This window comes from Mycobacterium ulcerans subsp. shinshuense, assembly GCF_002355775.1.
Lineage (GTDB): Bacteria > Actinomycetota > Actinomycetes > Mycobacteriales > Mycobacteriaceae > Mycobacterium > Mycobacterium marinum.
Window position 1 is genome coordinate 518,338 of the sequence record NZ_AP017624.1, and the last position, 57,671, is coordinate 576,008.

Annotated in this window: 41 protein-coding genes, 1 tRNA gene and 10 pseudogenes (1 of these 52 running past the window's edge); 29 read left to right on the top strand and 23 right to left on the bottom strand. The window is 65.9% G+C overall.

The window, feature by feature from the left end:
• Positions 1 to 1,620, bottom strand: partial view of a DHA2 family efflux MFS transporter permease subunit gene (locus SHTP_RS02435; RefSeq protein ID WP_096372279.1) — the 5' portion only. It extends 18 nt beyond the left edge of the window; 1,620 of the gene's 1,638 nt are visible here — the first part of the coding sequence; it begins with the start codon at positions 1,618 to 1,620; the stop codon falls past the left edge of the window.
• Between the two features lie 210 nt (positions 1,621 to 1,830).
• Between SHTP_RS02435 and SHTP_RS02440 the strand changes: the two are divergent.
• Positions 1,831 to 3,320, top strand: a pseudogene (locus SHTP_RS02440) (WS/DGAT/MGAT family O-acyltransferase).
• A 20-nt stretch (positions 3,321 to 3,340) separates the two neighbouring features.
• Here the strand turns inward: SHTP_RS02440 and SHTP_RS02445 are convergent.
• Both SHTP_RS02445 and SHTP_RS29625 read right to left on the bottom strand, forming a co-directional pair.
• Positions 3,341 to 4,834 (bottom strand): amidase, encoded by a 1,494-nt coding sequence (locus tag SHTP_RS02445; RefSeq protein WP_096369668.1) that lies wholly within the window; start codon positions 4,832 to 4,834, stop codon positions 3,341 to 3,343.
• Positions 4,835 to 4,897: 63 nt separating this feature from the next.
• Complete coding sequence (locus SHTP_RS29625; protein WP_020726724.1) at positions 4,898 to 5,032, bottom strand: hypothetical protein; 135 nt, start codon at positions 5,030 to 5,032, stop codon at positions 4,898 to 4,900.
• Positions 5,033 to 5,066: 34 nt separating this feature from the next.
• Between SHTP_RS29625 and SHTP_RS02450 the strand changes: the two genes are divergently transcribed.
• Both SHTP_RS02450 and SHTP_RS02455 read left to right on the top strand, forming a co-directional pair.
• Positions 5,067 to 6,800, top strand: coding sequence for a PE domain-containing protein (locus SHTP_RS02450; RefSeq protein ID WP_096369669.1), 1,734 nt, complete (start codon positions 5,067 to 5,069; stop codon positions 6,798 to 6,800).
• Positions 6,801 to 6,825: 25 nt separating this feature from the next.
• Positions 6,826 to 7,632: an enoyl-CoA dehydratase gene (locus SHTP_RS02455; protein WP_015357327.1), complete on the top strand. Its 807-nt coding sequence runs from the start codon at positions 6,826 to 6,828 to the stop codon at positions 7,630 to 7,632.
• 10 nt (positions 7,633 to 7,642) lie between these two features.
• Here the strand turns inward: SHTP_RS02455 and SHTP_RS02460 are convergent, their stop codons facing one another.
• On the bottom strand, positions 7,643 to 8,857 hold the full coding sequence (locus SHTP_RS02460) for a PucR family transcriptional regulator (RefSeq protein WP_096372280.1): 1,215 nt from the start codon (positions 8,855 to 8,857) through the stop codon (positions 7,643 to 7,645).
• Between the two features lie 236 nt (positions 8,858 to 9,093).
• On the opposite strand from SHTP_RS02460, the gene SHTP_RS02465 reads away from it, so the two are divergent.
• From SHTP_RS02465 to SHTP_RS02500, 8 genes and pseudogenes are all read left to right on the top strand, one after another.
• The gene (locus SHTP_RS02465) at positions 9,094 to 11,508 is read left to right on the top strand and encodes an arylsulfatase (protein ID WP_096372281.1); all 2,415 of its coding nucleotides are present in this window, start codon (positions 9,094 to 9,096) and stop codon (positions 11,506 to 11,508) included.
• 133 nt (positions 11,509 to 11,641) lie between these two features.
• Positions 11,642 to 11,842, top strand: a pseudogene (locus SHTP_RS28340) (solute carrier family 23 protein); the annotation flags it as partial.
• A 144-nt stretch (positions 11,843 to 11,986) separates the two neighbouring features.
• On the top strand, positions 11,987 to 13,189 hold the full coding sequence (locus SHTP_RS02475) for an ISAs1-like element IS2404/ISMul1 family transposase (RefSeq protein ID WP_420811867.1): 1,203 nt from the start codon (positions 11,987 to 11,989) through the stop codon (positions 13,187 to 13,189).
• Between the two features lie 17 nt (positions 13,190 to 13,206).
• Positions 13,207 to 14,865 (top strand): annotated as a pseudogene (locus tag SHTP_RS02480) (solute carrier family 23 protein); the annotation flags it as partial.
• Positions 14,866 to 15,369, top strand: coding sequence for a 2-oxo-4-hydroxy-4-carboxy-5-ureidoimidazoline decarboxylase (uraD, locus tag SHTP_RS02485; protein ID WP_012396476.1), 504 nt, complete (start codon positions 14,866 to 14,868; stop codon positions 15,367 to 15,369). It abuts the pseudogene before it with no gap.
• Positions 15,370 to 15,406: 37 nt separating this feature from the next.
• Positions 15,407 to 15,727, top strand: coding sequence for a hydroxyisourate hydrolase (uraH, locus tag SHTP_RS02490; protein WP_096372283.1), 321 nt, complete (start codon positions 15,407 to 15,409; stop codon positions 15,725 to 15,727).
• Entirely contained in the window at positions 15,727 to 16,551 is an 825-nt protein-coding gene (locus tag SHTP_RS02495) for an FAD binding domain-containing protein (RefSeq protein ID WP_015357323.1), read from the top strand. The genes uraH and SHTP_RS02495 overlap by 1 nt, the downstream gene beginning before the upstream one ends.
• Positions 16,548 to 19,250: a molybdopterin-dependent oxidoreductase gene (locus tag SHTP_RS02500; RefSeq protein WP_096369670.1), complete on the top strand. Its 2,703-nt coding sequence runs from the start codon at positions 16,548 to 16,550 to the stop codon at positions 19,248 to 19,250. The genes SHTP_RS02495 and SHTP_RS02500 overlap by 4 nt, the downstream gene beginning before the upstream one ends.
• Here SHTP_RS02500 and hpxO read toward each other — a convergent pair.
• The 3 genes from hpxO to SHTP_RS02515 form a co-directional block, all read right to left on the bottom strand.
• Positions 19,234 to 20,400 carry an FAD-dependent urate hydroxylase HpxO gene (gene hpxO / locus SHTP_RS02505; protein ID WP_096369671.1) on the bottom strand — a complete coding sequence of 389 codons (1,167 nt, stop codon included), beginning with the start codon at positions 20,398 to 20,400 and terminating at the stop codon, positions 19,234 to 19,236. The two genes, SHTP_RS02500 and hpxO, sit on opposite strands and share 17 nt — an antisense overlap.
• Before the next feature lie 201 nt (positions 20,401 to 20,601).
• Positions 20,602 to 20,676 (bottom strand) — tRNA-Thr (locus SHTP_RS02510).
• 27 nt (positions 20,677 to 20,703) lie between these two features.
• Positions 20,704 to 21,432, bottom strand: a complete 729-nt coding sequence (locus SHTP_RS02515; protein WP_096369672.1) for a hypothetical protein — start codon at positions 21,430 to 21,432, stop codon at positions 20,704 to 20,706.
• A 161-nt stretch (positions 21,433 to 21,593) separates the two neighbouring features.
• Between SHTP_RS02515 and phoP the strand changes: the two genes are divergently transcribed.
• Both phoP and SHTP_RS02525 read left to right on the top strand, forming a co-directional pair.
• Entirely contained in the window at positions 21,594 to 22,316 is a 723-nt protein-coding gene (gene phoP, locus SHTP_RS02520; RefSeq protein WP_096369673.1) for a two-component system response regulator PhoP, read from the top strand.
• Between the two features lie 40 nt (positions 22,317 to 22,356).
• Complete coding sequence (locus SHTP_RS02525; RefSeq protein WP_096369674.1) at positions 22,357 to 23,802, top strand: sensor histidine kinase; 1,446 nt, start codon at positions 22,357 to 22,359, stop codon at positions 23,800 to 23,802.
• A gap of 6 nt (positions 23,803 to 23,808) precedes the next feature.
• Here the strand turns inward: SHTP_RS02525 and SHTP_RS02530 are convergent, their stop codons facing one another.
• Complete coding sequence (locus SHTP_RS02530; RefSeq protein ID WP_011738794.1) at positions 23,809 to 24,213, bottom strand: HIT family protein; 405 nt, start codon at positions 24,211 to 24,213, stop codon at positions 23,809 to 23,811.
• 4 nt (positions 24,214 to 24,217) lie between these two features.
• Positions 24,218 to 25,609: a PE-PPE domain-containing protein gene (locus SHTP_RS02535; RefSeq protein WP_096369675.1), complete on the bottom strand. Its 1,392-nt coding sequence runs from the start codon at positions 25,607 to 25,609 to the stop codon at positions 24,218 to 24,220.
• A gap of 427 nt (positions 25,610 to 26,036) precedes the next feature.
• On the opposite strand from SHTP_RS02535, the gene SHTP_RS02540 reads away from it, so the two are divergent.
• A complete protein-coding gene (locus tag SHTP_RS02540) occupies positions 26,037 to 27,482 on the top strand; it encodes a hypothetical protein (RefSeq protein ID WP_096369676.1) in 1,446 nt (481 codons plus the stop codon).
• Between the two features lies 1 nt (position 27,483).
• Here SHTP_RS02540 and SHTP_RS02545 read toward each other — a convergent pair whose 3' ends face one another.
• From SHTP_RS02545 to SHTP_RS02585, 8 genes and pseudogenes are all read right to left on the bottom strand, one after another.
• Positions 27,484 to 27,903: a ketosteroid isomerase family protein gene (locus SHTP_RS02545; protein WP_011738796.1), complete on the bottom strand. Its 420-nt coding sequence runs from the start codon at positions 27,901 to 27,903 to the stop codon at positions 27,484 to 27,486.
• Between the two features lie 316 nt (positions 27,904 to 28,219).
• Positions 28,220 to 29,347: an NDMA-dependent alcohol dehydrogenase gene (locus SHTP_RS02555; protein WP_096369678.1), complete on the bottom strand. Its 1,128-nt coding sequence runs from the start codon at positions 29,345 to 29,347 to the stop codon at positions 28,220 to 28,222.
• A 162-nt stretch (positions 29,348 to 29,509) separates the two neighbouring features.
• Entirely contained in the window at positions 29,510 to 30,055 is a 546-nt protein-coding gene (locus SHTP_RS02560; protein WP_096369679.1) for a nuclear transport factor 2-like protein, read from the bottom strand.
• Positions 30,056 to 30,060: 5 nt separating this feature from the next.
• Positions 30,061 to 30,269, bottom strand: a pseudogene (locus SHTP_RS02565) (ferredoxin).
• On the bottom strand, positions 30,269 to 31,639 hold the full coding sequence (locus SHTP_RS02570) for a cytochrome P450 (RefSeq protein ID WP_096369680.1): 1,371 nt from the start codon (positions 31,637 to 31,639) through the stop codon (positions 30,269 to 30,271). Before SHTP_RS02570 ends, SHTP_RS02565 begins: the two are co-directional and overlap by 1 nt.
• Positions 31,636 to 32,460 carry an SDR family oxidoreductase gene (locus SHTP_RS02575; protein ID WP_096369681.1) on the bottom strand — a complete coding sequence of 275 codons (825 nt, stop codon included), beginning with the start codon at positions 32,458 to 32,460 and terminating at the stop codon, positions 31,636 to 31,638. Before SHTP_RS02575 ends, SHTP_RS02570 begins: the two co-directional genes overlap by 4 nt.
• Positions 32,460 to 33,683, bottom strand: a pseudogene (locus tag SHTP_RS02580) (cytochrome P450). The gene SHTP_RS02575 and the pseudogene SHTP_RS02580 overlap by 1 nt, the downstream one beginning before the upstream one ends.
• A pseudogene (locus SHTP_RS02585) lies at positions 33,680 to 34,352 on the bottom strand (TetR/AcrR family transcriptional regulator). The pseudogenes SHTP_RS02580 and SHTP_RS02585 overlap by 4 nt, the downstream one beginning before the upstream one ends.
• A 205-nt stretch (positions 34,353 to 34,557) precedes the next feature.
• Here SHTP_RS02585 and SHTP_RS02590 point away from each other — a divergent pair.
• The 5 genes and pseudogenes from SHTP_RS02590 to purD all read left to right on the top strand — a co-directional run bounded on the left by SHTP_RS02590 (position 34,558) and on the right by purD (position 39,443).
• A pseudogene (locus SHTP_RS02590) lies at positions 34,558 to 36,023 on the top strand (aldehyde dehydrogenase).
• Between the two features lie 10 nt (positions 36,024 to 36,033).
• Positions 36,034 to 36,786: an SDR family oxidoreductase gene (locus SHTP_RS02595; RefSeq protein ID WP_012396457.1), complete on the top strand. Its 753-nt coding sequence runs from the start codon at positions 36,034 to 36,036 to the stop codon at positions 36,784 to 36,786.
• A gap of 46 nt (positions 36,787 to 36,832) precedes the next feature.
• Positions 36,833 to 37,699 carry an NAD(P)-dependent oxidoreductase gene (locus SHTP_RS02600; RefSeq protein ID WP_012396456.1) on the top strand — a complete coding sequence of 289 codons (867 nt, stop codon included), beginning with the start codon at positions 36,833 to 36,835 and terminating at the stop codon, positions 37,697 to 37,699.
• A complete protein-coding gene (locus SHTP_RS02605) occupies positions 37,699 to 38,136 on the top strand; it encodes a carboxymuconolactone decarboxylase family protein (protein ID WP_012396455.1) in 438 nt (145 codons plus the stop codon). The genes SHTP_RS02600 and SHTP_RS02605 overlap by 1 nt, the downstream gene beginning before the upstream one ends.
• Positions 38,137 to 38,174: 38 nt before the next feature.
• Positions 38,175 to 39,443, top strand: coding sequence for a phosphoribosylamine--glycine ligase (purD, locus tag SHTP_RS02610; protein ID WP_096369682.1), 1,269 nt, complete (start codon positions 38,175 to 38,177; stop codon positions 39,441 to 39,443).
• Between the two features lie 39 nt (positions 39,444 to 39,482).
• Here purD and SHTP_RS02615 read toward each other — a convergent pair whose 3' ends face one another.
• Positions 39,483 to 41,021 (bottom strand): serine/threonine-protein kinase, encoded by a 1,539-nt coding sequence (locus SHTP_RS02615; RefSeq protein ID WP_197706213.1) that lies wholly within the window; start codon positions 41,019 to 41,021, stop codon positions 39,483 to 39,485.
• 328 nt (positions 41,022 to 41,349) lie between these two features.
• On the opposite strand from SHTP_RS02615, the gene SHTP_RS02620 reads away from it, so the two are divergent.
• Entirely contained in the window at positions 41,350 to 42,264 is a 915-nt protein-coding gene (locus tag SHTP_RS02620) for a universal stress protein (RefSeq protein ID WP_096369684.1), read from the top strand.
• 28 nt (positions 42,265 to 42,292) lie between these two features.
• On the opposite strand, the pseudogene SHTP_RS02625 reads toward SHTP_RS02620, so the two are convergent.
• Positions 42,293 to 44,137: pseudogene (locus SHTP_RS02625) on the bottom strand (Rv1355c family protein); the annotation flags it as partial.
• A gap of 156 nt (positions 44,138 to 44,293) precedes the next feature.
• Here SHTP_RS02625 and SHTP_RS02630 point away from each other — a divergent pair.
• Entirely contained in the window at positions 44,294 to 45,496 is a 1,203-nt protein-coding gene (locus tag SHTP_RS02630; protein ID WP_420872930.1) for an ISAs1-like element IS2404/ISMul1 family transposase, read from the top strand.
• On the opposite strand, the gene SHTP_RS02635 is transcribed toward SHTP_RS02630, so the two are convergent.
• Positions 45,497 to 47,092, bottom strand: a complete 1,596-nt coding sequence (locus SHTP_RS02635) for a gamma-glutamyltransferase family protein (RefSeq protein WP_096369686.1) — start codon at positions 47,090 to 47,092, stop codon at positions 45,497 to 45,499.
• 67 nt (positions 47,093 to 47,159) lie between these two features.
• Positions 47,160 to 48,071 (bottom strand): alpha/beta hydrolase-fold protein, encoded by a 912-nt coding sequence (locus SHTP_RS02640; protein ID WP_096369687.1) that lies wholly within the window; start codon positions 48,069 to 48,071, stop codon positions 47,160 to 47,162.
• Between the two features lie 55 nt (positions 48,072 to 48,126).
• Here SHTP_RS02640 and SHTP_RS02645 point away from each other — a divergent pair, with 55 nt between their 5' ends.
• Positions 48,127 to 48,750 carry a TetR/AcrR family transcriptional regulator gene (locus SHTP_RS02645; RefSeq protein ID WP_096372285.1) on the top strand — a complete coding sequence of 208 codons (624 nt, stop codon included), beginning with the start codon at positions 48,127 to 48,129 and terminating at the stop codon, positions 48,748 to 48,750.
• Here SHTP_RS02645 and SHTP_RS02650 read toward each other — a convergent pair.
• Positions 48,747 to 49,508 carry a DUF429 domain-containing protein gene (locus SHTP_RS02650; RefSeq protein WP_096369688.1) on the bottom strand — a complete coding sequence of 254 codons (762 nt, stop codon included), beginning with the start codon at positions 49,506 to 49,508 and terminating at the stop codon, positions 48,747 to 48,749. The two genes, SHTP_RS02645 and SHTP_RS02650, sit on opposite strands and share 4 nt — an antisense overlap.
• Before the next feature lie 118 nt (positions 49,509 to 49,626).
• Between SHTP_RS02650 and purB the strand changes: the two genes are divergently transcribed.
• The 4 genes and pseudogenes from purB (at position 49,627) to SHTP_RS02670 (ending at position 53,874) form a co-directional block, all read left to right on the top strand.
• Positions 49,627 to 51,054: an adenylosuccinate lyase gene (gene purB, locus SHTP_RS02655; RefSeq protein WP_096369689.1), complete on the top strand. Its 1,428-nt coding sequence runs from the start codon at positions 49,627 to 49,629 to the stop codon at positions 51,052 to 51,054.
• Positions 51,051 to 52,307: a cytochrome P450 gene (locus SHTP_RS02660; protein WP_096369690.1), complete on the top strand. Its 1,257-nt coding sequence runs from the start codon at positions 51,051 to 51,053 to the stop codon at positions 52,305 to 52,307. The genes purB and SHTP_RS02660 overlap by 4 nt, the downstream gene beginning before the upstream one ends.
• A gap of 286 nt (positions 52,308 to 52,593) precedes the next feature.
• Positions 52,594 to 52,914 (top strand): PPE domain-containing protein, encoded by a 321-nt coding sequence (locus SHTP_RS02665; RefSeq protein ID WP_420866644.1) that lies wholly within the window; start codon positions 52,594 to 52,596, stop codon positions 52,912 to 52,914.
• Positions 52,915 to 53,033: 119 nt separating this feature from the next.
• Positions 53,034 to 53,874 (top strand): annotated as a pseudogene (locus tag SHTP_RS02670) (ISAs1 family transposase).
• A 12-nt stretch (positions 53,875 to 53,886) separates the two neighbouring features.
• Here SHTP_RS02670 and SHTP_RS30250 read toward each other — a convergent pair.
• A pseudogene (locus SHTP_RS30250) lies at positions 53,887 to 53,967 on the bottom strand (transposase); the annotation flags it as partial.
• Between the two features lie 151 nt (positions 53,968 to 54,118).
• Here SHTP_RS30250 and SHTP_RS02680 point away from each other — a divergent pair.
• The 3 genes from SHTP_RS02680 (at position 54,119) to adh (ending at position 57,626) form a co-directional block, all read left to right on the top strand.
• Entirely contained in the window at positions 54,119 to 54,478 is a 360-nt protein-coding gene (locus tag SHTP_RS02680; protein WP_231991262.1) for a PPW family C-terminal domain-containing PPE protein, read from the top strand.
• A gap of 257 nt (positions 54,479 to 54,735) precedes the next feature.
• A complete protein-coding gene (locus SHTP_RS02685; protein ID WP_096369692.1) occupies positions 54,736 to 55,971 on the top strand; it encodes a GAF domain-containing protein in 1,236 nt (411 codons plus the stop codon).
• 131 nt (positions 55,972 to 56,102) lie between these two features.
• Positions 56,103 to 57,626: an aldehyde dehydrogenase gene (gene adh / locus SHTP_RS02690; RefSeq protein ID WP_096372287.1), complete on the top strand. Its 1,524-nt coding sequence runs from the start codon at positions 56,103 to 56,105 to the stop codon at positions 57,624 to 57,626.
• Positions 57,627 to 57,671 lie beyond the last annotated feature (45 nt).

The following is a 57,671-nucleotide window of genomic DNA, read 5'->3' on the forward strand; positions in this document are numbered from 1 at the left end:
CAACTCGATCCGCGGGGCGGGGCGCTTGGGTAGGAACCACGCCGGAATGGCTGTTGTCGCGACCACGATCATTGCGAGCAAGAAGGGCCCGGCGTAGGCCAGCGACAAGTCTTTGGTGAGGTGCTCGGCAAACCCCGGGGTTCGAATCCGCGGCGGCAGGTTGGACACATCCAGTGGCAGATGCTGCCGGAGCGCCTGTTCGCGGATCTCATCCGCGCGGTTGGCCGCCGCGATGTCAGCGCTGCCGTTGAATCGGCTGGTGAGTACGACCGACATCAGCGCCGCGCCCACCGACGCCGCGATGTTGTGGTTGACGTTGAATAGCGTTGAGCCGTGCGCGACTTCGCTGGAATTCAGCATGTGCACCGCCGACCAGGACACCGGAACCATCATGGCGGCGGTACCCACCCCGAACGTGCCGAGCCCGATCAGCAGCGCCGGAAGATGCACGTGCTCACGGCTCATGCCATAGATAAAGATGCCCATGCCGACCACGGTCAACGCGGTCCCCATCAACACCACATCGCGCGGGCCCCGCTTCTCCATCAACCGCCCCACGATCGGCATCACCGCGGCAGCGGCCAGCGTCTGGGGGATGAGCAGCAGCCCGGACTGCAGCGGTGTTTTTCCGAGCACCTGCTGGAAGTACGCCGGAAACAACAGGCAGCTGCCGAAAAAGGTGACGGCGAACATGAATCGGGTGGCGTTGGCCGCCGCGACGGCCCGGTTCTTGAGCAGTCGCAGATCGATCAGCGCGTGGTCGCCACGGTGCAGGGCGTGCAGCGCGAAACCGCCGATCAGGATCAAGCCGACCGTTGTCGGCAGCCAGACTTGCGGGTCGCCGATGGTGCCGCGCGCCGGCAGCGCTGATAGCCCGTAGAGCAGCAGCACCAGCGCCGGGGACAGCAGCGCCATGCCCACCAGGTCCAGCGACTCCGCGGGCAGAGAATCGTCACCGGGCAGCACCAACCCGGCCAGTATCAAGGTCAGGGCTCCGATCGGCAGGTTGATCAAGAAGATCCACTGCCAGCCAAACGCGTCGATCAACCAGCCGCCCAGAATGGGCCCGGCGATCGGGGCCATCAACACCGAGATCATGGTGATCGTCAGTACCCGGCCCAAGCGGGCCGGACCCGCCGCGCGCGCCAGAATGATGAGCTGCAGCGGTATGAGTATTCCGCCGCCAAGGCCCTGCGCCGCGCGGAAGGCCACCAGCAGGGTAATGCTCGATGCCATCGCGCACAGCAACGATCCCAGCGTGAACAGCAGCACCGAACCCATGACCAGGCGTTTGGTGCCGAGCCGATTCGCCGCCCAGCCGGTCAGCGGGATCACCGAGGCCAGCGACAAGGTGTAGCCGGTCGATGTCCACGCGACCACCGCCTGGGTGGACGAGAACTCTTCGATGAACGTTCGCTGAGCCACGTTGACGACCGTGGTATCCAGGGTGACCATCACCGGGAGCATCAGGCACGTCGCCGTGGTCATCAGAAGTTCGGCGTCCAGCCTGACGGGATGGGCGTCGGGGCGACCGTCATCGCCCAGACGCGACTCGCCCGCGGCGTGCGTGCTGGCACCGATCTCTGGCTCGCGCGGCAACCGACCCACCCGGTGGCGCATCGGTTCACTGTATCCGCCGAACTGCCGACCCAACGTCGAAATTATCTGATCGCCAGTGCGCTGACACCGATGATTTGTGTCGCCCAGGTGGGCTACGGTCGAAATCTGGAAAGGCTGTGTGTCGCCGCCAGGCCATCCGACCGGCCCACACATCACGACGGCCCTCGGCAGCTCGCCTTGCCGGAGCGCCAACCAAGCGAGGAGTAATCGGTGAGCAAGACCGCCAAGCGGCTGGGCCCGCAAGACATGTTTTTCTCTACTCCGAGTCGCCGAGCACCATGATGCACGTCGGTGCCCTGATGCCCTTCACACCACCGGATGACGCGCCCGCGGATTTCTTGCGACAACTCGTCGATGAGAGCAAGGCCAACGAGGTTGTGGAACCGTGGAACCTGAAGCTGAGCCACCCGGACTTGCTCTACAGCCCCACCCAATCGTGGGTTTACGACGAAAACTTTGACCTGGACTACCACGTGCGGCGCTCCGCCCTGGCCAGCCCGGGCGACGAGCGTGAACTCGGAATCCTGGTGTCGCGGTTGCACAGTCACGCGCTGGACCTGAGGCGTCCACCGTGGGAGATGCACTTCATCGAAGGCCTCGAAGGCGGTCGGTTCGCGATCTACATCAAGATGCATCACTCGTTGATCGACGGCTACACCGGCCAGAAAATGCTGGCCCGCAGTTTGTCCGCCGACCCACACGACACCACGCACCCGTTGTTCTTCAACATCCCCACCCCCGGCCCGGCGCCCGCCGACACCGAAGAGTCCGCCGGCGGCGGCCTGATCGGTGGGGCGGGCAATGTGCTCAGCGGGTTGGGCGACGTGGTCAAGGGCCTGGGAGGCATGGTCAGCGGGGTGGGTAGCGTGCTCGGTTCGGTGGCCAGCGCGGGACGATCCTCGCTCGACCTCACCAGGGCGCTGGTCAACTCCCAGCTGCGCAGCGACAACGAGTACCGCGACCTGGTCAGCTCGGTGCAGGCTCCGCACTGCATTCTAAACACCCGGATCAGCCGCAACCGCCGGTTCGCCACCCAGCAATACCCGCTGGCGCGGATGAAAGCGATTGGGGCTCAATATGATGCGACGGTCAACGATGTCGCGATGACGATCATCGGGGGCGGCTTGCGGCGCTTCCTCGACGAACTTGGCGAGCTGCCCGACAAGTCGCTGATCGCCGTGTTACCGGTCAACGTGCGGCCCAAGGACGACGAGGGGGGCGGCAACGCTGTCGCGACCATCCTGGCCACGCTGGGCACCGACATCGCCGATCCCGTGGAGCGGCTGCGAGCGGTCACCGCGTCCACCCGGATGGCAAAGGCTCAGCTGAAGAACATGGACCGCGACGCGATCCTGGCCTACAGCGCGGCCCTGATGGTGCCCTATGGCATCCAGCTGGCCAGCACCCTCACCGGGGTGAAGCCGCCGTTGCCCTACACCTTCAACCTTTGTGTCAGCAACGTTCCCGGGCCGCAGGAAGTGCTCTACCTGCGGGGTAGCCGGATGGAGGCGTCCTATCCGGTCTCCCTGGTGGCACACAGCCAAGCGCTCAACGTCACCTTGCAGAGTTATGCCGGGACACTGAACTTCGGGTTCATCGGTTGCCGCGACACGTTGCCACATTTGCAGCGGCTTGCCGTCTATACCGGGGAAGCGCTCGACGAGCTGGATGAACCCGCGGCGTCGTCCGCGGTGAACTGACGCGCCCGGCGCGCCGACACCTAGCCGGCGGGCGGTGTCGCCGGATGCCGGTGCGCCCAGGGACGGGCCTCTTCGAGTTGGGCTGCCAGCGCCAAGAGGTCGCCATCGCTGCCCAGGCCTCCGACGAACTGCACACCCAACGGCAGGCCGGCCGGTGTCCAGTGCAGCGGCACGCTGATGGCGGGTCGTCCGGTCAGATTGGCCAGCTGGGTGTAGGGCACCCAGCCCAGGCTCTCTTGAATGAGATCGTCCATGATCCCGCTGAGCGAGAGCACCTTTCCGGCACGCAACTTGCTCAGCAGCCGCGCCGCCGTCTGCAGGCGTGGTGACGTCGTCGTGTCACCAACGGTCAGTGGCGGAGTCGGCAGGCTGGGAGTCAGGAAGTAGTCGTAACTCTCATGGAAACTCGCCAGGGACTGGATGTAGTTGTTGCGGTTGTCCAGCGCAAGCAGCGGAGCCAGCACACCGGTGGATCGGCCGAGTTCGGCCATGGCCAAGGTGTCGGCTTCAAAGTCGCTGTCGCGGGCGCCGATTCGCTTTCTGATCTCGGCGACTTGGCTGTGCAGCTGCGCGAACCAGATGGTCAGGAAATCGCGGGCCAGCGCGGCGTCATCGTAGGGAGGATCGACTTGCTCCACCCGGTGGCCCAGGTCCTCGAGCAGGCTCGCCGCGGCCTCGACTGCCGCGACGGCCTCGCGGTCAGGCGCGGCGTTGATCGCAGACGATGCCGAGTACCCGATCTTGAGCGCGCCCGGACGGTTCTTGATGTGTTCGACGAAGGTGGTGTCGGGAAGGGCGACCTGGTAGGCGGCGCGTGGGTTGGGCCCGACGATCGCATCGTAGATGGCGGCGCTGTCGCGAACGGTGCGCGAAACCACCCCCTGGGTTTCCATGCCGAACAGCGGCTCGCCGGTCTGCGGGCCATAGGGCGACAATCCCCGGCTGAGCTTGAGCCCGACCAGCCCGTTGCAGGCCGCGGGAATGCGGATGGATCCGCCGCCGTCGTTGGCGCCGGCCAGCGGAACGATCCCGGCGGCAACCGCGGCCCCCGATCCGCCTGAGGAGCCGCCCGGGGTGTGCTGCGGATTCCACGGGTTGCGGGCCGGCCCCCAGTAATCGGGTTCGGTGATGCCCTTGGCCCCGAACTCGGGTGTATTGGTCATGCCGAAGACGACCAGGCCCGCGTCCAGGAATCGTTGGGTGACCAGGGCGTGTTGTTTGGCGACGTCGTTGGCCAGCGACCGAGATCCACACGAGCTGGGAAAGCCGCGATATTCCTGATCGAGGTCCTTGATCAGGAAGGGGACGCCGGCAAGCGGTCCACGTAGCTCCGGATCCGCGCCCCGTCCCTCAGCCAGGGCATCGATACGACGGATGATCGCGTTCAACCTCGGGTTGACCGCGTCGGCGCGCTGACGCGCCAAAGCAAGTAGCTCGGTAGCGCGGACTTGCATGGTCGCCACCAGCTCGGCCAGGCCAGTCGCATCCAGCGACATGTACTCGTCAAGATGCATTGGCCGATCTTATGATTGCGGCGATTGGCCGGCGGGGAAAGGCAGTCAATTTCTTACCGGTTCTTACCGGTTCTTACCGGTCTTGCTCGCGTTGTTCGCCGGGGTTGCGCCGATCTCAGTGCGGGTGGACCGCAAACCCGGATCCGCACTCGCAATTTTTTCCTCGATGTGCGCATCTTTTTCGGCGTTGCCCACCATGATGTCTAGTACGCGACAACACGAGGGGTAGGCGATGTCTTTTGTGCTCGTGGCGCCAGACATGTTGGCGACGGCAGCGGCGGATGTGGTGCAAATCGGATCAGCCGTTAGTGCCGGCAATCTGGCGGCGGCGATTCCGACTACTGAGGTGATGGCGGCGGCCGCCGATGAAGTATCTGGGGCGATAGCGGCGCTGTTCGGCGCGAATGCCCAGGAGTATCAGGCGGCGGCGGCCCAGGCCGCGACGTTCCACGAGCAGTTTGTCCGTGCCCTGAGTGAGGCGGGGGCGTCGTATGCCAGCGCCGAGGCGACCATCGTCACCGGCTTGAGCTCGACGGTCGCGGACGGGTTTCAGACCGCGGTCTACGGTCCGATACGCGCGGCTGGGCAGGCGTGGATCAGCAGCCCGGCCGGCGAGGTTGTTGATCCGGTCATCAATGCGCCCACCGAAGCCCTGTTCGGGCGTGGCCTGATCAGCAATGGTGCCGCCGGAACGGCCGCACACCCCAATGGTGGCGCCGGCGGGATCCTGTTCGGCGACGGCGGCCCCGGCTACACCCCGACCGGCGGGATCGGCGCGGTCGCGGGCGGCATCGGCGGAGATGCCGGGCTGATCGGCAACGGTGGCCTCGGCGGTAACGGCTTCGGCGGCGGCACCGGCGGCATGGGCGGTACCGGCGGCTGGCTGATGGGCAACGGCGGCGGCGGCGGGGTCGGCGGGGTCGGCGGTGTTGGTGGCCAAGCCTTGTTCTTCGGCAACGGCGGCGCCGGTGGAGGCAGCGCGCTGGGTGGCCGTGCCGGGCTGTTCATCGGGGAGCCGGGCACCGGCTGGGTTGCTGACCCCGGCAACGGCCAGTCGATCGTGATCGACTTCGTCCGGCACGGGCAGGCGGCGAGCAACGTGGCGGAGCTGATCGACACCAACGTGCCCGGCCCACCACTGACAGCCGAGGGGCACCTGCAGGCGGACATCATTGCCGGCCAGCTTTTCGCGAAGGGCCCCTACGCGGGGATCTTCGACTCGGAATTGCTCCGTACACAGCAAACCGCCGCGCCGTTGGCTGCCCTGTATGGGATAACCGACGTTCCGGCGCTGTCCGGACTCAACGAGATCAGTGCCGGCATATTCGATGGCCTACAGCAGATCACGCCCGCGGGCCTGCTGTATCTGATCGGCCCGATGGCGTGGACGCTGGGATACCCGATCGTGCCGATGCTGACTCCGGGCTCGCTGGACTTCAACGGCGTGGTCTTCAACCAGGACTTCACCCACGCCATGGACACCATGTACAGCGCCGCCCTGGCGAACCCGGTCCTAGCCGCCAACGGCAAGATCACCGACGTCGCCTACTCCAGCGCATTCACCATCGGTGTCGGGACAATGATGAACGTCGACAACCCCGATCCACTGCTGCTGCTCACCCACCCGCTGCCCAACACCGGCGTGGTCGAGGTGCAGGGCAGTCCCGCCAACGGCTGGACGATGGTCAGTTGGGGCGGGATTCCTGTCGCACCAGCGACATTGCCGACCCAGCTATTCGTCGACGTGCGGAACCTGATCACCGCGCCGCAATACGCGGGCTGGGACATTTTCTATTCATTGTTCACCGGCAATCCGACGACCATCCTGACCGCGGTTCGCGACGGCATCGAGGAGGTCGGCGGCGCGGTGATCAACTTCCCGATCGAGGTGACCGAGGACGTCGTCAACGCCATTAGCGGTGCGACCGACGGCCTGACGGCCGGCGTGCCCAGCCTGGTCGGATGAGTGTGGGCCGCGACAACCACAGCGCATGGAAACGACGGAGAGCCGGTTCGTCAACCTCGGTCGTGACGGTGGCGTGGCCACCGTCGAGCTGATCGACTCGGGACCGCTGAACATTGTCGGCACCGCGGCTATCACGGCCCTTACCAACGCATTTCGCAGCATCAACCAAGACAGCGGCGTGCGGGTCGTCGTACTGCGCGCCGCGGGCGAGAAGGCGTTCATCGGTGGCGCCGACATCAAGGAAATGGTCACCCTGGACCGCATCAGCGCCCAGGCCTTCATCCGCCGACTCGCGGGCCTGTGCGAGTCGATTCGACAGTGCCCCGTCCCGGTCATCGCCCGAATCGCGGGTTGGTGTCTGGGCGGCGGCCTGGAAATCGCGGCGTGCTGCGATCTGCGGATCGCCGAATCCGGCGCCCGATTCGGGATGCCCGAAGTGGCGGTGGGAATCCCGTCGGTGATCCATTCGGCGTTGTTGCCGGCGCTGGTCGGGGCCTCGCGGACAACTTGGCTGCTGCTGACGGGCGAAACCATCGACGCCGACACGGCCGCAAGCTGGGCTCTGGTGCATGAGGTCGTCGCGCCCGCCGCGCTGGACCTGCGGATCGCCGCACTCGCAACAAAACTTGCCGGATTCGGCCCGCAGGCCCTCCGTCAGCAAAAACGCCTACTGGCCAAGTGGCCCGACATGACGGTGCCGGCGGCGATCGAGGACAGCATCGAGCAATTCGGCCTTGCGTTCCAGACCGGTGAGCCGCAACAGCACATGCAGGCGTTCCTCTCTCGCAAGGGCCGTAAAGCAGGAAGCGGCCCGCAAGCCCCGGAGGAGTAGCCGGCCAGGATCACAGTTCGCCACCGCTGCGCTGGGTCATGGCGCGCATTGCGGGCAATAGTGCGAGCGCGACCGACAGATCAAGGGCGCCGATGTCGATCGTGCGGCCAAGCAATTCCTCGGCCTGGTGGACTCGATAGCTGACCGTGTTGGGATGCACCCCAAGTCGTTGCGCGGCTTTGGCCGGGCTGCGGTTTTCCTCGAGATACACCGCAAGCGTGGCGGCAATCCGATACGTCCCCTCATCGTTGGCGGCCAAAGGGCCCAGGACGCGTCTGACGAATGCCACCGCGTGCCCGCGGTCCGTGCCGGCCAGGGCTGCTACCGCAACGTTGCGGTAGCAGGTCACCACCTCAGCGCGATCCCCGAGCAATGAGACGAACCGTTGCGCGTGCGACGCCTCGACATGGGTGCGACGGAAACCGCTTATCCCCCAACCCGGTTCACCGATGGCGACCCGGACGTCCTGCGGTAGGTGGATGTCGCTACAGATGTTGGCCACATCCAGCTCCGCAGCGGTGAATGCCTGCGGTCGGCTCAGCCAGCCGGCAATGGCCTTCGAACCGGCCGGATGGGCCAGGACGCTTTGGGCCGCGATGGCACGGGTCAGCTGCGTCAGTGCCTCGGTGAGCGTCACCGGGCCGGCGCAGGCGTCCTGGGTCACGTCGCGCCACACGCTGACGCCGACATGGTGACGGTTGACGTCGTAACGCAGCCGGGTGGAAGCCCGCTGCGCATCGTCTTCACGTTCGGTGAGGATGTCCTCGACCGCCGCCGCGCGTGCGGCGGCCGCACCGGTCAACCAGGCCTCGCGTTCAACTTCATAGAGCCGTTCGGCCCGAATCAGGACGACGTCGACATAACCGAACAGCCAGTTGGTGGCCAGGTCGAGCGCCCGGTCGTGATCGGTAGCCGCCGAACTCGCGGTGATCCGGTCGAACAGCCATTGCCACGTTCGCTCCTGGGCCATCCGTACCGAGCGGAAGAGGTCATTGAGCGCAATGTTTCGCTGCACTCCAGAGCGACCGATGGCGGCGGTGGCCGGCGTCAGATCGAGCAGCCGCGGCCCCTCCCCGGAGTCGATGCACTCGGCGATTTGGCGGACACTGGCTTCGACGCTGGCAAGTTGGTCGGCCACCGCGGGCGGATCAGGAACGATGCTCGGCAACTCGGACTGGTATCGGTCAACGATGTCACGCGCCAGCTGGGTTGCGCACGTTTGCATTTCGGCGGCTAGCGGCCTGAGCACCTGCTGCCATACCCGGCGAGCGCTCGGCTCTTGAAACGGTGGCCACCTGGGCTCCATGTCGACGAAATCTAATCTCGTCGTGCTCCCGGCACAACGGCCCAGCAAACCGAACTGGCGATAACAGTCCCCGCTCGATGGGGGCGTGGCAGGGTAGTGAGGCAGCGGCTGCGCGAGTTAGCAAGGCAGTAAAGCCAATTGACAAGGAGGTCATGATGGCCAAGGCGGCGAAGAAGACCCCAGCCAAGAAATCGTCGACCGGGGACGCCTCAGACGCGCACCGCGAGCCGCATCTGGCCCGTGAGCACCTGCCCATCCCCGACCCCAAGCACGTGGGATTGACCACCTACGACGCCAAGGACCCCAACACCAAATACCCACAGATCAAACAACTGCGCCCGCCACAGGGGGCGCCGAACGTGCTCATCGTCTTGATCGACGATGTCGGGTTCGGCGCGTCGTCGGCGTTCGGCGGACCGTGTCGCACCCCGGTGGCCGAGCGGCTGGCGGCCGGCGGGCTCAAACTCAACCGCTTCCACACCACCGCCTTGTGCTCACCAACCCGGCAAGCGCTGTTGACCGGGCGCAACCATCACTCGGTGGGCATGGGCGCGATCACCGAGATGGCCACCTCGGCGCCCGGCAACAACAGCATCAGGCCCAAGGAGAAGGCACCGCTGGCCGAGACCTTGAAGCTCAACGGCTACTCCACCGCACAGTTCGGTAAGTGTCACGAGGTGCCGGGGTGGGAGGCCACCCCGATGGGCCCGTTCCACCAGTGGCCGACGGGTTCGGGGTTCGAGTACTTCTACGGCTTCGTCGGCGGCGAGGCCAATCAGTACTACCCGGGTCTGTACGAGGGCACCACGGCGGTAGAACCGCCGAAGACCCCGGAGCAGGGCTACACGCTGACCGAGGATCTGGCGGATCGGGCGATCACCTGGGTAGGCCAGCAAAAGGCGCTGATGCCCGACAAGCCGTTCTTCATGTATTTCGCACCCGGTGCGACCCACGCCCCGCATCACGTGCCCAAAGTGTGGTCGGACAAGTACCGGGGCAAGTTCGACGACGGCTGGGACGCGCTGCGGGAGAAGACCCTCAACCGGCAGAAGGAACTCGGGGTGGTATCCGATGGCGCCGAGCTGACCAAGCGCCATGACGAGATCCCGGCCTGGGACGACATGCCCGACGAACTCAAGCCGGTGCTGGCCAGGCAGATGGAGATCTACGCCGGGTTCCTCGAGCAGACCGACCATGAGGTGGGGCGCCTCGTCGGTGCCATCGATGACGTCGGTGTCCTCGACGACACGCTGATCTACTACATCATCGGCGACAACGGAGCCTCGGCCGAGGGCACCATCAACGGCTGCTTCAACGAGATGACCACGCTCAACGGGTTGCCCGGGATCGAGACGACGGAGTTCCTGCTGTCCAAGACCGACGATTTCGGCACCCCGGACGCCTACAGCCACTACGCCGTCGGCTGGGCGCATGCCCTCTGTGCGCCCTACCAGTGGACCAAGCAGGTCGCCTCGCACTGGGGCGGCACCCGCAACGGCACCGTCGTGCACTGGCCCAACGGCCTCACCGAGCAAGGGGGAATGCGCAACCAGTTCCACCACGTGATCGACGTGGCGCCGACCATCCTGGAGGCGGCCGGTTTGCCGGCACCGCATTCGGTCAACGGAATAGCCCAGGCGCCCCTCGAAGGCGTCAGCATGATGTCGACGCTGCGCGATGCCGCGGCGCCCGAAACCCACGAGGTCCAATATTTCGAGATGACGGGCAACCGCGGCATCTACTTCCAGGGCTGGACCGCGGTGACCAAACACCGCACCCCGTGGAAAGCCGACGCCCCACCGCCGTTCGACGACGACGTATGGGAACTGTATGCCCCCGGTGACTGGACCCAGGCGCACAATCTGGCCACGCAGAACCCGGCCAAGCTCGCCGAGCTGCAGCGGCTTTGGCTCATCGAGGCCACCAAGTACAACGTTGTGCCGCTCGATGACCGCGGCTTCGAGCGGATCAACCCCGACATCGCCGGCCGTCCGCAATTGGTGCGGGGCAACAGCCAGCTGCTGTTCGACGGGATGCGCGTCAGCGAATGGTGCGTCTTGACGATCAAGAACAAATCGCACTCGGTGACCGCCGAAGTCGAGGTGCCAACGGGCGGGGCCAGCGGAGTGCTCATCACCCAGGGCGGCAGCGCCGGGGGCTGGACGCTGTACGCCCACGAGGGCAGGCTCAAGTACTGCTACAACTTCCTCGGCATCGACCACTACATGGTGGCCGCGACCAAGCCGATCCCCACCGGCAAGCACCAGGTCCGGATGGAATTCGGCTACGACGGCGGCGGGTTGGGCAGGGGCGGCGATGTCACGCTTTTCTACGACGGCAAAGCGGTGGGCCAGGGACGGGTCGAGCGCACCCAACCCATGGCGTTTTCCGCCGATGAGGCCTGTGACGTCGGGTGCGACACCGGATCGCCCGCCTCGCCCGACTACGGCCCTACCGGCAACGCCTTCAGCGGCACCATCGCCTGGGTGCAGATCGATCTCGGTGCAGGCAGCCATGACCATCTGATCACCGCCGAAGACCGGTTCAACATTGCCATGGCCAAGCAGTGACCTGCCGCAGACGCCCCAATTAGCACGGTTTCCGGCATTTCGACGTGCGCGAGCGACGGATCTCAAGGATTGTCTTAGGCATGTCGGCTCCCCCACAAGCCCGGTCAGACGTGTTCATCCGGTCGACGAGGTACTGCCGATCCCCAAATTGGCGACCTACGGCTTTCAGCACGTCGTCGCCTTCTACGCCGGGGCGGTCGTGGTGCCGATCATCATTGCCAACGCGATCGACCTGCCCCACCAGGACCTGGTCAAGCTGATCACCGCGGACCTGTTCACCTGTGGCGTCGCCTCGATCATCCAGTCCGTCGGCTTCTGGAAGATCGGGGTGCGGCCAGGGCTCCGGCGTTGTTGATTAGCAGGCTTGTGAGCTGGGTTGATGATCTTTGGTGCCGCGCTATTGGGGCCGGAGTGTAGGCACGGGCTATCTGGAGAACGATCGAGTTGGTTACTGTTCGTCGTTGGTCTGGAGTTGCCCGTGCCTACCGTTTCAGTATTGCCTGTGTCGTCGGTTCCAGAGGTGTTCGACCGCTGGAGTCCTGGTGAGCGCAGCGAGCTCATCGGATCGGAGTTTCTCGATGTGTTGGCCTCGGTGCCAGACCCGAGGGACCCACGCGGTCGGAGGTATTCGCTGATGGCTTTGTTGGCGATCGCGGTTCTGGCCACTGCCGCGGGGATGCGCGGCTATGCTGGTTTTGCCACATGGGCGGCCACCGCTCCCGATGATGTGTTGGCCCAATTAGGGGTCCGGTTCCGGCGGCCCAGTGAGAAGACCTTCCGCGCTGTTTTGTCTCGGCTAGACCCCGCCGACCTCAACGCCAGGATGGGCAGTTACTTCACTGCACACGTGGCCAGCAGCGACCCCAGTGGATTGGTGCCGATCGCGTTGGACGGCAAGATGCTGCGTGGTGCTTTACGCGCCAAAGCGACAGCCACGCATCTCGTGTCGGTGTTCGCCCACCGTGCCCGATTGGTGCTCGGTCAACTCGCTGTCGCCGAGAAAAGCAATGAAATTCCCTGCGTACGTGCCCTGCTCACGCTGCTGCCGGGTAGCTTGCGGTGGCTGGTCACCGTGGATGCGATGCATACCCAGGTCGTCACCGCGAAGTTGATCTGCGCCACCTTGAAGTCGCACTACCTGATGATCGTCAAGTCCAACCAAGCCAAAATACTTGCGCGTATCACCGCGCTGCCCTGGGCCGAGGTGCCCGCAGCCGCTACCGACGACTCCCGCGGCCACGGCCGTGTCGAGACCCGCACCCTGCAAATCATCACCGCTGCACGAGGAATCGGCTTCCCCTACGCAAAACAAATCATCCGGATCACTCGTGAACGCTTGATCACCGCCACCGACCAGCGCAGCGTGGAGGTGGTCTATGCCATCTGCAGCCTGCCGTTCGAGCACGCCCGCCCTACCGCGATCATGACCTGGATGCGTCAACACTGGGGAATCGAGAACAGCCTGCACTGGATACGCGACGTCACCTTCGACGAAGACCGTCAAAGGGCACATACCGGAAACGGCGCACAGGTCCTAGCAACGCTACGCAACACCGCGATCAATCTGCACCGCCTCAACGGCGCCGACAACATCGCCGAAGCCTGCCGGATCACCGCTTTGACCGCCAACCGCCGCCTAGACCTCCTCAATCCACAATTCCCCAGCTCACAAGCCTGCTAATCAACAACGCCGGAGCCCTGGGGGTGCGGCTGCCCCTGCTGCAGGGCGTGGCGTTCGCCGGGGTGTCGCCGGTTATCGCCATCGGACTTTCCCATGGCGGCGGAACGCCCAGCCTGCTCTACGTCTACGGCGCGGTGATCGTCGCCGGTTTGTTCACCATCCTGATCGCCCCGATCTTCACCAAGCTGCTGCGATTTTTTCCCCCGGTGGTCACCGGCACGCTGATCACCATCATCGGGCTGTGCCTGGTGCCGGTGGGCGCCGGCGACGCGGTGACCAATCCGCGCACCGGCGAGCACGACCCGACCAACATTCGCTGGCTGCTCTACGCGCTGGGAACGATCGCGATCATCGTGGCGATCCAGCGGGTGTTCAGTGGTTTCATGGCCACCATCGGGGTGTTGATCGGCTTGATCGTGGGCTGCGTGGTCGCCTACGGCCTGGGCGACATGAGCTTCGCCAAGGTGGACGAGGCGTCGGTTATCGGATTCACCGAGCCGTTCGTGTTCGGTATGCCGAAATTCGACTTCGTTGCATGCCTGACGATGATCATCGTGCTGATGATCACCTCGGTGGAGTCGACCGGCTCGACCCTGGCCACCGGCGAGATCGTCGGCAAGCGCATCAAGGCCGCCCAAATCGGCAACGTGCTGCGCGCCGACGGACTGGCCACCGTGATCGGCGGAATCTTCAACTCCTTTCCCTACACCGCGTTCTCCGAGAACGTCGGGCTGGTGCGGCTCACTCGGGTCAAGAGTCGCTGGGTGGTCGCCGCCGCCGGGGTGGTGATGATCGTGCTCGGGTTCCTGCCCAAGGTCGCCGCGGTCGTCTCGGCGGTCCCCAGCCCGGTCCTCGGCGGGGCGGCGTTGACGCTGTTTGCCACCGTCGCCGTGGTGGGCATCCAGACGCTGGGCAAGGTCGACTTCACCGACCACCGAAACCTCATCATCGTGACCACCAGCCTGGCGCTGGCGTTGTGGGTGACGTCCTATCCCGACATCGCCGAGTCGATGCCGTCGGGCGTGGACCTGATCTTCGGCAGCGGCATCAGCATCGGTGCCGTCGCCGCGATCGTGCTCAACATCGTGTTCTTTCACACCGGCTCGCATGGGCCACGGGTGGCCGGCGGCGGCTCGATTACCCTCCATGAGGTCAACGCGATGACCCGCGAGCGATTCACCGAAGTGTTCGGCCATGTCGTGCAGGACGTCCCCTGGGTGATCGACCGTGCCTACGAGCACCGGCCGTTCGCCGGCACCGCCGCGCTTCGCGAGGCGTTCCAGGACGCGGTGCTCACCGGGTCCTCCGAGCAGCAGATGGAGCTACTCAATGCGTTTCACGATCTGGGTGCCGAGGACGAGACCGGACGCGCCCTGGCCGTCGACCACGTGTCGCTATCCAATCTCGACGAGCGGGATCACAACGTAGTGGTGGAGCTTGCCAGCGCCTACCGCGAACACTTCGGCTTCCCGCTGATCATCTGCGCCCGCGAGACCGAGCGGTTCGACCGAGTGCTCAAGAACGGCTGGTCGCGGATGGACAATTCCCCCGCCACCGAGAGGGCGTACGCCCTCATCGAGGCGGCCAAGATCGCCAACTACCGGTTCAGCGATCTGGTCGCCGACGCGAACCCGATTGCGTCGGTCAGGCTCAGCCGACTCAACGAGCTGCACTAGATGACCAAGCCTGCCCTGGGCCTTGATGGCTTCAATCGCCTCACGGATCGCCAACGCATGCACCTGTTGTTCGGCGTGTGTTCGACGACGATCTGGGCGCGCCGGGTGCTGGCCGGCGCGCCGTTCGATGATGTCGATGCGCTGCTGGACCGCGCGGACCGGGTACTGGCCCAGCTGCCCGAGGCCGAGATCGACGCCGCGCTGGACGGCCACCCGCGCATCGGTGCCAGGGCGGACAACGCGTCCTCGGCGCGTGAGCAGGCCCTAGTCGCCGGAGCCGGCGAGGCCGTGCGCGCCGAACTCGCCGAAAAAAATCGCAAGTACGAGGACAAGTTCGGTTACGTCTACTTGGTGTGCGCCACCGGACGATCCGCCGAGGACTTGCTCGAGACGCTCACCGACCGGCTCGACAACGACCCGGAAACCGAACGCCGGGTGATGCGCAGCGAACTGGCCAAGATCAACCGGCTGCGGCTGCAGCGGCTCCTGCGTGAGCCCGCGTGAGCGCCGCGCGTGGCTACCGGCCTGGCATGGTGAACCCATGAGCCTTTCGACACATGTGCTGGACGCCGTGAGCGGTCGACCCGCGGCCGGAGTCGCCGTGGAACTCACCGACGCTGCCGGAACACCTCTTGCCAGCGGCCGCACCGACCATGACGGCCGGATCAAGTCGCTCGGTGCGACACTGGCCGCCGGGATCTACCGGCTGCGCTTCGATACCGGCGAATATTTCGCCGCGAGCGGCACCGCCGGGTTCTACCCCGAGGTCGTCATCGCCTTCGACCTCACTGACGTCGACGCCCAATACCACGTGCCGCTGTTGTTGTCGCCGTACGCGTATTCGACATACCGGGGGAGTTAATGGATCTCAACTCCGTAGAAATCGTCAATACCCCCAGCCGCCGCGACGAACTCTGGCCGCTGGAGCCCACCGACGCCATTCTCGCCGGCGGGACCTGGCTGTTCTCCGAACCGAACTCACACATCCGCCGCCTGGTCGACATCACCGGCCTGGGCTGGCAGCCGATAGCGTTCGGCGACAACGGTATTGACCTGGCCGCAACGTGCACACTTGCCGAGATCTCGACGCTGTCGGGGCGGCTGCCCGCCGACTGGACGGCCGGTGCGCTGCTGTATCAGTGCTGCACCGCAATGCTGGCGTCGGCCAAGATCTGGCGCACCGCCACCATCGGCGGCAATGTGTGCCTGTCCTTTCCGGCCGGCGCCATGATTTCGCTGCTGTCCGCGTTGGATGCGCGCGTGACGGTGTGGTGCGCCGATGGCAACGACTACACGCTGCCGGTCGCCGAGTTCGTCACCGGACAGGCCGCCAACGTGCTCGTGCCCGGCGACGTGCTGCGCTCCTTTCACCTGCCGGCCGCCGCGCTGCGGGCCCGGACCGCCTTCCGCAAGCTCGCCCCGTCCGCGCTGGGGCGCTCCGGCATCGTGGTGATCGGCCGCCGTGGCGCCGAGTCCGACGGCGGCGGCTTCGTGCTGTCGATCACGGCGGCCACCGTGCGCCCCTTCGTGTTCGAGTTCCCCACCTTGCCCGGCACCGACGAGCTGCGCGCCGCCCACGCCGGCATACCCGATGGCGCCTGGACCCGCGACGCACACGGCGATCCCGATTGGCGGGCAGCGGTGAGCCTGGTGCTGGCCGAGCAGATCCTGGCCGAGCTGGCATGAGGTTCACCGTCAACGGAGCCGACCTGGACGCCACCCTGGCGGCCGGGCAATGTCTGCGCACCTTCCTGCGCGAGCACGGCCACTTCGAAGTCAAGATGGGCTGCGATGCCGGTGACTGCGGCGCTTGCTCGGTCTTGGTCGACGGCGCCGCGGTGCACTCGTGCGTGTTCCCGGCATTTCGCGCGGCGGGCCGCACCGTCACGACGGTGGCCGGGCTGGGCAGCCCCGATGACCTGCACCCGATGCAGCGCCGTTTCGCCGAGGCGGCCGCCTTCCAGTGCGGGTTTTGCACGGCCGGTCTGGTGGTCACCGCGTCGACCTTCGGCGATGACGAATTGGCCAATCTGCCACAGCATCTCAAGGACAACCTGTGCCGGTGCACCGGCTACCGGGGGATCCTGGACGCGCTGGAGGGCAAGGTCAACGTCGAGAAGCCCAGCGGATCCGACGCCGGGCGCTCGATCGGCGCACCGGCGGCACTGCGGGTGGTGACCGGCACCGAGCCCTACACCACAGACCACGCGCCGGCCGGCCTGCTGCACCTGGCCGTGCTCGGCAGCCCGCTCGCGCACGCCCGTATCACCTCGATCGACACCACGGCGGCCGCGACGATACCCGGTGTCCACCTGATCCTCACCCACCACGACAGCTCAGCCGTTGCGTTCTCCACCGCGCGCCACGAGATGCGCACCGACGACCCCGACGACACCTATGTGTTGGACCGCACCGTGCGCTTCATCGGACAGCGGGTTGCGGCGGTGGTCGCCGACAGCGTGGCGGTCGCCGAAAAAGCTTGCCGGGCGATCCAGATCGAGTACGAGGAACTGCCGGCCGTGTTCGATCCGGAGCAGGCCCGGGCGCCCGGCGCGGTGCTCTTGCACGCCGACAAGGGCGGCCAGGCCCGCATCGCCGACCCGGCGCGCAACGTGGTCGCCGAATTACATGGCGGCACCGGCGATGTCGAAGCCGGCGTTGCCGCCGCGGAGGCCTCCGGCGGAGCGGTGGTGCGCGGACGGTGGCAGACCGCCCGAGTGCAGCCGGCCCACCTCGAAACCCATGGCTGCACCGGGTGGCGGGACAGCCGCGGGCGACTGGTGATCCGCACCAGCTCCCAGACACCGTTTCTGGTCCGCGACGAACTGTGCCACGTCTTCGGGCTGGACCGCGACCAGGTGCACGTTTTCACCAAGCGGGTCGGCGGCGGATTCGGCGGCAAACAGGAGATGCTCACCGAGGACCTGGTGACGTTGGCCGTGCTGAGACTGGGCCGGCCGGTGCGCTACGAGTTCACCCGTGTCGACGAGTTCGTCCGGGCGACGTGCCGCCACCCCTACCGCATCGACGTCACCGTGGCCGCCGACGGGGATGGGGTGCTGACCGCGCTGGCGGTCGATGCCCTGATGGATGCCGGGGCGTACGGAAACCACACTCGGGGTGTGCTGTTTCACGGTTGCGGCGAGTCGGTGTCGGTGTACCGCTGTGCGAACAAGCGCATCGACGCCGAGGCCGTGTACACCAATAACGTGCCGTCGGGGGCGTTCCGCGGCTACGGCGTGGGCCAGATGGTCTTCGCGGTGGAGTCGGCACTCGACGACCTGGCACAACGACTGGGCATCGACGCGTTCGAGTTCCGGCGCCGAAACGTGGTGGTGCCCGGCGACCCGTTCGTCGATGCCCATGCCGGCGAGAACGATCTGACGTTCGGCAGCTACGGGCTGGATCAATGCCTGGACCTGGCCCAGGACGCGTTGCGCCGCGGTGGGAGACCGGCTCCCGACGGCGCGGGCTGGCGAGTCGGAGAGGGCATGGCCCTGGCGATGATCGCGACGCTGCCCCCGGGCGGGCATTTCGCGTCCGCCGACATCTCGGTCGACGACGCCGGCGTCTACACGCTGTGCGTCGGCACTTCGGAGTTCGGCAACGGCACCACCACCGTGCACGCGCAGCTGACCGCCACGGCGTTGGGCACCACCAGCGATCGGATCGTGATCCGCCAGTCCGACACCGACGTGGTCGAGCACGACACCGGGGCGTTCGGCTCGGCCGGAACCGTGATCGCCGGACGTGCGGCGCTGGGCGCGGCCCAACAGTTGCGCAGCCGGATCATCGCCGCCGCGGCCGAGGTGGCCGGCGCGTCGCCAGCCGACTGCGTGCTGGGCCCGCACGGCGTGCGGTGCGGGCAGCAGCTGGTCGGATTCGGGCAATTGCCGACGCCGTTGACCGGGCAGGGAAGCCAGGACGGGACACCGCGGTCGGTGTCGTTCAACGTGCACGCCTTCCGGGTCGCGGTCAACACCGACACCGGCCAGGTGGAGATCTTGCAGTCGGTTCAGGCCGCCGACGCCGGGGTGGTGCTGAACCCGGAGCAGTGCCGCGGGCAGGTGGAGGGCAGCGTGGCGCAGGCGATCGGTTCCGCGCTGTATGAGGACCTGCAGATCGGCCCCGACGGCAGGGTGCTCACCCAGACGCTGCGCGACTATCACATTCCGCAGTTCGTCGACGTGCCCCTCACCGAGGTGTACTTCGCCGACACCTTCGACGAACTCGGTCCGCTGGGCGCGAAATCGATGGCCGAATCGCCCTACAACCCGGTGGCGCCGGCTCTGGCCAACGCGATCGCCCGGACCTGCGGTGCGCGGGTCACCCGGCTGCCGATGACCGCGGCCCGAGTGTGGCGGGCGATCAACTCAGCGGAGTGAGCGGCCCACCCATGATGTTGGCGACGAGCCCGCGAATGATGTTGGTGCCGTCTTCGTTTCGCAGCTCCTCATACCAGGCTGCGGTGGTATCGGGGTCCTTGGCGTGGATGACGTCGCAGCGCTTACGGGCCCGCAATACCAGATCGCCGGCCCGTTCGGTGCGGCTGGCCTGATAGGCGGCCAGCGCGGCCGCAACGTCGGTGGGGTTGTCCTTGAGTGCCCATTGCAGTGCCACCGCGTCTTCCATCGCCGAGCATCCGCCCTGCCCGATGTCGGGCGTGGTGTTGTGGGCGGCATCGCCAAGCACGGCGACGCGCCCCTTGACCCAGGTGTGGAACGGGTCCAGGTCGAGGATCTCGACGCGGTTGGTGGTCGTCGGGTCGAGCTTGTCGATCAAGGCCTGCACGCCCGGTGCCCAGCCGGCGAACTGCTCGCGCAGCACCTCTCGCGCGGTGCCTTTCTCGAAGGGCAGGCCCTCGGGCTCGACCACGTCGAAGAAGAAGTAGAACCTGTCATCGGCGACCGGCATCGCCGACACCCGCTTGCCGTCGCCGACATACATGGTCCACTCGTTGGCGGGGCTGATGGCTTCGTCGACCTCCACCAGCCCGTTGTAGTTGACGTAGCCGGCGTAGCGCCGGGTGACCGGCCCGCCCAGTACGTATTCCCGGGTGATCGAGTTTGCGCCGTCGGCGCCGATGAGGATGTCGGCACTCGCGATGGTGCCGTCGGCGAACGTCGCGGTGGCGGCGCCGTCCTGGTTGGCGACCTCGACCATCTTCATGCCGAAATGGATCTCGTCGATCCCGTAGGCCTCCATCAGCATTTGCTGCAGCTCGGCGCGGGCGATTGGGTACGGGCGCTGACCGACCTGCTCGATGAGCGGCTGCATCGAGATCCGGCACATGGTCTCGCCGGAGTGGGCCTCGGCGTAGCTCATCGTCTCGACGATCCCGCCCAGCCGTGCCGTCTGTTGGTCGAGTCCCAGGTAGTTGAGGCATTTCACCCCGTTGGACCACGCCGAGATGGCGGCGCCGACCGGCTTGTTCTCGGTGACACGCTCATAGACCTCGGTGTCAATGCCGATCTGGCGCAAGGCAATCGCGGCACTCATGCCGCCGATGCCCGCACCGATGATCACCGCTTTCACCGGTGTTACCTCCTTTGCTCTCCGGGTGCCGTGCGTCGACCGTATGACGGCTGGCCCCGTTTCGCGCGTCGAAGCGGTGCCGGGCGGCTGGGTGCCGACAACTGGGCAATGGGTTGGATCGCCATGGCGCGCTCGCCAATGGACCCTACCCGGCCATCGAGGCTGGTGCTGCCCCCAAGGCGGTTGCTGCCGGGCGCCAGGTGGAGCCCCCTGTCAGGATTGAACTGACGACCGCTCGCTTACAAGGCGAGTGCTCTACCACTGAGCTAAGGAGGCCGGTAAGACCGCTGCCAGCCTAACCCCTCACTCGTCGGCGTCGACCACTCGCTGGGAGCGCACCGGGCGTGAGGTCGAACGGCGCGCGGGACGCCGGCCCGGCAGCGGGATGCGCTCGGCGATGCCGCTCAGCGGGTTGACCACCATGGTGAGCGCGACGACGGCGTCTTGCAGGGTCTCGATCGCCGGCTCCAGCGCCTCCATGCTGGGGGCCAGCCGGGCCAGGGTGTCGGCCACATCGGCGAGCTGTTCGAGGGGCCCGTTCTTGGCGGTGAGCTTGTCGACCAGACCACCTTCGGACAGCAACCGCTCGGCTAGCCCGTCCTCGGAAAGGACCCGCTCGATCAAGCCGTCCTCGGCGACCAGTTGATCGGCCAGCCCGCCCGGCTGCAGCGCGCGATGCATCGCGCCGCCCTCGGCGGTCACGCGGTCGAGCAAACCACCGGGCGCGGTCAGCAGGTCGACCACCCCGCCCGGGCGCAGCATCCGGTCCATCGGGCCGTTGGGCGCGATCGCCCGCCCCAACGGCGCATCCTCGTCGAGCAGCTTGGCCAGCCGGTTGGCGCGCACGATCGCGTCCTCGATGCCGAGCACGCTGGCCATGGCGTTGTTGCCGGCATCGGTGCTGGTTTCGCCGAGCGCTTGCTTGGCCAGGCCGACGGCGGCTCCCGCGAGGTTGAGGCTGGCCTCAGCGGCGGCGAGACCGGCGCGGGCGGGGGCGGTGGCAAAGGCCACCAGGCTTTGGCCGACGTTCATTCTGTGAGTCTATTCACGACGCGCCGCAATAATTGCGTCCGGGTTCGGGCAGGCACGACTATTCCTGGCAGACTATTAGCAGTTGACTCTCAACGAGCTTTCAGGAAGTACACAATGAACGTTAAGCAAGCTTTCAGCTGCATGTTGCAGGAATTAATGTCATGACAGCCACAACCCCGGGCGAGGCCACCACACCAGAAGCGCGCATCCTCGTTGTCGACGACGAGGACAACATCGTCGAGCTGCTCTCGGTCAGTCTGAAGTTTCAGGGATTCGAGGTGCACACGGCGACCAACGGCGCGCAGGCGTTGGATCGGGCCAGGGAAACCCGCCCGGACGCGGTGATTCTCGATGTGATGATGCCCGGGATGGACGGCTTCGGTGTGCTGCGGCGGCTGCGGGCCGACGGCATCGATGCACCCGCACTGTTCTTGACCGCCCGGGACTCGGTGCAGGACAAGATCGCGGGGCTGACCCTGGGCGGCGATGACTACGTGACAAAGCCCTTCAGCCTGGAAGAGGTCGTTGCCCGGTTGCGGGTAATTCTGCGCCGCGCCGGCAAGGGCAGCGCAGAGCCGCGCAATTCCCGCCTTACGTTCGCCGATATCGAGCTCGATGAGGAAACCCGCGAAGTGTGGAAGGCCGGCCAGCCGGTGTCGCTATCGCCCACCGAGTTCACCTTGTTGCGCTATTTCGTGATCAATGCGGGCACGGTGCTGAGCAAGCCGAAAATTCTCGACCATGTGTGGCGCTACGACTTCGGTGGCGACGTCAACGTCGTCGAGTCCTACGTGTCGTATCTGCGGCGCAAGATCGATACCGGCGACAAGCGGCTGCTGCACACCTTGCGTGGGGTCGGCTATGTGCTGCGGGAGCCGCGATGAGCGTGCTCCCTAGCCCGGCAGGTTAGGGAGGAGCGCCGCGATGGCCGAACGTCTTCCGCGCGCAGTGCCGCTCCGGGTGGGTCTGGTCGCGGCCACCCTCGCCCTGGTGTTGTGTGGCCTGCTGGCCTCGGGCGTGGCGGTCACCTCGATCCTGCGACACAGCCTGGTCAGCAGGATCGACTCGACGCTGCTGGAAGCCTCGCGCACCTGGGCGCAAGCCTCCTGGCGGCATTCGATGCCCAGCGTTGAAGGCCCCGACCCGGCTCGGCCTCCGTCGAAGTTCTACGTGCGCAGCATCAGTCCCGACGGTCGGGCCATGACGGCCATCAACGACCGCAACGCCGAGCCGGCGCTGCCCGCCGACAACGACGTGGGTTCGGATCCGACGACGCTGCCCTCGGTGAACGGCTCGAACATCGAGTGGCGGGCGGTCTCGGTGCACGGGCCGCAGGGCGGCCTGACGACGGTGGCCATCGATCTGTCCGACGTTCAGCACACGGTGCGGTCGCTGGTCTGGCTGCAGATCGGCATTGGGGCCGGGGTACTTGTGGTGGTCGGCCTGGCCGGCTTCGCGGTGGTGCAACGCAGCCTGCGGCCGCTGTCCGAAGTCGAGCAGACCGCCGCGGCCATCGCTTCGGGTCAGCTGGATCGCCGTGTGCCAGAACGTGATCCCCGAACCGAGGTGGGCCAGCTTTCGCTCGCCATGAATGGAATGCTGTCCCAGATCCAAGTAGCGCTGGCGGCGTCGGAGGATTCGGCGGAAAAGGCACGCAGTTCCGAAGAACGGATGCGGCGTTTCATCACCGATGCCAGCCACGAACTACGTACCCCGCTGACCACGATCCGCGGCTTCGCCGAGCTGTATCGCCAGGGCGCGGCGCGCGATGTGGCCATGTTGCTGTCGCGGATCGAGAGCGAAGCCAGCCGGATGGGCCTGCTGGTGGACGATTTACTGACGCTGGCCCGCCTGGACGTGCAACGGCCGCTGGAGCGCAACCGGGTGGACCTGCTGGTTCTTGCCGCCGATGCGGTGCACGATGCGCGGGCGATCGACCGGAAGCGCGCCATCACCGTCGAAGTCCTGGAGGGCCCGGGCACACCGGAGGTGCTCGGCGACGAGCCCCGGTTGCGCCAGGTGCTCAGCAACCTCGTCGGCAACGCGCTGCAGCACACGCCCGACAGCGCCGACGTCACCGTGCGGGTCGGCACGGCTGGCGAGAACGCGGTCCTGGAAGTGGCCGACAAAGGTCCCGGGATGCCCGCGGAGGACGCGGCCAGGGTATTCGAGCGGTTCTACCGGACCGACTCTTCGCGCGCCCGCGCCAGTGGTGGGACCGGGCTTGGTCTGTCGATCGTCCACTCCCTGGTGAAGGCGCACGGCGGCGATGTCACGCTGACGACCGCGCCGGGGGAGGGTTGTTGCTTTCGCGTCACGCTGCCGCGCGTCAGCGGGGCGGCGGTGGAACTCACCGAGCCGGTCAGTTAGACCGATTCAGGTCAGCTCCGATAGCGCCTTTTTGATTTTGGCTTGCGCTTCGTCCAGTGATTCCGGTGACGGATTGCGGTCGACGGTGGCGAAACCGAAGTCGCTCAAGTGGCGGGTGGGGAACACGTGGATGTGCAGGTGTGGGACCTCTAACCCGGCGATGATGACGCCGGCGCGTTCGGTGCCAAACGCCTTGCACACCGCCTTGCCGATCAGCTGACTGACTTCCATCACCCGGCCGAATACCGCGCCGTCCACGGTCTGCCACTGATCGATTTCGGCGCGCGGGACCACCAACGTGTGGCCCTGGGTCATCGGCTCAATCGTCAAGAACGCGACGACGTCGTCGTCCTCGTAGACAAAGCGGCCGGGCAGTTCACGGTTGATGATCTTGGTGAAGATCGACGCCATTGGTTCAGCATATGTGTGCCGTCACTGACCCCAGCGCTGGCCATGGCCAGGACCCCAGCACATCGGCCGCGCTGGGCAGACCGACCAGCGCTCCTTGCGAGAAGTAGGGGCCGGCGTTGGGAGTCAGCGAGGAGTATTCGTCGTTGACGATCGGTGCCAGCACCGAGTTGAGGCCCGCGACGATCGGCGCCGGGACACCGATCTGCTCGAGCGGTAACAGCATCGGCAACGTCGGGGACGGGATCAGGTACGTCGTGATCGTGCCTCCCAGCGAGGTGGTCACGCTGGACACTTCGACCGCGTCCGACAGCGAGGCGAACGATGACGTGTTGTGGTAGTAGGCGGCCCCGAACAGGGAGTTCACCCAGGCCGGGAGATTCCATGGCCGGTCGGGCGGATTGCCCCAGAAGTCGTATTGGCCATTGACCACGCTGACGTCGTATTGGGTGTTGGACAGGCCGTGCACCGTGTAGTTGATCAACGGCACGGTCAGGCCATCGGGCAAGTAGATGTGCGCCAAACCGAGCTCAGGGCTGCCGAACAAGGCGAACTCCAGGGCATGGGCCGGTGGCGCGTTGGGGTCGGTTGCCAGGTAAGCCAACTCGCGGTTGGCGACGATGGTGCCTTGTGACAGTGCGGCCACGTGCACCGGCAACCCGCTGCCATTGGTCACCGCGCTCATGATGTGCTCATGGAGCATCCGCGTTCCGATGGCGACGGCCGTGTTGGTGTCGGGGGCGGCTAGACTGCCGCTGAGGATGCCGATGCTGGCCGGATAGTTGATGACCGAAGCGATGGTGTCGGGGAACCAGTTTTCTCCGTTCGCATGGTTGATCAAGTCATATCCCTGCAGGATCGACGCCGAACTCTGCCCCGGAATGCCCAGCAGGAGTGCCTGTCCCAGATAGGGCAGCTCGGTGAGGAATCTCGGATAGTAAAGCGGTCCGGCCCCCGGGACCGTAATCCTGGTGCCTGCCGCCGCGGGCGCCATCGAGGCACCCCCGGCGGGCGTGGCTGCGGTGCTGGCCGAGGCCGTCGGGTCGGCGCCGAGCAGCGGGTGCCCGAGCAGCGCCGTGGCGGGGGCGTTGATCGCGCCGGCCAGACATCGCTGCGCGTTGGCGATCTCGGTGGTCAGATACGTGTTGGCGTCGGCCGCCAAGGTGAGCACGAACCGCTCGTGAAACTCCGCCGCTTGGGCGCTGGCCAGCTGATACTGCAGGCCGTGCGTGCTGAACAACGCCGCAATGTGGGTGGAGACTTCGTCGGCGCCCGCGGCCAGCAGCAGAGTCGTGGATCGGGCGGCCGCTGCGGTGGCCGTGCTGACCGCCGACCCCAACGCGGCCAAATCCTCGGCCGCGGTGCTCAGAAAATCGGGCGCTGCAACGACATACGACACGGGTCTCTCCTCGAGAGCACGAGGGAGGCGTGCCGATCGTCGGCCCTCGCGCAATCTGTGGCCATGAGGTTACTCGCAGGCCGGACCCTGGCGCCGACTTTTGGGCAGGACTGCCGGGACTTCATAGCCTTGTAGTCCGTCATCGGGTCGGTGCGTCATCGGCTCTCCCGGCCGGATCCAGGGCGCCAAGGGGCACATCTCATTCGTTCTGGCCTGATGGGATTGCCGTGGCGCGCGGCATTCGGAGCGCCGAACCTGCCCGGTCGAAATATCCGAAATTACAGTCGCACAGTGATTTTCGGACAACTCAACCATCATGTTACTGGTCACAGGTCTTTTCGAGACAAAATCGTTAACCCGATGTGGCCGTGTCGTTTTCCGCGTTCGTCAAGATCCTCGGTGACCCAATACACGGGAGGGGACCTACGTGCGGTTTCCTGCGGCAGTGCTCGCCATACCCACGGCATTGCTTACCGCGTGTGCCATTTCGGCGCTGTCCGCCGTCTTCCCGCCCGCCACGCACGCCGCCGCCGCATTCGGTCCGCTGGCCCCGCCCAACCCGTTCATGGCGCCGAATGGATTGGCGTCCATGCACAATGACGCCGGATCGGCAGACGGGGGCCCGCTCCCCGGCCCCGGTGCGCGGCTGGCGCCGATCTTTGCCTACCCGCTGCTGGCCGCCTGTCCGAGCATCACCCAGGGGACTGACGGATTGGTGTTGGCCCTGTGCGCCAACGACATCATCCAGGCCCCCATCGTCTATCTGATCGATCCCGGCGGCCTGGTTCCACATGTCATACCGCTGGCGAGCCTCGGCATCGCCAAAGGAGGTCTGCTCGGCGGCGTGTATGCCTACCTGGACAACAACAACCAGCTGGTGATGATCGACGGGACCAACCACCTACTGCGTATCGCTCATGCCAAGGACAGCAAGGGCTGCTGGCAATTGAACATCACCGAGTCCACCGACGTGTCCAGTGCCATCCCGGCCGGCGATCAGTCCGTGGGTGTGGTCCCCGACTACCTGGGAAATGTGTGGTTCGCCACCGGCAGCGGCGTGGTCGGAGTGGCCAAGGTGGGCGGTGGTGTCGCCAGCGTTCAGTTGGACCCCGGTGAGCAAGTCGCCAACAGCATCTCGGCCTCGCCGGCCAACCGCGTCGGCGTGGCCACCACCGCCGCTCTCTACGAGCTCAACCTGGACGGCGTCGGCAATCCGCAGGTGCTGTGGCGGCAGCCCTACGATCGCGGCCCGGCTCGCAAGCCGGGACAACTCAGCTGGGGCACCGGTTCCACCCCAACCTATTTCGGGCCCACCGGTGCGGACTATCTGACCATCGTCGACAACGCTGACCCGCTGGTGCTGCACGCGTTGATCTACGAGTCCGGAACGGGCAACCTGATCTGCCAGCAGCCGGTGCTGACTCAAGGCGGGCCGGGCAGTGAGAACTCGCCCATCGGCGCCGGGACGTCCATGTTCATCTCCAGCACCTACGGCTACCCGTATCCGGCGGTGCCGGCGGGCGCGGGCCCCGCGGTGCCCCCGACCGCGCCGTTCGTCGGGGGAATGACTCGGGTCGACGTCGAGCCCACCGGATGTCGCACCGTGTGGGACAGCAGTACTCGCAGTGCGGCGTTGCCCCACCTGTCTATTGCCGACGGCCTGATCTACACCATCACGCGGATCGGCCTGGACAACACCACCCCGCTGGACGTCTTCGCGTTTGCCGTCATCGATCCGAACAACGGTCGAGTGCTGCTACAGCAACCGAAATCGACCACCATCCTCAGTGATCCGATCCAAACGGCCTGCATGGTCCTGATGGACAACAAGATCATGCAGGGCAACATCACCGGAATCGGCCGTATCGGATGAGTTATTCCTGGTTGCCGAACTTCATCATCTCCAGGTTCCAGTATCCGCGCATGTTGGTCATGAGCCCCTCGTCGTTGACGCGATAGGTGAACACGCCGCGGACCTCGCTGGTGAAGCCGCCGTCAAACCTGCTGCGCAGCACCAGGATATGGGCGATCTCGTTGGGTGAACTCGACGGAAAGGTCTCCTCGCAGGTGATCGACAGCTGGTTGGCCGCAATGTTGGTGTCATAGAAGTTCGCCACACCATCTTTGCCCCGCACCCCGGTGCCGTCCGGGTTGGTCACGGACTTGCCGATCGGATCCTCGATGACGATGTCGTCGGCCATCAAGGCGAGCCACCCCTGGCGGTCGTGGGCTTGAACGCAGCGCCATGACGCCTGCGAGGCCGCCAATGCGGGGGACTGGGCGGTTTGGGTCATCGCTATCTCCTGTCGTCAAATGGCGCGCGCGGCGCGTGCACCGCCGCGTCGATGGCCAGATGCAGGCCACCGGGAGTCTCGGGGTGCCGGTGATCAACCCCGTTGGCACCCACCGTGATCAGACCCACGCCACCTCTGGAGCGAGCCGCGAAACAGTCACGGGTGCGCTGGGCTGGCCGCCCGTCGGTGGTGTCGAACCTCGTCTCCGTCGCAGACCTCACCGGCCGGTTGCGCGGCGCCATGGCGCCGATTCGCCCCGGCGCCAACAGGTGCGGAAAGCGGGTCACCCAGGCCCACGCGCCTCGTGCCGAGCGGCCTACCGGTCGGCGTCGGTGAAGCGGATGACGCCGCGAATGTTCTTGCCGTCAATCATGTCCTGGTAGCCCTCGTTGATCTGTTCCAGCCGGTACTGGCGGGTGATCATGTCGTCGATGTTGAGCTTGCGCGCCTTGTACATCGACAGCAGTTGCGGAATGTCGTATTGCGGGTTACCGCCGCCGAAGATGGTGCCCTGCAAGTTCTTCTGCATCAGGGTCAGCATTGCCAGGTTCAGGTTGACCTGAGTGTCCAGCAGGCTGCCGATCGCGGTGACCACGCAGGTACCGCCCTTTGAGGTGATCGCCAAGTAGGTGTCGATGTCGGAGCCCTGCAACTCGCCGACGGTGATCACCACTTTCTTGGCCATCAGCCCGTAGGTGACTTCGGCGATCCCCATGAGCGCCGCCTCCATGTCGGGATAGACATGGGTGGCGCCGAACTTGAGCGCCTGGTCGCGTTTCCACTCCACCGGCTCGACGGCGAAGATGTAGCGGGCGCCGGCGGTCACCGCGCCCTGCAGCGCCGCCATGCCGACCCCGCCAAGACCGACGATGGCGACGTCGTCGCCGGGGCGGACGTCGGCGGTACGAACTGCCGAGCCATAGCCGGTGGTGACGCCGCAACCCACCAGGGCGGCGACCTCGAAAGGAATGGCCGGGTCGATCTTCACCACCGAGCTGCGGTGTACCACCATGTACGGCGAGAAGGTGCCCAACAGGGTCATGGGGTAGACGTTCTGGCCGCGGGCCTGGATGCGGAAGGTGCCGTCGGACACCGCGGCGCCGGCCAGCAACCCCGCCCCCAGGTCGCAGAGATTGCGCAGGCCGGCCTGACAGGTCGTGCATCTGCCGCAGGACGGGATGAAGGACAACACCACGTGGTCGCCGGGGGCGATGTCGTCCACACCGGGGCCGACCTCGGTCACGACACCGGCGCCCTCATGTCCGCCCAGGACCGGGAAACCCGCCATCGGAATGCCGCCGGTGACCAGGTGGTTGTCGGAGCGGCACATGCCCGCCGCTTCCATCTGAATCTTGACCTCGTTTTTGACCGGATCGCCGATTTCGATGTCCTCGACCGACCACGGCTGGTTGAACTCCCAGATCAGAGCGCCTTTTGTCTTCACGTTGGACCTGACCTCATTTCGCCATTGAATTGATCAGAACTGCCGGACGCGGACGCCCAGGCAGTAGTGACGAGTGCCACAGGACACTCTTTTCGGCCAGCATAGCGCGCGCAACAAAACAAATGCTTGGTTGGGTGCATGGAGCGGCTGGCCGTACCCGGGTCACCAGATCGGGACGGGCGTCTTACCCAGCGGGTAGTAGCCGGGAAGCCGCTCACCGGCGAGGCTGCGCTCGATGCGCCGCTGCATGCCCGCGGCCAGCTTCCCGGCCTTCATCAGATCCAGGTACAGCGCCTGCACGTGTCCGAAGTCGAAGAAGTCGCGCTGCCACTCGATGAGTTTGTCCGCGTTGAGCCGGAACCAGCTGCCGCCGATGCCGTAGATCTCCTGTCGGCCGCCGTCGCCGTCGGTGACGACCTGCTTCCAGAAGCCGACGATCTCGCCCTGCCGGTCATCGATGATGACCTTCTGATAGGGGTACTGCCAGTTCTGAAGGCCCTCCATCTCGTACCCGAGCGCGACGTCGCGGATCTCGTCGATCCCGACGCACATCACGTCTTCCTTCGGGCCGATGTTCCATCCGTAGGTGGCATCGGGGGCGTAGAAGTCGGCCAGTGGCTTCCAGTCGCCCGCAGCCTCGCAGTCCCTGTTGGCCTGAAGCCAGGACTGCACCCACTGTTCAAGTTCGCTACGTTCGAACGACGCCATCGTCCTCAGTCTTCTTTCGCTTTGATCGATAGTGCTTGGGTTGGACACATTCGCACCGCCTGCTCTATCTCTGGGCGGGCTTGCTCGGGGGGGGCTCGGGATCGATGATCTCGACCTTGCCTCGCTTGGGCACCCGGAAGTAGTCCGGTGCCTCCAATTCGCACATGGCGTGGCCCTGGCACAGATCCAGGTCGGCCTCAATCCGGTAGCTCATCAGTGGCCCCGGTTGTCGCTCAATTTTCTGCGGCGGTAGCGCACCCTGGCGGGGCGCGCCAACTGAACCACCATCTTGGAGTGGTCGTTGCGATAGCTGTCGGCGGGCTGCGCCATCTCGAACTCGTACTCGCGCAGCAATACCGAGAAGATCGCCTTGATTTGCATGGTGGCGAATGCCGCACCCACGCAGCGATGCCGTCCGGCGCCGAACGGGATCCAGGTCCAGCGGTTGATCAAATCCTCTTGCCGCGGCTCCTGGTAGCGCTCGGGCACAAACTCATCCGGATCGGGGAAGTCCTCGGCAATCCGGTTGGAGATCGCCGGTGAAGCCGCAACCAGTTCACCTTCGTGAATCGGGTAACCCTCGACCTGGAATTCGCCCTTGGCCACCCGCATCAGGATGATCAACGGCGGGTGTAGCCGCAGCGTCTCCTTCAACACGTTCTTCAGCCGTGGAATCTGGCGCAGCGCGTGGAAACTCACCGGCTGGCCGTCGGCGTAGAGCTCGTCGAGCTCATCGATCACGGCGGCATACGCGTCGGGGTGGCGCAGCAGCTCGATCAGCGTCCAGGCCGAGGTACCCGAACTGGTGTGGTGCCCGGCGAACATCAACGAGATGAACATGCCGGTCACCTCATCGGCGCAGAACCGCGGATTGCCTTGCTCATCGGTGATCGACACCAGCACGTCGAGCATGTCGCGGTCACGCTTGTCGGTCGGCGGGTTGGCGACCCGCTGGTGCATGATGTCCTGGACCAACGCCACCAAGCCTTTTTGGGTCTCGTCTCGCCGACGGAAACTTTCGATCGGCAGATACGGATCCACGTAGCACAGCGGGTCGGTGCCGCGCTCGAGCTCGTGATAGAAGTGCGCGAACCGGGAGTCGAGCTGGTTGCGGAACTTCGTGCCGATCAGACACGAGGTCGAGGTGTAGATGGTCAGTTCGGCAAAGAACTCCAGCAGGTCGATTTCGCCTTCCTGGCCCCAATTCTCGATCATCCGATGCACTTCGCGTTCGATGGTCGTGGCATGCCCTTTCATGTGCTCGCCACGCAATGCCGAGTTGTGCAGCATCTCCTTGCGCCGCTCGGGGCTGGCGTCGAACACCACCCCTTTGCTGAAGATCGGGGTCATGAAGGGGTAGGCCTCGGCCTGGTCGAGTTCTTCATCGCTGGAGCGGAAAAAGAATTCATTGGCCTTAGCGCCAGAGAGCAGGACAACGTGCTTGTTGGCCAACTGGAACCAGCCAACGTCGCCACATTCGTCGCCCACCCGCTGCATCAACCCGATCGGATCGGTGCGGAACTCCTCGAGATGTCCGTGTTCCTCTTCGCCGCCGGAAACTCGCGGCACGATCGCTGTCGTCATGAATCCTTGGCCTTCTCATCGACTTTGAGTTGCTGACGGTTCGTGGTGGCGGCCAACGGGGCTTCCGGCTGCAACTCCATGTTGGCCACGAACCCACCCCTGGGTGTTTCCGCCACGAATGTGATGGCCCGGGCGATATCGGATGCTCGCAGGAAGTAGTCGTGGCGCGCCTGACCCCATTTGGCCCAGTCCTCGAGTGCCGGGCCGATCGACTCGACCGGCAGGCTCCAGCCCATCGCCGTCTTGGTCGGGCCGGGATGCACGATCGACGCACGCAGGCCGGTGCCCTCCAATTCCATCTGCAGGTTGGTGACCATTGCCACCAGCGCGGCCTTGGCCGCGCCGTAGGCACCCATGTGCGGGCGCTGGCGCAGCGCCACATCCGAACCCACGAAGATCAGGTCCCGGCGTTGGCGTTCGAGCATGCCCGGAAGAACCGCGGTGGCCAGCCGGTTCGCCCCGATCAAATGGATCTGGACCTGCGATTCGAAAGTCTCGGTGTCGATTTCGTAGAGTCGACCGAAGTAGGTGTCGCCGGCGCCGGCGACCAGCACCTCGATGTCGCCGAGCCGCTCGGTGGCCTGATGCACGAAATCCTTGACCGAATCTGCGTCAGTGACATCGAGGGCCAGCGCGACGGCATCGCCGCCATCGGCGCGAATCTTCTCGACGATCTCTTCACACTTCTGCACCCGCCGCGCGCCCAGCGCAACCGGAAAGCCATGGGCGGCCAGCTCGACCGCGGTGGCGGCGCCGATTCCCGATGACGCGCCGGCGACGATCGCGGGCCGGCGATCCGGGTGGGGCTGGAAGCGAGGCATCAGGCGACCTCCACGGTGATCGGCAGGTGAGCGAATCCGCGGACGTTGCTGGAGTGGACCCGCACGGCGTTGCCCTCGTCGACCTGGTAGCCACGGATTCGTTTGAACAGTTCGGTCAGTGCCACCCGGGCTTCCATCCGAGCCAGATGTGCTCCCAGACAGAAGTGCGCGCCACTACCGAAACTCAGCAACTTCGAGCCGATCTCGCGCCCGATCAGGTACTCGTCGGGATCCCGGAATGCCCGCTCGTCACGGTGGGCCGAGCCCGGCAACAGGAGCACCACGTCCCCCTCGGGGATCGTGGTGTCGTAGAGGGTGAGTTCACCGACGACGGTGCGGGTCAGGATCTGGCTCGAGGTGTCATAGCGCAGGGTTTCCTCGACCCACAGCGGCACTCGAGAAAGATCGGCGTAGATCGGTGTCAGTTGATCGGTGTTCTTGTGGCCCCAAAACGCGGCATTGGCGAGAAGTTTGGTCGTCGTCTCATTTCCGGCGATCACCATCAAGAACATGAAACCGAGCACTTCTTCGTCGGTGAGGCGGTCGCCGTCGACGTCGGCGGCCAGCAGCGCGGAGGTCAGATCGTCGGAGGGCTTCTTACGCCGCTCGGCGATCATCTGCTGGTAGTAGACGATGAGGTTGATCGATGCCTAGATGGCCGACGCCGGCACATCCGTGACACGGTCCTCGCGGTGCATCACCCCGTCTGCCATCGCCCGGATCTGATCGCGATCGGCGACCGGAACGCTCATCAGCTCGGAGATCACATCCATCGGCAGCTTGCCGGCGAATTCGGCCACATAGTCGACCGTCTGGGAGCCGCCGGCCATGTTCAGCATGGTGTCCAGGTGCGCCACGGCCAGCTCGGTCACCCGCGGCTCCAGCTCGCGAATCCGCCTTGGCGTAAAGCCTTTCGAGACCAGCGTGCGCAGCCGTAGATGGGCCGGGTCGTCCATCGCCAAGAATGACATCGTCTTGGTGGCATGGGGCCCGCGTGACACCGGATCCCGCGAAACTCCGTCGCGGTTGGAAAGCGTGGTGCTGTTGCGGAATCCCTGGTGCACGTCGCGGTGCCGGGACAGCGCCCAGAACCCGAGCTCCTGGTTGTGATAGAGCGGGGCCTCGTCGCGCAGCCGCCGATAGTACGGATACGGATCCTCGTGGAAGTCGTAGTCATAGGGATCAAGGACCAGCTCGGGTCCCCCCCCAACGTGCACGCTCATGCGTCCTCGCCCGCCTCGTCGGCTGGCTCTGCCAAATCGTCGCCGGGGGCCGCCTGCCCCGCGCCGACCAGGATCAGTACCGCGACGTCGGCCAGCCGGTCGGCAACTTCGTGATAGGTGAACTCCCCACTGCCGGCGTGTACCAGCGCGCCGAAAAATGCCATTTCGAGCGCCGCGATGGTGCCGGGTTGCGCCCCAGGACCGATGGCCGAGGCGATCCGGCGATGGATCTCGGCGCCGATCTGATCGCGCACGGCGCGCACCGCGGGGTCGGCGCCGCCGCCCAGTAGCACCGCCGTGCACGCGGCCCCCACCTCGGGTTCATCCGCTACCACCAGGGCCAGGTGCCGCAGCGCCTGTACCACCCGATCGCGCATCGCGACGTTGACGTCGGTGAAGAAGGGGACCTTGCGCACCAGGTCGAGATAGACCTCGGCGATCAGGTGGTTCTTCGACGAAAAGTAGGTATATGTATGCGGTGGCCGGGGACACCCCGGCGCGGGCCGCCACCATCCGGACTGTCAGGTCCGGGTAGGAGCTCGCCCGCAAGGTGTCCATGCCAGCTGCCAGCACCCGGCGAAAGGTCTCCTCCTGGCGACGGTTGCGCCGCCGATCTCCGGACTCGTGCTGTTGCTGGTCGGTGACCGTAACCAGTGCATCGCTGGACACATGTCCAAGTTAGAGGATGGTTACGAGGCGGGGCAACCCCTGTGCCTGAAAATGCGGTCCTAACACCTATAACCGGGGGGATTGGCGGTCGCCGGCGGGGCCGGACCTTGCACCGTCGCCGCGCTTGAAGCTATGGTTGGCCCATCGATATCGGACAGCTGTCCATTAGATTGGTCCTTCATCAGCACGGAGGCGGGAGCGGTAGATGGCCCTGTTGGCCGACGGAGTCAGCTCACTGTTCATCGATGGCAAGCGCTGCGAGGGTGCGGCGGGTACTTTTGCGACCGTCAACCCGGCCACCGAGGAAACGCTCGGCGTGGCGGCCGATGCCGATGCGGGTGACATGGACCGGGCGATCGAGGCCGCGCGCCGCGCATTCGACGACACCGATTGGTCGCGCAAAACCGAATTGCGGGTGCGATGCGTGCGGCAGCTGCGTGACGCGATGCGTGAACACATCGAGGAGCTGCGCGCGCTGACCATCTCCGAAGTCGGGGCGCCGCGGATGCTCACCGCCGCCGCTCAATTGGAGGGTCCGGTCAATGACCTGGCCTTTTCTGCCGACACCGCCGAATCCTATTCCTGGAAGCAGGATCTCGGTGCGGCGGCGCCCATGGTCATCCCGACGCGGCGCACCGTCGTTCGCGAGGCGGTGGGCGTCGTTGGCGCCATCACGCCGTGGAACTTCCCGCACCAGATCAACCTCGCCAAGGTGGGCCCCGCGCTAGCCGCGGGCAATACCGTCGTGCTGAAACCGGCACCGGACACACCGTGGTGCGCGGCGGTGCTCGGCGAACTGATCGCCGATTGCACCGACATCCCACCCGGCGTCGTCAACATCGTCACCTCCAGCGAACACGGCCTGGGCGCTCTGTTGGCCAAAGACCCTCGCGTGGACATGGTTTCGTTCACCGGATCCACCGCGACCGGCCGCAGTGTGATGGCCGATGGGGCGGCCACCATCAAGAGAATGTTCTTGGAGCTGGGTGGCAAATCGGCCTTCATCGTGCTCGATGACGCCGACCTGGCCGCGGCGAGCTCGGTATCGGCCTTCACCGCAAGCATGCATGCCGGGCAGGGGTGTGCGATCACCACCAGGCTGGTGGTGCCGCGTGCCCGCTACGACGAGGCCGTCGCAATAGCTGCGGGGACCATGTCGTCGATCAAGCCCGGCGATCCTGATGATGCCAGAACGGTTTGTGGTCCTTTGATTTCGCAACGGCAGCGGGACCGGGTACAGGGTTATCTCGACTTGGCGATCGCCGAAGGCGGAACCTTCGCTTGCGGCGGCGGGAGGCCGGCCGGCAGGTCGGTTACTTCATCGAGCCCACGGTGATCGCGGGTCTGACCAACGATGCCCGGCCCGCGCGCGAAGAGATCTTCGGTCCGGTGCTCACGGTGCTTGCCCACGACGGTGACGATGACGCCGTGCGCATCGCCAACGATTCACCGTATGGCTTGTCGGGCACCGTTTATGGCGGTGACCCGCAGCGAGCCGCCGACGTCGCCGCGCGGCTGCGGGTGGGCACCGTGAACGTCAACGGCGGGGTTTGGTATTGCGCTGATGCGCCGTTCGGGGGATACAAGCAATCCGGGATCGGGCGTGAGATGGGCCTCGCCGGATTCGAGGAGTACCTGGAAACCAAGCTGATTGCGACTGCGGCGAACTAGAGGAGAACGCGTGGGACAGTTCGAGAACAAGGTGGCGATCGTCACCGGGGCGGCGCAGGGTATTGGCCAGGCGTATGCGGACGCCCTGGCTCGCGAGGGTGCGCGCGTGGTCGTCGCCGACATCAATGCCGAGGCCGCCGAGAAGACCGCAAAGCAGATTGTCGCCGACGGTGGCACGGCAATTCATGTGCCCGTGGATGTTTCCGATGAGGAGTCGGCCAGGGCGATGGCCGATCGTACGGTCAGCGAGTTCGGCGGCATCGACTACCTGGTGAACAACGCCGCGATCTACGGCGGCATGAAGCTCGACCTACTGCTGACGGTGCCGTTGGATTACTACAAGAAGTTCATGAGCGTCAACCACGACGGGGTGCTGGTGTGCACGCGCGCCGTGTACAAGCACATGGCCAAACGCGGTGGCGGGGCAATCGTGAACCAGTCGTCGACGGCGGCGTGGCTGTACTCGAACTTCTATGGTTTGGCCAAAGTCGGGGTCAACGGGCTTACCCAACAGCTTTCCCGTGAGCTTGGCGGAATGAAGATCCGGATCAATGCGATCGCGCCGGGACCGATCGACACCGAAGCCACCAGAACCGTCACGCCCGGCGAGTTCGTCAAGGACATGGTCAAGCAGATCCCGTTGAGCCGGATGGGGACTCCCGAGGACCTGGTGGGGATGTGCCTGTTCTTGCTCGGCGACCAGGCCTCCTGGATTACCGGGCAGATCTTCAATGTCGATGGCGGCCAGATCATCCGCTCGTAGCCACCGGAGACGATGCAAAGCCAAGCGATGACAAGGAGCGGCGCACATGTCTGAGCACCCGAAACTCGGGTACATCGGTCTGGGCAACCAGGGTGCCCCGATGGCCAAACGCCTGCTCGACTGGCCCGGCGGCCTAGTGGTTTACGACGTCCGGGCCGAGGCGATGACGCCGTTGGCCGAAGCCGGCGCCAGCGCCGCCGCCAGCGTCGCCGAGGTCGCCGGCGCCGACATCATCAGCGTGACCGTGCTCAACGACGCCCAGGTGCGTGAGGTGATCACCGGTGCGAACGGTCTGGCGGCACACGCGCGCGCGGGCACCATCATTGCGATTCACTCCACGATCAGCGACACCACCGCCGAAGAACTCGCGCGGGAACTGCGCCCGCGCGGGATTCACGTCATTGACGCGCCGGTCAGCGGTGGTGCGGGAGCCGCTAGCAAGGGCCAACTGGCCACCATGGTGGGGGCCGGCGACGACGTCTTTGCCCGGGTCAAAGAGCCGTTCTCGTGCTGGGCATCGCTGGTGGTACATGCCGGCCCGCCCGGTGCGGGCACCCGAATGAAGCTGGCCCGCAACATGCTGACCTTCACCATTTATGCGGCCGTCGGCGAGGCCTGGAAGCTGGCCGAGGCAAGTGGGGTGAACCTGCAGGATCTGGGCAACGTGGTGCGCCACACGGACAAACTGACCAGCGGCGCCGGGTCGATCATGTTCCGTGATAACACGAAAGACCTTGAGCCTGGCCATTTTCTGTACGACGGATTTGTGCACGCCCGCGATCTTGGTGAGAAGGATCTGGGGCTGGCGCTGGCGTTGGGTGAGGCGCTGTCGGTCGATCTGCCGCTGGCTAGGCTCGCGCTGGAGCGGCTTGCGCCCGGTCTTGGGGTACCGCACACACAGAAGGACGCGTAATGGACGAACTGCGCCGCAAGGGCCTGGACAAGATGAACGAGGTCTACGGCTGGGAGATGCCCAACATCGAGGGTGACGCGTACTTCGACCTGACCGTTGATCACCTCTTCGGCACGATCTGGACGCGGCCGGGGCTGTCGATGCGCGACAGACGTCTCATGACGCTGACGGCGGTGACGGCGATCGGAAATCGCGACCTGGCCGAGATCCAGATCAACGCCGCGCTGCTCAACGGGGAACTCACCGAGGCCGAACTGAAGGAAATGGCGGTCTTCCTCACCCACTACCTCGGGTTTCCGCTGGGTTCGGGGCTCAATGGTGCGGTCGACACCGTGGTGGCGCGGCGTAAGAAGGCCGCGGCGAAGGGCGCCGGCGAGGACAAGAAGGGCAACGTCGACGACGCGTTGAAGATGCACTCGGGCGGCAAGCCGGACTGAGACGGTACCGGGCCGGGTGAGCCCGCTAGGCTTGCCCCGTGCGCGTCCTGGTGATCGGCTCCGGTGCCCGTGAACATGCTCTACTGCTGGCACTCGCCCGCGACCCGCAGGTCAGCGGGCTAGTTGTCGCTCCCGGGAACGCGGGCACCGCCCGGCTGGCCGAGCAACACGATGTCGATGTCACCTCCGGTGACGACGTCGTCGTGCTGGCCCGCGAGGTGCGCGCCGACCTGGTGGTTATCGGCCCGGAGGTGCCACTGGTCCTCGGGGTGGCCGACGCCGTTCGCGCGGCCGGAATCGTGTGTTTCGGCCCCAGCAAGGACGCGGCGCGCATCGAGGGATCCAAGGCGTTCGCCAAAGAGGTGATGGCCGCGGCCGGGGTACGCACCGCCAGCAGCGAGATGGTCGATAACCCCGCGCGCTTGGACGCCGCTCTCGATCGATTCGGGCCGCCCGCCGGTGACCCGGCCTGGGTGGTGAAAGACGACCACCTGGCCGCGGGCAAGGGTGTGGTGGTCACACCGGAGCGTGATGCCGCCCGGGCACACGCTGCCGGGCTGCTGGAAGCGGGGCACCCGGTGCTGCTGGAGTCGTACCTGGACGGCCCCGAGGTATCGCTGTTCTGCGTGATCGACGGTGAGACCGTGGTGCCGCTGCTACCGGCGCAGGACTTCAAGCGGGTCGGAGAAGGTGATACCGGCCCCAACACCGGAGGAATGGGCGCCTACGCGCCGCTGCCCTGGCTGCCCGACGACAGCTACCGGCAAGTCGTCACCGAGATCATCGAACCCGTTGCGGCCGAGCTAGTTCGGCGTGGTTGCCCGTTCTCCGGATTGCTCTACGCCGGCCTGGCGATCACCGCGAAGGGGCCGGCGGTGGTCGAATTCAATTGCCGTTTCGGTGATCCGGAGACCCAGGCAGTGCTGGCGTTGCTGGACTCACCGCTCGGTCAGTTGCTGCACGCCGCCGGTAGCGGAAAGCTGGCCGAATTCGGCGAACTGCGCTGGCGCGAGTGTGCCGCGGTGGCGGTGGTACTGGCCGCGGAGAACTATCCCGGACGGCCCCGCCTTGGCGACGTCATCGTCGGCGCCGACGCTGACGGGATCTTGCATGCGGGCACGGCACGCCGCGACGACGGGGCGATCGTGTCATCCGGGGGCAGGGTGCTCTCGGCGGTGGGAACCGGTGCTGACCTGGCCGCGGCGCGCGCGGACGCGTACCGCATTCTGGGGTCGATTCGTCTGCCGGGCAGTCATTTCCGCAATGACATTGGGCTGCTCGCCGCGCAGGGCAGGGTCGGCGGCTAACCCACCTCCCGAGCGGGCGATGCCCCTTTGGCGGCTTTCCTATCCCTGGTACTGCGGGCAGTAGGCGGTGATCGCCGCGTTGATGCCGGCGGACGCCTGTGCGGGCGTGATTCCGGTGTTGTTCACGGTCGCGGCGGCGGCATCATGGGGGGTTCCCCCGTTTTGCAGGCTGGTGCATACGGCACGGCCGGTGGCGGCCGCGGTTGCGGGGTCGGTGACGGTGATACCGGGAATGTCTGACACCAGGGACAGGAAACTCTGGTAGGGGCTGGGGGGATGTGGTGGTGCCGGCGGCGCCACAACGGGCGCGGGAATTCTGGAAACCGGTGGCGCGGAAATGATCTGGGTTTCGGCAGGCCGCTGTGGTGGCGGCGCGACTCGGTGCGGGGCCGGCACGGGTGGCATAGGCCGCGGCGGTGGCGGGTGCTGTGCCACCGGTTGGATCGGCGACGGCGGAGGGCCTTGTTCCGGGGATGCGGCCAGCGTCCTGTGCGCAGAGGCAGTGGTGTCATTGGAGATCGAGTAGCCACTGGCGCCGACGGCAGTGAGCGCTAGCACCGTCGATGCTGCCGCGAAGATGCGCCACCTACCGCGCCGTTGCGGCGTTTCGCGGTCAGCCAAGGCTCGAGGCGCCGGGGTGGCCTTGGCCGGCCTGCTCGCCAGAGGTGCCGGCATGGTCGAAGCCGAGGACTTCGGGTGCCGGCCACAGCGGGCGGCCCGCGCGAACGCGTGCGCGAAATCTATGCATCGGGCGTATCGATCGGCGGGATTCTTCGCCAGAGCCACGGCCAGCACCGGGTCGAAGGCCGCGAGTTCGGGGCGGGTCTGGGCCAGCGCCGGTGGCGGGGTGGACAGGTGGCGACTGATCACCACGGCCGGGTTGGTGTGCGGGAACAATGTTGTCCCGGTCAGCAGGTGGTAGACGGTGGCGGCGAGCGCGTACTGATCGGCACGTCCGTCGATCGGTTCGTCCGTCAGCTGTTCGGGCGTGGCGTAGGGGAACGTTCCGATGGTCATGTTGGTGGCGGTCAGACCACTGGCGTCGCCGATGTTGCGCGCTATTCCGAAGTCGCCCAACAGGATTCTCTGGCCGTCTTCGCCGGGGTCGCTGAGCAAGATGTTCGCCGGGCTGATGTCGCGGTGCAGCAGATCATGGTGCTGATGCGCGTAGTCGAGCGCGTTGGCGATCGCCGCGATGATTGTCGACACCTGATCTGCCGGCATGCCGACCGGGTAGTGGTCCCGTAGCAGGCTCGCCGCGTCGGTTCCCTCGACGTAGTCCATCGAGATCCAGAGAGCGCCGGCATGTTCGCCCCGGTCGTTCACCCGGACGATGTTCGGATGCCACAGCGCGGCGGCAACGTCGGCCTCCCTGATGAAGCGACGACGATAGTCGTCGTCGGCACAGACGCCGGCGCCGAGGACCTTGAGCGCTTCGTGGCGGGGCAATCGTGGGTGCTTGGCGAGGTAGACCTCGCCCATGCCGCCGGAACTCAGCAACCGGAGGATGGTGTAACCGGCAAATATTTCTCCGGCAGTCAACCCGATGCCGGGGTCTTGATGAACTAACCCAACCATCACGCCGTCCATTGCAGTGTTGCCGGCGCCGGCTCAGCGCTGGCCTGGGATTAGTCTAGGCAGTTCACGTTTCGTTTACCATGAAGCTATCACCGGTTCATTGAAAAGTCTTACCTGATGGCCGGGTGCCGCCGCCAGCCGGACGACCAGCGAGCAACATCGTGGCGCTGGTTCGCGGCACCGTTGTCACGCGGTGTGCCGGCATCGCGGGGCCGAAGTGAAAGGTCGTTTGGTCCCTAAGGGTTGGGACGAATGCCTCCTGACGACCGCGCCACCGGGTTCTAGCGTCGAACCTAGGCAGCGGAGCTTTCAAGGGATAGGCGGCGGAATGGGCGGCGAGGTAGTGGATCCGGGAATCGTCATCGGCATCGACGGCTCGCCCGGCTCCGATGCGGCGCTGAAATGGGCCGTCCAGGAGGCCACGATGCGCAACGTGGCACTGACCGTGCTGCATGCTGCGGCCTACGTGCCGTACGCTGCGCCCAAGGTCGAATGGTTCGGTGACCCGGCTCCCGATGAACTTCTGCAGCAACTGGACACGCGGGCCCAGCAGGTTCTGGCCGACGCGGTGCAGATCGTCAAGGACGCCACCGGCGATCATCGTCTGCGCATCATCCATGAGCTCAGTTCGCAGTCACCCGTTCCCGCGCTCGTCGAGCTGTCCAGGAAAGCCGACCTGGTGGTGGTGGGCAGTCGCGGTCAGGGGTTGGTGAAGCGCATGCTGCTGGGCTCGGTCAGCACCGGGCTGGTCCATCACGCCCACTGCCCGGTCGCGGTGGTACCCAGCGAAGTCCCGCCACCGGTTGAGGGGCCGGTTGTAGTCGGCATCGATGGCTCGCCGGCGTCGGAGCTTGCCACCGCCATCGCTTTCGACGAGGCCTCCTGGCGGGGTGCGGAACTGGTCGCGCTACACGCCTGGACCGATGCCGAGATCCCCGCGGCGACGAATCGGGACTGGACCGGCACCACCAGGACGTCGTGGTCGGAGCTGCAAGCGGCGGCCGACGAAACGCTGGCCGAGCGATTGGTCGGCTGGCGGGAACGCTATCCAGACGTGGTGGTCCGTCGAGTCGTCGTGGTCAACCGTGTCACCCAGCACCTGATCGAGCACGCGGAGTCCGCGCAGCTTGTGGTTGTCGGCAGCCATGGGCGCGGAGGATTCTCCGGGATGTTGCTCGGGTCGGTCAGCACCGCGGTGGTACACGCGGTCCGCGCACCCGTGATCGTCGCCAGGCAGGGCTAGCACCCGGCGCAAGAATCGCTGGTCGAAACTAGCCCGAGCCCGTCATCGCTGCGGCCGAAACGGTGCCCAGGCTGCGCCGCAGACTGCGCACCGATGTTTTCGGGGCATGCGAGAACCTGAACAACAGCACGTGTGACTCGTCGGCTCTGGTGTGCGTCAGCGCCCGCAGCCGCTCTTGGAGGGAACCCAGGTGCGCGGCGAAATCGGGTGACAACCCACGTAGTTCGTCGTCGTTGCGCGCGTAGAGGAACACCGGAGCCAGGGGCTGCACCGCCAATCCGAGGTGTTGCGCGGTGATCCACACCGCCTCCATGGCCGAGCCGCCGCGCGCGTAGTCGGCCAGAGTATCGCCTTGAATGGACACCACGCCGAAGCCCGAGCTGGCACAGATGCGGGCGCGCGTGTAGTTGCCGAGCCCCGCACCGGCCTCCCACTCGGCGAGCTTACGTATCACGTCCGGGCGTCTGGCGATGTTGAAGCCGGTCAGCTCCCAGCGGTCCATCTCCAGGCTGCGCATGTCGATACCCGACTCCATGGAATCGGTGGTTGGCCCACGGATCTCCGACAACATCTCGGCGTGCATGTGCTGGGTCAGGTACCGAACGCGGTCTGAGGCGGCGAAAATCGACGCCACGTCCGCGATCTCGTCTGCACCGGTCAACAACTGCAGCCGAGCGCCCTCGGCCGCGGCCACCGCTTCCAGGGACGCGGCAACCCCGTCCTCGAGTGCGACAGCGGCACCCCGATGACGATTGGTTTCCCGCAGCCACATCGGCTCATAGAGGCGGGCCAGGTTGGGGTCCCCGCCGTCGGCAAGCTTGACCACGGCCGACAGTCGATGCCCATGCCCGGAGATGTCGGCAGGTCCAAGTACTCCGTGTTTGGCCGCGGCAACTCGGGCGTTGAACCATGCGGCGCCGACGGCGACGGCGCTAGCGCGGTAGTCGACGTCCAACGTCGCGACGTGCTCGGTCGAGAGCTCGATGGTCACCGAATTCGGGTCGGTCTCGATATGCCAAGGCTGATTATTGGCGGCCGACGGCGCCCGATTGGCCGCGGCCGCGACGATGAGGTGCGCGGCTGACTCCGGTGGTTCGGCGGCTATCGCACAGTCCGCGCCCGACGGGCTGGATTCGTCATGCGGGGCGGGTTCGGCAACCCGATCGAGCGCCTGCCCGACGTCGATGCGCACCCGGCCCGATGCAAACGGCTCGTTACACCCGATGCGGCGCACGGCTTCACAGACCGCGGTCGCCCCGAGCGAGACCTCGCTGGCCAACTGCGGCCAGGTTGCCAGGGTTTGCTCGATCTCGACCAGCGAGGCCGCGGACCGGGTGGATAGTCCCTGGATGTCGAACAACCGGAGGATATAGGGGAGCTTCTCTCGATTGGACAAGCCCGACAGCTCGTCGAGGTCGATATCGCCCAACAGTCCGTGCAGGATGGGGCGCGACGGATCCATGTCGAACCGTTCGATGTCCACCAGGCCCCGGTCGCTGGTTGCCATCAGCACCGGAATGTGTCGTGCCCGGGCGGCGAGGCGGATCCCAACCTCCATGTCGAGCGAGTCGCATTCCTCGACGAGTATGTCGAGGCCGTCCAGGAACGCGTCCATGGCCGCGGCGGACAGCCCGGACGTGTTGACCTCCACGGGGAGGTAGGGATCGAGTTCGGCGATGCGCCGAGCCGCCACCGTCGCCTTGTTCACTCCCAGGTCGAAAACCGTTGCCGGTACCCGGTTGAGGTTGGAAACCTCGAGGGTATCGAAGTCGGCGAGCCGCAGCGTGCCGCACAGTCCTTGGGTGGCCAGCATGTGCGCGACGGCATGCCCCACGCTCAGGCCCACCACGCCGATCTTGAGCCGACCGAGTCGATCCTGTTCGGAGCAGGGCTCCGGCGTTGTTGATTAGCAGGCTTGTGGGCTGGGTTGATGATCTTTGGTGCCGCGCTATTGGGGCCGGAGTGTAGGCACGGGCTATCTGGAGAACGATCGAGTTGGTTACTGTTCGTCGTTGGTCTGGAGTTGCCCGTGCCTACCGTTTCAGTATTGCCTGTGTCGTCGGTTCCAGAGGTGTTCGACCGCTGGAGTCCTGGTGTGCGCAGCGAGCTCATCGGATCGGAGTTTCTCGATGTGTTGGCCTCGGTGCCAGACCCGAGGGGCCCACGCGGTCGGAGGTATTCGCTGATGGCTTTGTTGGCGATCGCGGTTCTGGCCACTGCCGCGGGGATGCGCGGCTATGCTGGTTTTGCCACATGGGCGGCCACCGCTCCCGATGATGTGTTGGCCCAATTAGGGGTCCGGTTCCGGCGGCCCAGTGAGAAGACCTTCCGCGCTGTTTTGTCTCGGCTAGACCCCGCCGACCTCAACGCCAGGATGGGCAGTTACTTCACTGCACACGTGGCCAGCAGCGACCCCAGTGGATTGGTGCCGATCGCGTTGGACGGCAAGATGCTGCGTGGTGCTTTACGCGCCAAAGCGACAGCCACGCATCTCGTGTCGGTGTTCGCCCACCGTGCCCGATTGGTGCTCGGTCAACTCGCTGTCGCCGAGAAAAGCAATGAAATTCCCTGCGTACGTGCCCTGCTCACGCTGCTGCCGGGTAGCTTGCGGTGGCTGGTCACCGTGGATGCGATGCATACCCAGGTCGTCACCGCGAAGTTGATCTGCGCCACCTTGAAGTCGCACTACCTGATGATCGTCAAGTCCAACCAAGCCAAAATACTTGCGCGTATCACCGCGCTGCCCTGGGCCGAGGTGCCCGCAGCCGCTACCGACGACTCCCGCGGCCACGGCCGTGTCGAGACCCGCACCCTGCAAATCATCACCGCTGCACGAGGAATCGGCTTCCCCTACGCAAAACAAATCATCCGGATCACTCGTGAACGCTTGATCACCGCCACCGACCAGCGCAGCGTGGAGGTGGTCTATGCCATCTGCAGCCTGCCGTTCGAGCACGCCCGCCCTACCGCGATCATGACCTGGATGCGTCAACACTGGGGAATCGAGAACAGCCTGCACTGGATACGCGACGTCACCTTCGACGAAGACCGTCAAAGGGCACATACCGGAAACGGCGCACAGGTCCTAGCAACGCTACGCAACACCGCGATCAATCTGCACCGCCTCAACGGCGCCGACAACATCGCCGAAGCCTGCCGGATCACCGCTTTGACCGCCAACCGCCGCCTAGACCTCCTCAATCCACAATTCCCCAGCTCACAAGCCTGCTAATCAACAACGCCGGAGCCCTGGGCGTGGGTCACTGGCGGCCAGGTAGCCATGCTCGAGCCGCCAAATCGCTTGGCAGCTACCGAACTCGTTGTAGTCCTCGACGGTAACCAGATCGTGGCCACGGCGGCGCAACTCGTCCAGCGTCGACGGTGGAAAGCCCTTCTCACAGCTGACTTTCAATCCCTGGACCCATCGGAATCGGGGACCGTCACATGCCGCTTGCGGATTCTGGCCGTAGTCGGCGATGCGGACCATCATCTGTACATGTCCTTGGGGCTGCATCTGGGCGCCCATCACGCCGAAACTGAGTACCGGGGCGCCGTCCTTGGTGACAAAACCGGGAGTGATGTTGTGGTAGGGGCGTTTTCGGGGTCCGACCTGGTTCGGGTGTCCTGGTGTTGCAACAAAACCCGATCCCCTGTTTTGCAGTGATATCCCTGTTCCGGGCACCACCACGCCGGAACCGAACCCCATATAGTTCGACTGGATCATCGATACCATCAAGCCGTCGGCATCGGCTGCCGTGAGATAGATGGTCCCCCCTTTGGGGGTCCCGGCCGAAGCTGGCTTTGCCTGTTTGAGGTCGATCAGTGCCGCCCGCCCTCTGAGGTATTCCTTGTCGAGGAGTTGGTCGGGCCCCACCGTCATGTGGTCGATATCGGCCAGCTGGTGCTGGGCATCGCTGAAAGCCAGCTTCAGCGCCTCGATCTGCAGGTGCACGCTGTCGGCGGAATCGACTGGATAACAGGACATGTCGAACTGGTCGAGGATCCCGAGCGCGATTAGCGCCACGATGCCCTGGCCGTTGGGTGGAATCTCGTGGATGGTGTAGTCGCGGTAGTTTGTGCTGATGGTGCCGACCCAGTCGGTGCGGTGCGCGGCCAAATCGCTGGCGCGCAGCGCTGCGTCATTGGCCCTCGCGTGCGCTTCCAGCTTGTCGGCCAGCTCGCCTCGGTAAAACGCTGCCCCCGTGCTGGCGGCGATCTTCTCGAGTGTGTCCGCGTGGTCGGGAAAGGTGAACAGCTCGCCGGGCTTCGGCGCCCGACCGCCGGGCAGGAACGCCTCAGCGAATCCGGGCTGGTCCGCGAACAGGGCCACTTGAGCCTGCCATTGTGCGGATACCTTTGGTGATACCAGCAAGCCGTTGCGGCCGTATGTGATAGCGGGACCGAAGAGCCGTTCAAAGGGCAGCTTGCCGAACTTGGCGTGCAGGTCCACCCATGCCGATACGGCGCCCGGCACGGTCACCGAATTCCAGCCGAGTATCGGAACGTCCTTGCCGCAGAAGTATTCCGGCGTCCACGCCGTAGGCGAGCGGCCGGATGCGTTGAGCCCATGCAGCTGTTGGCCGTCCCAGACGATGGCGAAGGCGTCCGAGCCGATGCCGTTGGAAACCGGCTCCACCAGGGTGAGGGTGATGGCGGTGGCGATAGCGGCGTCGACGGCGTTCCCGCCTTCGGCAAGCATCCGAAGACCCGCTTGGGGGGCCAGCGGCTGTGAGGTGCACACGGCGTTGGCGGCCAGGATGGGCGTGTGCGGCCATGCGTACGGAAAGGTCCAGCCGAAGGGTGAGGCGGATCCGGCAGATGAGGTCACCGCCGGATCGTTGCACGTAGCTGCGGCGGGCTCAATTGAGGTGGCCGGCTCCCGGCGGGCGCCGGGGCTACGCCACCAGCAGTGGCGCCATCCAGGTCAGCTCCGCGGGCAGTTGCGAGCTCCAGAATCCGCCGTTGTGCCCGCCGGGGGAGAATCCGCCCGCGGGCGGATTCGGAAGTTGAGCGATGAACTGCTTGGTCGCGCTGTAGAACGGATCGCTGTCGCCACAATCCACTCGGATCGGGATCGAGCCGAGTGCCGGCATGCCCCATACCGAGTTGGCCGCATAGTCGGCGGCCCCGTCGAAGGCTCCCGGTGCGGCCGCGCCGGCCGAGGTCCACAGCGCCGGGCTCACCGCACAGATCGCCGCGGTGCGGGCCGGGCCGAGCCGTCCGCCCAGCAGCAATGCGCCGTAGCCGCCCATCGACCAGCCGAGGAAGGCCACCCGTGAGGTGTCCAGGCGCTGGGAATCCAGCATCGGGATGAGTTCGTCGAGCACCATGGCCCCGGAGTCCTCCCCGGACGCTCGCTTGTGCCAGTAGCTACCCCCGCCGTCGACGGCCACCACCGCGAACGGCGGCAACCCGGCGTTGACGGCCTGGGCGAGGCCCTGCTCGACGCCGCCGGCCATCACGGTGGCCGCGTCACTGCCCTTACCGTGGAGCGCGATCACCGGCCGCAGCGGCTGGGTCTGGCCGGGCGGGCGGGCGATCGCCCAGTTCGTCGTGATCCCGCCTCGAGTCGTTGACACAAACGAGCCGGTGGTCATCGTCGGAGCTGCCTGCGCGGGCGGGGGCGGATCGAGCGGCCGTGCCGGAGCCAATGGAACGTTTGTGCCAATCGGCGGCGCGGGCGCGGCACGCGAAGTCCGCGGCAAAAGCGCCATGTCGAGTGCATATGCGCCGACCGCGCCAAGGGTGGCGCTGGCGCCGAGACCGAGCACGGCGCGGCGGCTGAGGTCTGGCATGCGGGCCATCATGCCATGGACGTTTGGCGAAAATGCCAATGCAGTACCACTTTTGCTGGCAGCATGTGTGGGCGTGACGGCAGCTGTTACTCCAAAAGGAGAACGTCGGCGGTATGCGTTGGTAAGTGCCGCCGCCGAGCTGCTTGGCGAGGGTGGGTTCGAAGCGGTGCGCCACCGGGCGGTCGCGCGGCGGGCTGGACTGCCGCTGGCGTCGACCACTTACTACTTCTCTTCCCTAGACGATTTGATCGCCCGGGCGGTCGAACACGTCGGGATGATCGAGGTGGCGCAATTACGGGCCAGGGTCAACGCGCTGTCGCGGCGGCGTCGGGGCCCTGAAACCACCGCTGACGTGCTTGTTGACCTCCTGGTGGGGGATGTCTCCAGTCCTGGGCTCGCTGAGCAGCTGATATCGCGATATGAGCGCAATATCGCTTGTACCCGCCTGCCGGCGTTGCGCGAAAGCATGCGTCGCAGCTTGCGTCAGCGTGCTGAGGCGGTCGCCGAGGCCATCGAACGATCCGGGCGTTCCGTGCGCATCGAACTGGTGTGCACATTGATCTGCGCGGTCGACGGCCCGGTGGTGTCCGCCCTGGTAGAGGGGCGGGATCCGCGTGCCGCGGCGCTGGCGACGGTGGTCGATCTGATCGACGTGCTGGCGCCGGTCGATCAGCGGCCGGTCCAGGTCTAGCGCCTGGCTGTAGGCGCCGGGGTCAGGCCGGCCGGCAGGGTCGGCGTCAGGATGTAACCGCTGGTGAGGTCTCCGTAGACGGTGATGTCGGCGGGGCATCGTTCGGCGTACAACGCCACATAGGCGCACACGACGGCATCGACCGGGTCTTCGGCGCGGCGCAGCTCGCACTTGCGCTGCGCGGTCACCACCTGCCGGCGCAACGAGAGCCAGTCCTGGTTCCCGGTCACCTGCAACGGCACCGGCGCGGTGCGCAGTGCTTCGACCTCGTCCATCAGTCGCAGCAGCTCCGATCTGAGCCGATCGACGCTGCGGCCAGGTTTGGCCTTGTATTTCAAGGTGCGTGGCAGCCGAAACAGGGCCACCGTGGCCGCGTGTGGATAGACCTCGATGGCGCGCCGGGAAGCGGGGGAGAAGGGGTCGATATCAAGGCTCAGGGAGTCGGCCAGGCGTGCGGCCCGCGGACCGCGGGCAAACTCGGGCTTTCCCGTGTTGACTGGATGTGCGCCCGCCTCGAACTTGCGAAAGTCCCGGTTGAGTGCGGTCTGGGCCGGCCGCTGGCCGGTGGCATTGGCCACCACCAGCGGCGCGTCGAAGGCGACCCGGCAAGCACCCCGCAGATAGGGCCCTAGCGCCGCGAGCACCGCGGCATCCTCGCGGACCGCGCCGGCGCAGACCAGGTGACCGTCCGAGTCGAGCACCGCGACGCCGGTCGGATTGCGACCGGCCCAGGCCAGATCCACGCCGGTGAAGTACACCTGGTCAGGGTAGGGCGGCCTCATCCGGGTGCCCCTACCTTGCCGACCGGTCGCCCGCATCCGGGATCTGGACCTGCCCGGCGTGCTCGACCGTAAGCTGTGTCTTCGTGAGGACCAAGTGAGCGTTCCCAACGTCCTGGCCGCCCGCTATGCCAGCGCCGAGATGGTTGCGATCTGGTCGCCGCAGGCCAAGGTGGTGGCCGAGCGGCGGCTCTGGCTGGCGGTGCTGCGGGCGCAGCGGGAGTTAGGCGCAAAGGGCACCGATGTTCCTGCCGACGCGATCGGCGACTACGAGCGGGTGATCGATGACGTGGACCTGGACTCGATCGCGTCCCGCGAGCGGGTGCTGCGCCACGACGTGAAGGCCCGCATCGAGGAATTCAACGCCCTGGCCGGCCACGAGCACGTGCACAAGGGGATGACCAGCCGGGACTTGACCGAGAACGTGGAGCAGCTGCAGATCCGGCAGTCGCTGGACCTGACCTTCGCTCACGGGGTGGCGGTGGCGGCGTGGCTGGCCGAGCGGGCGGTGGCCTACCGCGATCTGGTGATGGCCGGGCGCAGCCACAACGTCGCAGCGCAGGCCACCACGCTGGGCAAAAGATTCGCCTCGGCGGCCCAAGAGACACTGATTGCCCTGGTCCGGTTGCGGGAGTTGATCGACCGCTACCCGTTGCGCGGGATCAAGGGCCCGATGGGCACCGCCCAGGACATGCTCGATCTGCTGGACGGTGACTCGGCCAAGTTGACCGACCTCGAACAGCGGGTGGCCGACTTCCTGGGCTTCTCGACGGTGTTGACCAGTGTCGGGCAGGTCTACCCGCGTTCACTGGACCACGACGTGGTCTCCGCGCTGGTGCAGCTGGGCGCGGGTCCTTCCTCGTTGGCACACACCATCAGGCTGATGGCCGGCCACGAGCTGGTCACCGAAGGTTTCGCGCCGGGGCAGGTCGGTTCGTCGGCGATGCCGCACAAGATGAACACCCGCAGTTGCGAACGCGTCAATGGGCTTCAGGTGGTGCTGCGCGGATACGCCTCCATGGCCGCCGAGCTCGCCGGTGCGCAGTGGAACGAGGGCGACGTGTTCTGCTCGGTGGTGCGTCGAGTCGTGTTGCCGGACAGCTTCTTTGCCATTGACGGTCAGACCGAGACATTCCTGACGGTGCTGGACGAGTTCGGAGCCTATCCGGCGGTGATCGCGCGTGAGCTGGACCGCTACTTGCCGTTCCTGGCCACCACCAAGGTGCTGATGGCGGCGGTGCGCGCCGGTATGGGGCGGGAGTCGGCCCATCACGTGATCCGCGAACACGCGGTGGCCACGGCACTGGCGATGCGTGAACACGGGTCCGAACCCGACTTGCTGGACCGGTTGGCCGCCGATCCGCGGTTGCCGCTGGATCGCGCGGCACTGGACGCGGCGCTGGCCGACAAGGCGGCATTCACCGGTGCCGCGGCCGACCAGGTTGACCAGGTGGCCGCGCAGGTCGACGCTCTGGTGGGTCGCTACCCGGAGGCGGCCAAATACGCTCCGGGGGCAATTCTGTGACATCCGCCGGCGTGCTCTCCAAGATCGACTTCACCGATCTGGACAACTTTGCCGACGGTTTCCCGCACGCGCTGTTCGCGATCCATCGCCGCGAAGCACCGGTGTACTGGCACGAGCCGACCGACAACACCCCCGACGGAGAAGGCTTCTGGTCGGTGGCCACGTACCCGGAAACTCTCGAGGTGCTTCGTGATCCGGTGACCTACTCATCGGTTACCGGCGGCCAGCGTCCCTTTGGTGGCACCTTGTTGCAGGACCTGGCCATTGCGGGACAGGTGCTCAACATGATGGATGACCCGCGGCATGCGCAGATCCGGCGGCTGGTCAGCTCCGGGTTGACACCGCGGATGATCCGCCGGGTGGAGGACGACCTGCGTGCCCGGACCCGGCGGCTCCTGGACGCGGTGGTGCCGGGTGAACCTTTCGACTTCCTGGTGGACGTGGCCGCGGAACTGCCGATGCAGATGATCTGCATCCTGCTGGGAGTGCCTGAATCTGAACGGCATTGGCTATTCGAGGCCATTGAACCCCAGTTCGATTTCGGTGGCTCGCGCAAGGCGGCGGTTTCGCAGCTGTCGGTCGCGCAGACGGCCGAGGAGGCCGCGTCGCGGATGTACTCCTACGGCCAGGAGCTGTTCGCATCCAAGCGTGCCGCGCCCACCGACGACATGTTGTCCGTGGTGGCCAACGCAATGGTGGACGGGGGAGATGAGCCGGCCCTGTCCGATCTCGAATTGTACCTGTTCTTCAGCCTGCTGTTCAGCGCTGGGGCGGAGACGACACGCAACGCGGTGGCGGGCGGGCTGCTGGCGCTGGCCGAGCATCCAGAACAACTGCGCGCGCTGCGTGGCGATCTCGACTTGTTACCGACGGCGGTCGAGGAGATGGTGCGCTGGACGTCGCCGTCTCCGTCTAAACGGCGTACCGCCACCCGTGACGTCACCTTGGCCGGGTGCTCGATCGAGGCCGGGCAGAAGGTGCAGATCTGGGAAGGCTCTGCCAACCGCGATGCCCGGATATTCGACCACGCTGACGAGTTCGATATCACGCGAAAGCCAAACCCGCACTTGGGATTCGGGCAAGGCGTTCACTATTGTCTGGGGGCCAATCTGGCCCGGCTGGAGCTGCGCGTGCTATTCGAGGAGCTGCTCGGCCGGTTTGGTGTCGTGCTGGTTGGCCAGCCGGTCGAATGGACCCGCAGTAACCGGCACACCGGGATCCGACACCTGGTCGTAGAACTGTTTGGTGGGTAGCGCTATCGGGTAGCCGGCCCGGCTGACGCCATGGGTCGCGCTCGTCCTGGAGCTACCCGGGCGGCCATCGATGTGTGGTGGTGCATCCTCGCGCGATGGCCTACCCATCCGCTATAGTGTCCGATATCGGCTACTATTCTCATCTGCCGGGTGTCCACCGTCACAGGTCAAACCCCAAGTGAGACAGGTCGCTTCGGGTACCTAAGGTTGCTTTGGGTACCTATAGTTCGCGGTAGGTAGTGTGCGACGCGGCTCTTGGGATGGGCCGCTGAGGGGAGAAGATTCGATGACGGCGATTATGTGGATGGCCTCGCCGCCGGAGGTGCACTCGGGCTTGCTCAGCAGTGGCCCGGGCGCCGGTCCGATGCTGGCGTCTGCTGCCGCATGGAAGTCGTTGAGCGGCGAGTACGCCTCTGCCGCAGCGGAGCTCGCTGGCTTGGTGGGTGCGGCGCCCCAGGTGTGGTGGGGCCCGGCCGAGCAGAGTTATGCGGCTGCCAATGAGCGCTATCTTGCGTGGTTGACCCAGGTCAGCGCGGATTACGCGCGCCAGGCCGCCCTGGTCGACGTGGTGGTGGCCGCGTACCAGGGCTCCGGCGTTGTTGATTAGCAGGCTTGTGAGCTGGGTTGATGATCTTTGGTGCCGCGCTATTGGGGCCGGAGTGTAGGCACGGGCTATCTGGAGAACGATCGAGTTGGTTACTGTTCGTCGTTGGTCTGGAGTTGCCCGTGCCTACCGTTTCAGTATTGCCTGTGTCGTCGGTTCCAGAGGTGTTCGACCGCTGGAGTCCTGGTGAGCGCAGCGAGCTCATCGGATCGGAGTTTCTCGATGTGTTGGCCTCGGTGCCAGACCCGAGGGACCCACGCGGTCGGAGGTATTCGCTGATGGCTTTGTTGACGATCGCGGTTCTGGCCACCCCTGCTCACGCTGCTGCCGGGTAGCTTGCGGTGGCTGGTCACCGTGGATGCGATGCATACCCAGGTCGTCACCGCGAAGTTGATCTGCGCCACCTTGAAGTCGCACTACCTGATGATCGTCAAGTCCAACCAAGCCAAAATACTTGCGCGTATCACCGCGCTGCCCTGGGCCGAGGTGCCCGCAGCCGCTACCGACGACTCCCGCGGCCACGGCCGTGTCGAGACCCGCACCCTGCAAATCATCACCGCTGCACGAGGAATCGGCTTCCCCTACGCAAAACAAATCATCCGGATCACTCGTGAACGCTTGATCACCGCCACCGACCAGCGCAGCGTGGAGGTGGTCTATGCCATCTGCAGCCTGCCGTTCGAGCACGCCCGCCCTACCGCGATCATGACCTGGATGCGTCAACACTGGGGAATCGAGAACAGCCTGCACTGGATACGCGACGTCACCTTCGACGAAGACCGTCAAAGGGCACATACCGGAAACGGCGCACAGGTCCTAGCAACGCTACGCAACACCGCGATCAATCTGCACCGCCTCAACGGCGCCGACAACATCGCCGAAGCCTGCCGGATCACCGCTTTGACCGCCAACCGCCGCCTAGACCTCCTCAATCCACAATTCCCCAGCTCACAAGCCTGCTAATCAACAACGCCGGAGCCCTGTGCGCTCACCAGGACTCCAGCGGTCGAACACCTCTGGAACCGACGACACAGGCAATACTGAAACGGTAGGCACGGGCAACTCCAGACCAACGACGAACAGTAACCAACTCGATCGTTCTCCAGATAGCCCGTGCCTACACTCCGGCCCCAATAGCGCGGCACCAAAGATCATCAACCCAGCTCACAAGCCTGCTAATCAACAACGCCGGAGCCCTGCGGTGCCGGTGAGCGTGCCGCTCGGTGTGGGGCGCCACCTCTATGACGTGCAGATGGCGAATGCCGACCTCGCCGAGGTCGAACGGGTTGCGGAGAGATCCAGGGAGGTGCTGGTCAGCGCACATCACGCGATAGCGCCCCAGCCGCTGTCCGATTCGGTATCGACGGTGGCTTCGGTGGATGTGCCGGCGGTGGCGCCAAGTGATCAGGGCGCCGGCCCGTGGGGATTTGTCAGCACCGCCAGCAAGGGGATCGTGGCGCAGCCGAGCGGGCTTACCACGTTGGCTGGCGCCGAGGTTGGCGATGGCCCGGCAATGCCGATGCTGCCGGCCACTTGGGGGCCGGCATTGGCTACCGTCGCGGGCTGAGGCGCGGCGGGTGCGAGGGCGCTCGCGACTTGGGTTGGCCAGGGTCGCATCCCGGTAGGGACGAAGCGGTGCGGTTGGGCGGTCGGCGTTGCTGGTCGGCGCCTTCGGTGGCGGGGCCAAAGGCCCCTGCCTGGTGGGCGCGGATTCGGTTATCGTGAGTCATGCGCGCTCACTGAGTCGCAGGTGAGCGCACCGCGAAGGTATTGCTGGTGGCAACGATGAGGACTGCGAATGAGATAGCCGCAGCGCGGCTTTCGATGCCGGCGCTGCGTGCCCTGCGGGACCGGTTCGTTGCCGGTCGGGTCGATTCGGCATATCTGGATTCCACTCCGGTGCGGCGTATCGTCGCCGACAGCTGGCGGCGCAGCCTGGCGACCGGCGTGGACCCGGACCGCGGTGGCGGGCAGATCGCGCAGCTCTCCGACACCGTGGAGCGGCTGCGCAGTGCGCACCCACTGGCGCCGGTGCTTCCCCTCATTCGCCGCCTGCTGATCGATGATGCCGCCGACTCGGGCGTCATTGTTGCGGTGACGTCCGCCGACGGCACCTTGCTGTGGGTGGACGGTGACCGCCGCGCCTGTCGAAAAGCCGAGTCGATGGACTTCGTGCCCGGGGCCGACTGGAGTGAGCGCGGCGCCGGCACCAACGCTCCCGGAACCGCGCTGGCGCTGGATCGAGAGCTTCAGATTCGCGGATCAGAACACTTCTCCCGCTTGGTGCAACCGTGGAACTGCACCGCGGTGCCGGTGCACGACCCGTCGACCGGTGTGCTGATCGGGGCCATCGACCTCACCGGCGGCGAAAGCGTCGCCTCACCCCAGACGTTGGCGTTGTTGCGGGCCACCGGCGTCGCCGTGGAAAGCCAGCTGGCCCTGCTGCGCAGCGGCGCTGTGCAGCCGCAGCCGTCGCGACAGGCGCAACTGTCGGTGCTGGGTGCGCAGCGACCCTCCTGGCGGGTCGCGGGGATGGGCCCGACGATGTTGGCCGGTCGTCACGCCGACATCCTGGTCCTGCTCGACCGGCACCCCGAGGGGCTCAGTGCCGATCACCTCGCCGTGCTGCTCGATGACCGCGAACTCGATGTCGTGACTATTCGCGCGGAGATGTCCCGGCTGCGTCGCGTGGTGGGGGAGCACCTGATCGCCTCGCGTCCCTACCGGCTCACCGAACCGATCGCCACCGATGTCGGCGATGTCTGCGACGCCGTGCGTCGCGGCGACCTGGCCGAGGCGCTGCGCCACTACGCCGGTGCGTTGCTGCCGCAATCGGTGTCCCCGGGCATCGCGCGGGTGCGCACCGAACTCAGCAACACCTTGCGGGCCGCCGTTGTCGCATCCAATGATGCCGATCTCCTGGCGAATTGGCTCAGGCTGCCGGAGGCGCGCGATGACCGGCAAGGCTGGCGAATGCTCTACGACCGCTCGCCGGCCGGCTCGCCACGGCGGGCGCAGGCCCAGGGCCACCTGGCTGGCCTGGACTTCGATCTGGCCTGAGGTTTCGCCGTTGCGGGGGCGTGCAACGGTGCTGCAACCCTCACGTTCCTAGATTTGTGATGACCGACACATTTTCGGGGTGGCACAAACTTCATACAGCCCCATCAAGCCAGGTTAAGGCAGGTGAAACCATGACCGTGTTCGCACGTCCGGGCGCGCACAGTTCATTGATGACTTTCGAGTCCCGCTACGACAACTTCATCGGCGGCGAGTGGGTCGCGCCGGCCGCAGGCGAGTACTTCGAGGACCTAACCCCGGTAACCGGCGCACCGTTCTGCGAGGTGCCACGCTCCACCGATGTCGATGTCGAAAAGGCACTCGACGCGGCCCACGCCGCGGCGCCCGCCTGGGGCAAGGCCGCACCCGCCGAGCGGGCAGCGATTCTGCACAAGATCGCCGATCGGATGGAGGCGAACCTCGAAGCGCTCGCGCTGGCCGAGTCCTGGGACAACGGCAAGCCGATCCGCGAGACGCTCAACGCCGACATTCCGCTGGCGATCGACCACTTCCGGTACTTCGCCGGGGCCATCCGCGCCCAGGAAGGCTCGCTGAGCCAAATCGACTCCGACACCGTGGCCTATCACTTCCATGAACCGCTGGGCGTGGTGGGTCAGATCATCCCGTGGAACTTCCCGCTGTTGATGGCCACCTGGAAGCTGGCCCCCGCCCTGGCCGCCGGCAACGCCGTTGTGCTCAAGCCCGCCGAGCAGACCCCGGCCTCGATCCTGTACCTGATGAGTCTGATCGGTGACCTGCTACCCGCCGGTGTGGTCAACGTGGTCAACGGATTTGGGGTCGAGGCCGGCAAGCCGCTGGCGTCGAGCAACCGAATCGCCAAGATCGCCTTCACCGGAGAGACCACCACCGGACGGCTGATCATGCAATATGCCAGCCAGAGCCTGATCCCGGTGACGCTGGAGCTGGGCGGCAAGAGCCCCAACATCTTCTTCTCCGACGTGCTGGCCGCCCACGACGACTACCAGGACAAGGCGCTGGAGGGCTTCACCATGTTCGCCCTCAACCAGGGCGAGGTGTGCACCTGCCCGTCCCGCGGCCTGATTCAGGCCGACATCTACGACCGGTTCCTGGAACTGGCGGCGATCCGCACCAAGGCCGTGCGCCAGGGGGATCCACTCGACACCGAGACCATGATCGGCGCGCAGGCCTCCAACGACCAGCTGCAAAAGATCTTGTCCTACATCGAGATCGGCAAAGAGGAGGGTGCGCGGGTGGTCACCGGGGGTGAGCGCTGCGAACTGGGCGGCGACCTCAACGGCGGCTACTACGTGCAGCCCACCATCTTCGAAGGCACCAACAACATGCGCATCTTCCAAGAGGAGATCTTCGGCCCGGTGGTCTCGGTCACCTCGTTCACCGATTACGACGACGCGATCCGCATCGCCAACGACACCCTCTACGGGCTGGGCGCGGGTGTGTGGAGCCGTGACGGCAACACCGCGTATCGGGCCGGGCGTGACATCAAGGCCGGCCGCGTCTGGACGAACTGCTACCACGCCTATCCCGCCCACGCGGCGTTCGGCGGCTACAAGCAGTCCGGCATCGGACGCGAGAACCACAAGATGATGCTCGACCACTACCAGCAGACCAAGAACCTGCTGGTGTCCTACGGCAGCAAGGCCCAGGGCTTCTTCTGATCGCGTTTCGAAAAAGACCCACCAATAAGACCGTCAACGATTGGA

Bases quoted from the DNA above. Each gene is read 5' to 3' on its own strand.
- phoP (WP_096369673.1), top strand. From the start codon at position 21,594: ATGACAGCCACAACCCCGGGCGAGGCCACCACACCAGAAGCGCGCATC.
- SHTP_RS02495 (WP_015357323.1), top strand. From the start codon at position 15,727: ATGGATCTCAACTCCGTAGAAATCGTCAATACCCCCAGCCGCCGCGAC.
- uraD (WP_012396476.1), top strand. From the start codon at position 14,866: ATGACCAAGCCTGCCCTGGGCCTTGATGGCTTCAATCGCCTCACGGAT.
- SHTP_RS02445 (WP_096369668.1), bottom strand. From the start codon at position 4,834: ATGCATCTTGACGAGTACATGTCGCTGGATGCGACTGGCCTGGCCGAG.
- SHTP_RS02665 (WP_420866644.1), top strand. From the start codon at position 52,594: ATGACGGCGATTATGTGGATGGCCTCGCCGCCGGAGGTGCACTCGGGC.
- SHTP_RS02600 (WP_012396456.1), top strand. From the start codon at position 36,833: ATGTCTGAGCACCCGAAACTCGGGTACATCGGTCTGGGCAACCAGGGT.
- SHTP_RS02640 (WP_096369687.1), bottom strand. From the start codon at position 48,071: ATGATGGCCCGCATGCCAGACCTCAGCCGCCGCGCCGTGCTCGGTCTC.
- SHTP_RS02465 (WP_096372281.1), top strand. From the start codon at position 9,094: ATGGCCAAGGCGGCGAAGAAGACCCCAGCCAAGAAATCGTCGACCGGG.
- SHTP_RS02605 (WP_012396455.1), top strand. From the start codon at position 37,699: ATGGACGAACTGCGCCGCAAGGGCCTGGACAAGATGAACGAGGTCTAC.
- SHTP_RS02525 (WP_096369674.1), top strand. From the start codon at position 22,357: ATGGCCGAACGTCTTCCGCGCGCAGTGCCGCTCCGGGTGGGTCTGGTC.
- uraH (WP_096372283.1), top strand. From the start codon at position 15,407: ATGAGCCTTTCGACACATGTGCTGGACGCCGTGAGCGGTCGACCCGCG.
- SHTP_RS02450 (WP_096369669.1), top strand. From the start codon at position 5,067: ATGTCTTTTGTGCTCGTGGCGCCAGACATGTTGGCGACGGCAGCGGCG.
- SHTP_RS02570 (WP_096369680.1), bottom strand. From the start codon at position 31,639: ATGACGACAGCGATCGTGCCGCGAGTTTCCGGCGGCGAAGAGGAACAC.
- SHTP_RS02560 (WP_096369679.1), bottom strand. From the start codon at position 30,055: ATGGCGTCGTTCGAACGTAGCGAACTTGAACAGTGGGTGCAGTCCTGG.
- SHTP_RS29625 (WP_020726724.1), bottom strand. From the start codon at position 5,032: ATGGTGGGCAACGCCGAAAAAGATGCGCACATCGAGGAAAAAATTGCG.
- SHTP_RS02615 (WP_197706213.1), bottom strand. From the start codon at position 41,021: ATGGTTGGGTTAGTTCATCAAGACCCCGGCATCGGGTTGACTGCCGGA.
- adh (WP_096372287.1), top strand. From the start codon at position 56,103: ATGACCGTGTTCGCACGTCCGGGCGCGCACAGTTCATTGATGACTTTC.
- SHTP_RS02530 (WP_011738794.1), bottom strand. From the start codon at position 24,213: ATGGCGTCGATCTTCACCAAGATCATCAACCGTGAACTGCCCGGCCGC.
- SHTP_RS02515 (WP_096369672.1), bottom strand. From the start codon at position 21,432: ATGAACGTCGGCCAAAGCCTGGTGGCCTTTGCCACCGCCCCCGCCCGC.
- SHTP_RS02460 (WP_096372280.1), bottom strand. From the start codon at position 8,857: ATGCAAACGTGCGCAACCCAGCTGGCGCGTGACATCGTTGACCGATAC.
- SHTP_RS02575 (WP_096369681.1), bottom strand. From the start codon at position 32,460: ATGCCTCGCTTCCAGCCCCACCCGGATCGCCGGCCCGCGATCGTCGCC.
- SHTP_RS02455 (WP_015357327.1), top strand. From the start codon at position 6,826: ATGGAAACGACGGAGAGCCGGTTCGTCAACCTCGGTCGTGACGGTGGC.
- SHTP_RS02685 (WP_096369692.1), top strand. From the start codon at position 54,736: ATGCCGGCGCTGCGTGCCCTGCGGGACCGGTTCGTTGCCGGTCGGGTC.
- SHTP_RS02500 (WP_096369670.1), top strand. From the start codon at position 16,548: ATGAGGTTCACCGTCAACGGAGCCGACCTGGACGCCACCCTGGCGGCC.
- SHTP_RS02620 (WP_096369684.1), top strand. From the start codon at position 41,350: ATGGGCGGCGAGGTAGTGGATCCGGGAATCGTCATCGGCATCGACGGC.
- SHTP_RS02545 (WP_011738796.1), bottom strand. From the start codon at position 27,903: ATGACCCAAACCGCCCAGTCCCCCGCATTGGCGGCCTCGCAGGCGTCA.